The following is a 57,671-nucleotide window of genomic DNA, read 5'->3' on the forward strand; positions in this document are numbered from 1 at the left end:
TGTTGGGAATTTTGTGTTAGTAGCGTCAGCTAAAGTAGCGTCAGTAGATTTGTTAATGGCATCTTCTTTAAGTGCGATAGCGGCATTTGCAGCAGCTTCGTTAGCGTCTACATCGGCTTGAACAGCAGCTATAGCAGTAGTAGTGTTATTAGTAACCGATACCACTTGACCGTCTACATATGTTTTAACAGCTAGTTCTGTTGGGAATTTTGTGTTAGTAGCGTCAGCTAAAGTAGCGTCAGTAGATTTGTTACTACTATTTTCTTTTGTATTTAAAGCGTTTTGAGTAGCTGTACTAATTGGTTTATTTAGATCGCTAGTATTCTCTACTTGGTCTAAACCTAAATTAGTTTTAGCTTCTAAAATAGTAGTTCCGTTTGTTCCTCCATTTTCAATAGTAACTACGCCAGTAATATTGGTAGCATTTGTAGCATTAAAACTGTTGTAAGAAAAAGGAACAACAGAGAATGGTTGGTTACTAATTTCTTCAAAATTAGAACAGTTGCCAGATATATCTAATCGAACCACTAAACTTTTTATCGTAGTGTTCCAGTTGATATTGTTAAAAGAACTGGCATAACCGTCTACTTGATTTCCAGAGCCTATAAGTAAATTTACCATTCCAAATTTATCTGTTTGTGTGGTAATATTCTCCACATACTCTGATTGATTGCTGTTATCTACAATTGCAAATTGAAGACATACATTTTTAAGCGCTAAAGGCACATTAGTATTATTAACCCCAGGATTTGCATCGCCATTAGGTTTATAAATAACTGCTTGATAGGTTATACCATTTGTTTGAGCGTGCAACAAAGGTGTAACAGAAAGCAAGAATAATAATAGTATCTTTTTCATAAAATAGAATTAATGATTTATAGTAAAATGGATACCTAATAAAATTTGATTGGTTTTAAAGGCTAATTTTTCATTAGTATTATTTGAGGTATTAATCGAATATAAATATCCATAGCCTAAACTAATGAACCCCACATTATTTAATTTGTAATTAGTGTGAATACTTCCAGATGCTCCTACAAATAATCCAGAGAATTCTTTTTGTTTTATAAGGTCGAAAATTTCACCATCTGTATTTTGTTTACCGTAAATAATGGTTGATAGATTAATACCACCTTTAGCTGTAAGGCTAAAGAAAGAAGATATTTTGTGATTGTACTGTATGCTTGATTGAGCACCAAGATATTTAGTATTCCATTCATATGAATTTGCGGCATTACCTGCTACTGCATTGAAATTATTGAGAGTAACAGCAAATGAGTACATGAAATCTTTGTTTCGAATAGGTATAGCGTATCCTATTTCATAAGTAGTTCCAGTACCACTTTGTAATTTAGTAGACATGGATTGTCCGTTTGTTTCAAATTCATATTTTGTAAAATTATTTCCCATATTTAGGTATAATTCTTGGGCAAAAGAATTTGAAATGAAAAGGATTGTTAAGAAGAATAGTAATTTTTTTCTCATTGTGTTTTCAATAAATTAATTGTGTAATAGTAATTTTTAGTAGCAACTTTTACAATGTATTTTCCGTCGGCAAAATTTAAATCATTAAGTGTTAAAGTTGTTTCGTTTAATGAACTTTCCTTAGCATAAATGATTCTGCCTAATACATCAAAAAATGTGATGCTTACGTTTTCATTAAGTGGTTTTGAAAACTGAAAGTTTATCCTATTTATAAATGGGTTTGGATAAACGGTAATTTTAATATCGTTAGCTAGCGTAGCATTGGTACTCATTTTAAGAGCAGATTGTTGGAAACCTTGTTCTACTCGAATTTGGTTATTTGAGTAACTTCCAATTACACTTTGCTGTCCGATAGATTGTCTGACTGCAATGCCACTTTCTAAAAGGACATTTTGCCCTTGACTGGCCACCATTTGATGATGAAGTTCTTGAGCGCTTGCAGTAACACTTAAAAGTAGTAGTGCGATTTTTTTTACCATATTTTGTAATTTGTATGCAATTTACGATTCGCTTCATTTTAAAAAAGGGAGTGTAGATTTTGAAATAATTTTTATGAACTTTTAATAACAATTTTTAATGTTTTAGTAACGGATTTTTTAAATTGTATGTATAGAATAGTTGTTGTTAAAAACAATTAGTACAAAGAAAACTTTTTATATCTTTACATGATTAATTATTTTTTTTCCCCTAAAGAACATATTTTTTTTGAGTATTAATTCTTTATAATCTAAGTATGCTTGAAAATTTATTTGTCTTCTCAACAGGTTTGATAGGGTTATTAGCTATTGCTCAAATTTTTATACGTTTTAAATCAAATTATATAGCTAACGTATATTTAATTTTGATTTTTTCGATAATTGTAGTTCGATTTTTGGTTATTGGATTTTTAAGTTTGTTTAATCCTTTATATCTTAATATAATTTTAAATAATTATAATAATGTTTTGATTATAGTTATTCCTTTAACCTTTTTATATTTTAATAATTTAGTTACAAATCGAAAAAAGATAATAACTTCTGATGCTTATCATATGGTTATACCATTAGCATTTATAATTATTGATTTTTTAGATGATCATCAACTCTTAGCAATACCATTTAAAAATCGTATTTTTCTTTCTTTTTTTCTGATTTATATTGTTTTTTATATTGTATATAATTACGAAATTTTGCGTAGAGGTGTTTGGAGTAAAAGCAGTCCAATTTCATTTATAAATAAGCAAAATAAAATAATTAAGAAATGGACTATTTTTTTATTTTCTTTATTATTTTTAATGGGTCTTCGATTGATGATTTCATTGTTTTTAGAAGTAACAAATAATCATTATGAATATGGAAGGTCTTTTATTTGGATATCATGCAGTATTTGGTTGTTTATTTTTTTACGGATATTAATTTTTCCTGAAGTTCTCAAAGGATATTTGTATCATAAAGTAGATATTTCTTCATCAGAGAAAGTTATCACTATATCAACAATGTGGAAAAGAGATGAAGGTTTTGTCATAACAAATGTTCAGGATTTAAAATTGCAAAAAAAGATAATTAATTTATTAGAGGGATATAAAGATACGCTTGATGATGTTAAAAAGCATTCTAAATTATTTAGAGATGCAAAAATTTCATTAGGTGATTTAGCATATAAACTTGATATTCCTAAAAGCCATCTTACTTTTCTTTTTAAATATTATTCAGAAATTTCGTTTTCAGATTTTAAAAAGGCTGTTAGAATTGAGGATGCATTAGGATTAATAGATGAAGGTTATTTGAGTCATAACACATTTGATTCTTTAGCAAGATTAGTTGGTTTTGCTTCTTACAATCCTTTTTATACAAGCTTTAGAGAAATTGTAGGAGTAACTCCTCAGGATTATTATAATAATTATGAGCACTATAGAGTGCATTATCAAATTCGTAGTTTTCGAGATAATTTATCAATTACATAAAAAAACGCTCAAGTTATCTTGAGCGTTTTATATTAATAATTTATGTAATCTGTAATTTCTAAGCCGTATTGAAATATATTTCAGTGGGTATTTTTTACTCTTTAATTTAGAATGTTAGTTTTTTAAATATAAATTAAGATATCATTAATTTTTATAAAAAAATGTAACTATTTTGATTTTTTTTTATTTTTAACGAATTAATTATTTAAAATGAACGAAGTCGTAATTACCAATTTTAATAAAATAAATCCTAGATTATTTTTATTTCCATTTTTTATCATTCTAATTCTAGTTTTATTTTTTTTAATGAATGATGCCTTTAGTGTTCAAGGTTATGTAGCAATTCAAAAGGATTGGTTTTATGTTTTGAATCATTATTTTGGAAAATATGAGGCAACTGCTTTTAATTTGACGCAATTAGGTGATGCTTCTATATTTTTATCTTTTTTAATTTTATTGGTAATTTATGCACCTAAATTTTGGGAATCGTTGTTATCTGCTTTGCTAGTTTCTGCAGTTTTATGTAAGTTTTTAAAAGAGTTGTTTTCAATACCTAGACCTGCCGAAATTTTAAATAAGGATAGTTTTATTATTGTAGGAAGAACCTTAGATGGTTTTAGTAGCTTACCCTCTGGACATACCGTTACCGTTTTTACGATTTTAACTATAATTCTTTTTGCTTTTATGCCAAAAAAAATCATATATAAAGGCATTTGGATTTTTCTTCTACTTGGTTTTGGGTATTTAATTGGATTATCTAGAGTTGCAGTTGGAGCTCATTTTCCTTTTGATGTTTTAATAGGAAGTCTTATTGGATATTGTTCAGGGGTGTTAGGAATACTAATTACTAGAAGATATAAAATTTGGAACTGGTTTTGTTTTAAGAAATTTACTCCGCTATTTATTATTGCTATTATTGCCTGTTGTGTTTCCGTTTCAATAAAAATTTATTATGAAAAAAGTTTAGTGTTTTATTTGGTATTAATTAGTTTATTTGTGGCTCTTTATAAATTTATTTATGTTTACATTAAAAAATAACTTCAAGATTCTCCCTTTTATTTTAATTATCAGTTGTCTTAACTTCTTATTTTTTCATATTCCTTTTTTTAATTTTGTATTTGAAAATATCAATTACAAAAGCCTTAGTGGTTTTTTTGTGATAACGAGTTTGGTAGTACTCATGATATTGTTAAATGCTTTTGTGTTTTTTTTACTTTTATTTTTATCACAACGAATAGGGAAATTTATACTCGTATTATTCTTTTTATTTAATTCCATTGCTTTTTACTTCGTTTCAACCTATGGTATAATTATAGATGAGAGTATGATAGGTAATGTATTGAATACCAATTATGAGGAGTCGAGCAGTTATTTTTCATTAAAATTGGTACTTTATCTTATTTTCTTGGGAGTTTTACCAAGTTATTTGATTGTTAAAAGTAAAATTGAAAGTGTATCACTAAAGCAGTTTTCGATACTATCATCGCTTACCTTATTGTCTGCCTTGTTTTTGGTTTTTGTTAATGCAAGTAATTGGTTATGGATTGATAAGAATTCAAAAAAGTTAGGAGGATTAGCAATGCCTTGGTCGTATGTAGTAAATACGTCTCTTTTTTATATTCATCAACATAAAAAAAATGAGAAGGAAATTTTACTTCCAGATGCAAAAATTAAGGATAATGAAAAAGCAATTGTAGTTTTAATCATTGGAGAATCGGCTCGAAGACAAAACTTTTCTTTATATGGTTACAGTAAAAACACAAATCCATTGTTGTCTAAAACTCAAAATTTATTCCATTTTGATGCCAATTCTAGTGCCACTTACACAACTGCAGGTGTAAAAAGTATTTTAGATCACAAAGAGACAAATGATTTGTATGAAATTTTACCTAATTACTTATATCGTAATGATGTAGAGGTTATTTGGCGTACTACCAACTGGGGTGAGCCACCTGTGCATATTAAAAATTATCAGGATAGAGCATTTTTACAAGCTAATTGTAAAGAAGATTACTGCCATTATGATGAAGTTCTTTTAAATGGATTAAAGGAACAGATATTAGCCAGTAAAAAGAATAAAATTTTGATTGTATTACACACAAGTACGAGTCATGGTCCTAGTTATAATAAGAAATATCCACCTCAATTTGAAGAGTTTACACCTGTTTGTCAAAGTGTAGAATTAGCAAATTGTTCTCAAGCCGAACTTATAAATGCATATGACAATACTATTGTGTATACCGATTATATTTTACATAAAACCATTGAATCATTAAAGCAATTAGATTCTTTTAAAAGTACTATGCTTTTTGTTTCTGATCATGGAGAATCTTTGGGAGAAAAGAACTTATACATGCACGGAATTCCTATGAGTATTGCGCCAAAAGAGCAATATGAAATTCCTTTTATTGTATGGGTGTCAGATTCGAGTAAAAAGAAAGTAAAAAAGTTAGAAACTTTATCGCAATACAACGTTTTCCATAGTGTTTTGAATTTTTTACATATTGAGAGTCCGATATACAATGAGGAAATGAATATTTTTGAGTAGTAATGGGATGGGTGATGGGGAAGTAAAAAGGGAAAAGTAAAAAGGAAAAAGGAAAAAGGGAAAAGGGAAAAGGAAAAAGTAAAAAGGGAAAAGGGAAAAGGGAAAAGTAAAAAGGGAAAAGGGAAAAGTAAAAAGGGAAAAGGGATTAGAAAAAGAATATATCTAACAAGTACATCTTTTTGTCATCTGCGTTCTAAAACAATGGCAAGGGCAAGTTCAAAAATCAAATTCAAAAAGGAAACGTTTTGTGTGAAACTTAACCACAAAGGGCACAAAGAAAGCACTACGAGTACAAAACCACTGTGGCTATTTGTTTTAATAAAATATCACTCATACAAGAGATGCTTATCAGCATGACAAACTATGCGGTTTGGCTTATGTGTGAACTATGAAAAGTGAAACGACCTAATCTTCAAACTAAAAATCACCACGAAGTAAATCTATTGTGCTTATGTGTTTTAAAAAAAAATCCGTGACCACCAGCGTTCCGCCTAGGCGGACCCGTTTTATCCGCGTTCCAAAACAAGTAAAACGCTCTGTGTAGCTCTCCCAACGCAATACACTTCAAAAGAAACTCGGTGTTGCTCGGTGTAAAACACTATGTAACAAACTATCACTTATCCAAGAGATGCTTAACAGCATGACAAACTATGCGGTTAGTCTTATGTGAACTATGAAAAGTGAAACGACCTAATCTTCAAACTAAAAATCACCACGAAGTAAATCTATTGTGCTTATGTGTTTTAAAAAAAAATCCGTGACCACCAGCGTTCCGCCTAGGCGGACCCGTTTTATCCGCGTTCCAAAACAAGTAAAACGCTCTGAGCAACTCTCTCAACACAATACACTTCAAAAGAAACTCGGTGTTGCTCGGTGTAAATTGTAACGCAAAGTCAATAAGTTTTTCACAAAGTACGAAAAGATTATTTTTAAAATTTCTAAAATTTCTTCAATCTGTGTTCCAAAATAAAAATCATAAATCGTTAATCTTCAATCTTCAATCACTTATCCAAGAGATGCTTATCAGCCTGACAAGCTGTGCGGATATTATTATGTGAAATGACAAACTGTGAAGTGCGTAATATTTCAAAAAAAAGCCCCAAAAATTGGGGCTCTCTATACTAATAATTTACATAATCTGTGATTTCTAAGCCGTAACCTATCATACCCACTCTTTTGGTAGGTGCTGAGCTATTGGAAAGTAATTCGATTTTGGTTATGTCTAAATCATGAAGTATTTGAGCTCCAATACCGAAATCTTTAGTGTCCATTTTAATTTGTGGAGCACGCATTTCTCCATTGGATTGCAACACTTTTAATTCGGCAATACGATCTAATAGTTCTAAGGATTTTACCTCTTGGTTGATAAAAATAATAGCTCCTTTTTCTACTTCATTAATTTTACGGAAAATATCGTCAAGTTTTTTATCGGTTGTATCGGTAAGAGTACCTAAAATATCGTTGTTTACTTGAGTCGTATTGATTCGGGTTAATACGGGTTCGCCTGCATTCCAAGTCCCCTTTGTTAAAGCAATATGCACTTGCTTATTAGTGGTTTGTAAGTAAGCACGCATTCTAAAAGTTCCAAATCGAGTTTGAATATCGAAATCTTCTTTTTTCTGGATCAAACTATCATGTTGCATTCTGTAAGCAACTAAAGCTTCGATAGAAACTAGTTTTAAATTGAATTTTTTTGCTACGTCAACTAATTGAGGTAAGCGTGCCATAGTGCCGTCTTCGTTCATGATTTCAACGATAACACCTGCGGGTTTGAATCCTGCTAAACGAGCAAAATCAATGGCAGCCTCTGTATGACCTGTTCGTCTTAGTACACCACCTTGTTTTGCAATAAGGGGAAAAATATGTCCAGGGCGGGCTAAATCATAAGGTTTTGTATTGGGATCAATTAAAGCTTGTATGGTTTTAGCTCTATCAGAAGCAGAGATACCTGTTGAAACGCCATTTCCTTTTAAGTCTACTGAAACAGTGAATGCAGTTTCCATGTGGTCAGTATTATTACGCACCATTGCATGTAAATCAAGTTCTTTACATCTAGATTCAGTCAGAGGAGCACAAATTAAACCTCTACCATGAGTAGCCATAAAATTAATCATTTCGGGAGTTACTTTTTCAGCTGCTGCTAAAAAATCTCCTTCATTTTCTCTGTCTTCATCATCTACTACTATGATTACTTTTCCTTGACGGATGTCTTCAATAGCCTCTTCAATAGTATTGAGTTGTATGTTTTTTGACATAATTTTAGTTGTTGTCAATGTTAGTTTGTGTTATTTTATTAAAAAGCTTTTTAAAAGGTTCAGTTAACCAGTCAAAATTCACCATGATACCAATGTCATTTGTAGCTCTATAAGTAAGTATAATAGCAAATGGCGTCATTAAAATAGAAGCCAACCAAGCTCCTAAAAAAGGAGGAATACTATCTTGTTGGGCAACTTTACGACCAAAGGTGTTGATAAAATGGAAGGTTATAAAAATTAAAATTGCAAATACAATAGGGAGTCCTAGTCCTCCTTTACGAATGATTGCCCCTAAAGGTGCACCTATGAAGAACATAAGTAAACAGGAGTATGCAATTACAAATTTGTCATGAATTGCCAACCAATGATTATTGATATTTTTTATTTTGTCTTCTAGGTCTATTTTGTTAGAATGTATGTTAAATTCTATACTTGCTACATTACTTTTAGCCATTTCTATTACTTGTCTTTTTTCTGAATCGGATAAAAGTGCCAGAATATCTTTTTTGTAATTTCCTTTAGTTGTATTTATTTTTTGGTTTTCAATAGAAGAAGTTGTCTTTTTTTTGAAAATGATTTCATTTCTTACTATTACGTTGTTTGCATAAGACAATACATCTTTGTTGTAGCTTTTTTGTAGTGAATCTAAAGTGTAATTTAATTCAAGAGCCGTAAGCATTTTTTCTGATGTAATGTTTCCTTCTTCTATTTCAGAAGTATTCAGTTTGGTCAAATCGATATTGATAACATATTTTTTGAAACTACTTTTTGCAAAAGGAAGTCGTTTGCGTTCATTGTAATTTTTAGGATGAATATCTTCATAATAATACCCATCGTATAATTCTAATTGTAGGTAGTTTGAATCATCTTCGCTTGTTAAAATTCCTCTTTTTGCTTTAATGATGGTATTAGCGCCTAATCCCATGTTATTGTTTTTAACATGCATGGTTACTCCTTCTAAAAACTCACCATTATCGCCTGATTTTTTATCTACTTTAATGTTTGAAGTGCCAATGGTATTGAATTGCCCTTCAGCAATAGCCATTGCAGGTTTTTGTTGCACTATATTTTTACGAAGATTTATAAACCGGAATTGTGCATCAGGTATTACATTATTTGCAAAAAAGAACGATACAAAAGACAAAATTCCAATGGTAATCGTTAGCATTTTCATTGCGCGTTGTAGAGAAATACCTGATGATTTCATAGCGGCAAACTCATAATTTTCTGCAAAACTACCAAATGTCATAATTGATGCCAAAAGTACCGATAGAGGTAAAACCATTGGCACAATGGTGGGTGCATAAAATGAGAGGAATTTAACTATGGTAAAAAAATCTAAATCTTTACCAGCTAATTCAGCGATGAATAGCCAAATGCCTTGGAGAACGAATATAAAAAATAAGATTACAAATACCGAAGTAAATGTAATCATGAAGGATTTAATAATGTATTTATCTAAGATTTTCACCCGAACGAAATTAGTCTAATTTATTGATGTAATAATTAGGATATTTTGATTTGGTAAAGGTAAAATGATTTTTTGATAAAGGCTGATTCGTTTTAAAAGAATTAACAGTTAATGTGGTTTTTGTTCCATTTTTCCCCACTTCAATTACCGTGTAGATGTGTTTTGTTTGCACATCAATACCTACTAAAATTTCTTTTCTTTGATCTTTACTGCTGTAAGGAGTTAATTTTACATATTGAATTTTTCTTCCTTTTACATTTTGAAGAATATCCCATGAATATTTATATCCCGTATTAAAAAAGGTTAGCATTTTGTTTGGAGAAATGGCATTATCATCTTTTTCATCAAAGTTTGCAACTGTAATTTCTTCATCTTCAGGTACAATTGTATATACTTTTTTTCCATCGAAAATCTTAGTTACTCCCATGAAATTTAAGTTGTATAAATTCCCTTGAAGAGCAACATTTCCTTTGCTCTCTTGGTTGATATTTTCTTTAGGATTATTCAAAGTATATTTAAAGTCAATCACAATATTATCATACGATTTTATTTTTGCAGAAACTTCATCAAGTAACTCTTTTGCTTTTTTAGCATCTTGAGCTTGAAGAGAAAAACCGATGAAAAGTGCAATTGCAATTTGTAAAAAACGTGTCATTTTAAAATTATTAGTTTTGTTCATTATTTAAAAAGTGTTCCAAGGCAATTAAATCAGGTATTAAAACGGAACGGGCTTTACTACCTTCAAAAGGTCCTACAATACCAGCAGCTTCTAGTTGGTCAATTAAACGACCTGCTCTGTTGTAACCTAATTTGAGTTTACGTTGTATTAAAGAGGCACTTCCTTGTTGTGCAGTTACTATAACTTCTGCTGCTTCTCTAAACAAAGAATCTCTTTCCGATATATCAATATCAAGTTTTATGCCACTTTCTTCTCCAACATATTCTGGAAGTAAATAGGCTTCAGGATAGGCTTTTTGAGAACCAATAAAGTCACAAATTTTATCTACCTCTGGTGTATCTACAAATGCACATTGTACACGAGTAATGTCGTTTCCTTGTGTATATAACAAATCACCTCGACCTATTAATTGGTCGGCACCTTGACTATCTAAAATAGTTCTTGAATCAATTTTAGAGGTTACACGGAAGGCAATACGTGCTGGGAAATTGGCTTTAATAATACCTGTAATTACGTTTACCGATGGACGTTGTGTAGCAATAATCAAGTGAATTCCAATAGCACGCGCTAACTGAGCTAAACGAGCAATTGGTGTTTCTACTTCTTTACCGGCTGTCATAATTAAATCGGCAAACTCGTCGACTACTAATACAATATAAGGTAAAAAGCGGTGTCCGTTTTCTGGATTTAATTTGCGGTTTCTGAATTTTTCGTTGTATTCTTTAATGTTACGCACCATGGCATCTTTAAGCAAAGAATAACGGTTGTCCATTTCAATACATAGTGAATTTAACGTATTGATTACTTTAGTGTTATCGGTAATAATAGCATCGCCACCATCTGGAAGTTTTGCTAAATAATGACGTTCAATTTTATTGAATAAAGTTAATTCTACTTTCTTTGGATCTACCAAAACAAATTTTACTTCAGCTGGATGTTTTTTGTACAGTAGGGATGTTAACACGGCATTCAATCCAACTGATTTTCCTTGACCTGTTGCACCTGCCATTAATAAGTGAGGCATTTTAGCCAAATCTACTACAAAAGTTTCATTAGAAATAGTCTTTCCTAAAGCGATTGGTAACTCCATTTCAGCCGTTTGAAATTTAGGAGATGCAATTACGCTTTTCATTGAAACCATAGTAGGATTGTTATTAGGGACTTCGATACCAATTGTTCCTTTACCTGGAATTGGAGCGATGATACGAATTCCTAATGCTGCTAAAGACAATGCAATATCGTCTTCTAAGTTTTTGATTTTAGAGATACGAATACCAGCATCAGGCACAATTTCGTACAAGGTTACCGTTGGTCCAACCGTAGCTTTGATTTGTGAAATTCCGATGCTGTAATTTTTTAATGTATCAACAATTTTATTTTTGTTTTCTTCTAATTCGGCTTGGTTAATGGTAATGCCTCCAGAAGAATACTCTTTTAATAAATCGATAGGAGGGAATTGGTAATTCGAAAGTTCTAATGTTGGGTCAAATAGTCCAAAATCTTGTACCAATTTCGCTGCTAAGTTTTCTTCCACTACTTCTTCCTCCGCCACTTTTTCAATTACAAAAGCATCTTCATTTACAAATTCTTCTTGAGGAATGCTTCTATCTTCGATAGAAAAATTTTGTATTTCAGGAGTTTCAACTTTTGGTTTAGTATCTAATGTTAGCTCAGAAGCAGTTGCAATTGTAGGTTTTAAAGCTTCTTTATTAATTTCAAAATTAGAAGGATAGGTTTTCAACTCGAAATTTCCCATTTCTTCTTCGTCCTCTGTTAAGATAAAATCTTCTTTAGAAGGAGTTGTCAAAGGTAAATCAGTGTTGATTTCATCATCTTCATTCGCTTCTGCTTCTTGATTTACAGGAATTATTGTATTTACAGCAGCAATTTCTTCATTTAATTCGGATTGTGGTTTTTCAAAGACTTTAGTAAAACTCTCTGGAGACATCTTAATTTTGAAAACTAAAAATAAAACAATTCCAAACAATAGTACAAGCAGTGTTCCTGTTTTACCGATATAATCTTGTATGAAAAGATTCATTTCAAACCCTACAACACCTCCTAGTTGCGGAATATACTCCCATAGAAATCCAAATATGATAGATAGGAAAATGATGAGATAAAAATCCCAGAAAAAGCTTCTCTTTAATTTTCCTAAGGGCATATCTAAAACAAGATAAGCTCCGGTTAAGAAAAAAGTACGAATGAAAATAAAAGAGGCAATACCGAACCCTTCGTACATAAAAAAATGACCTAGATAAGCTCCAAATTTACCAAGCCAGTTTTCGGCTTTTGCATTTCGATTGCTTAATTCGGATACGATGTTTTGATCATTAAATCCTGTAACGAAATATGAAATGAACGATAGTAATAGTGCTATCGAGAAAAATAGAAGTGCTATTCCAAAAATAAATTTTTGTTGTCTGCTAAGTCCCCAAGAAAATTTTTTCTTGGTTTCTGAACTTACACTATTATCGGAGTCTTTGCTAGTTTTTTTGGTCATGTAAACGCAACAATTTTTACAAAAGTAGCGAAATTAAAACAAATATGGAAAATAAATAATGCAGCCAATAGCGATAGCAGTTAAGGCAGCAAAAAATACAGCACCAGCGGCTATATCTTTAATAAATCCAATGCGTTCATGAAAATCAGGATGGACGAAATCGGCTATTTTTTCAACAGCGGTATTAAGACCTTCAATTCCTAAGACTAAACCAAATACTAGGATTTGCATCATCCATTCAAAACGGTTAATACCTACATAGAAACCAGCAAATGTCATTAGTACCGCTAATGATGATTGCACCATTACGCTGTGTTCTGTAGTAATTAATTTTATTGCGCCTTTAACGGCAAATCCAATACTTTTTAATCTTCCTGTGAAAAGGGTTTCGTCTTTTTCGAATTTCATCTTACTTGTTTTCAATTTAATAAAATAGACCTAAAGAAGTAAATTTTCTTTAGGTCTAAATGTAATTTATAATACTGCTAAAGCCGCTTCGTAATTAGGCTCGTCTGCAATTTCTTTAACTTGTTCGGTGTGTAAAATAGTTCCTTTTTCGTCTAAAACGATTACTACACGAGAATGCAAACCTGCTAAAGGTCCGTCTGTAATTTCTAAACCATAGTTTTTACCAAAATTTCCATCTTTAAAATCGGAAAGGTTGATTACGTTTTCTAATCCTTCGGCTCCACAAAAACGTTTTTGAGCAAATGGTAAATCTCTAGAAATACATAACACTTTAGTATTAGCTAAAGCACTTGCTTTTTCATTGAATTTTCTAACCGAAGCTGCACAAGTTCCCGTATCTACACTTGGAAAAATGTTTAATACTACTTTAGAACCAGCGAAATCTGCTAAAGATGCTGAGCCTAAATCAGTTTTTACTAAATTAAAATCAGTAGCTTTTGAACCTACTGCTGGCAATTCGCCATTTGTGTGAACTGGATTTCCTCCTAATGTAATTGATGCCATAGCTTTTTATTTTTTTGTATTGCAAAAGTAACGAATAATTGGTTAAAGTTTATCTAACGATTACTTAAGATTTTTTTAATAACCAATTCTTAAAATCAAAGAAATTCTGAGGCGCTACACCATGTCCCACTGGATATTCATGGTATTCTACTTCTACACCTAAATTTTCTAAAGCTGGTTTTGCTTTTCTTGCCCAATCTACTGGAATGACTTGGTCAACCGAACCATGCGATACAAAGAATTTTAAATGAGAAATCGCTTTCGTATCGATAACTTCTGGCATAATTTCTTGATTGAAATAACCACTTAATGCCACTACTTTAGCTACTTTTTCAGGAAAGGTTAGGGCAGTAGCATAACTTAAAATGGCACCTTGACTGAAACCAATTAAGGTTACATTCTTAGCATCGATTGGATATTGTTTTACCACTTCATCAATAAAACCAGCAATAAGCTGAACCGATTGTTTCGCTTGAACATTATCAGAAAATTTATTTTCGTCGGCATCAAAATGAATCGCATACCAAGCGTGCCCGTAAGGTTGCAAATCATAAGGTGCTCTAACTGAAATTATGTAACTATCATTTGGTAATTCGCTAGCAAAAGAAAATAAATCTTCTTCATTGCTTCCATAACCGTGAAATAATATTAATAATGGATTTTTATCGTGTTTAACTTTTGGTTCTTGAATTAAGTAGTGCAAGTTCATTTTTAGAAGCTTTTAAATAATTTTTGATAGATTTCCCCCAAAAAAGGAACGATTTTCATTTCACCATTTAAACAATTGATAAAGCCATAAATCCATAGGATGAAAATGAATATCCAAAATGAAGCCGAAACCATCCAATTGTCAAAGTAACCAACGGGATATCCTAATAAAAAGAAGGTTAAGAAAATACCTAATGCTTGTCTAATGTGAAAACTAGCAAATTCACTACGATTTTCTTCTTGATTCATAAATATTGCAATTATTGACCCTACAATAGTTAAATAGCTTACAATTGCTGTTTGTTTACCTTTATTTATTTCTTCTTTCATATCGATTAATTGTTGATTATCAATTGCCCGTTGTTGTAAATTCCGATCGCTTTTCCTTTCATTTTTTGTCCTAAGAAATCCGAATTTTTAGATTTTGATAAGATGTTTTCTTTTCCAAATGTCCAATCATCTTCTGTGGTGAAAAGTGAAATATCGGCTTTGTTGTTAATTATTATTGATGGATTTTCTACATTGAAAACCAGTTTATTAGCATTTAATTTTTCAACTGCAACTTCAAATGGTAAAATCGTTAGTAAAGCACCAAAAGCACTTTCTAAACCGATGGTTCCATCCTTCGCTAAATCGAATTCTAATTTCTTATGTTCGATGTCTAATGGATTATGGTCAGAAGTAATACAATCAATCGTTCCATCTAAAACCCCTTCTACTAAAGCTTTTCTAGTTGCTTCTTCACGTAATGGAGGCAATACTTTATATCTAGTATCGAATCCCATTAACATTTCGTCGTTTAAGACTAAATTGTGAACGGCAACACTACAAGTAACTTTCAATCCTTTTGCTTTTGCTTCTTTGATTAATTTGATGCTTCCTTGAGTTGAAATCGTTGGTATATGTAATTTTCCGCCTGTGTATTCTAATAAAAATAAGTTACGTGCCACTTGCAATTCTTCTGCTAAAGCAGGAATTCCTTTCATACCAAGTTTTGTGCTTATAACACCTTCATTAGCTATTCCAACTCCTTTCAAAGTACTATCTTGACAAAAAGAAATCAACATTCCATCAAAATCTTGTACGTATTGCAACGCAATTTTTTGAAGGTTGGCATTTTGTAAGGCTTTTTTATAATCACCAAAAGCAATGGCTCCAGCGTTTTTCATGTCGAATAATTCCGCTAAATCTGTGCCTTCGCTTCCTTTGGTTAAGGCTCCGATGGGATACAAAGTTGTCGCTTGATTTTTAGCTCTGTCCAAGACAAATCGCACTTGCGCTTGATTGTCAATGGTTGGGTTTGAATTCGGTTGTAAAGCTACCGCAGTAAATCCGCTTTTAGCTGCAACTTTTAATCCGTTTTCTATGGTTTCGCGGTCTTCGTAGCCTGGTTCTCCAAAAGAAACCGAGCTGTCCATCCAACCTTGAGAAACGTGTAAATTAGGAATATTTACGACTTCAAAACCTGAAGTAGCAGTGATTTCTTTTTCTATTTGAGTTATCGTACCGTTTTCAATTTTAATGTCCATTACTTGGTTGTGAAACGGACTTGAAGCGTCGATAATTTTAGCTTGTTTTAGAATAACTTGCGTCATTTTACAAATTTTTGGATTAGTAGTTCTGTTATTAAAAATAGTAGTGTTGCGATGATAAACCATTTCCAAATTTCATTGCTTGTGCGTTCAGAAGCAATGTCGTTTAGAACGGTGGATATGTTGTTTACTTTAGTGAAATTCTCAAAATTGGCAGTCGAAACTTGCGTTAAATCGCTTTCCGTTCTTGGATAGTTGAAACTGATTTTCTTTAGCGAATTGTTCGCTTTTATCACATCAAAATTTCCTGCTTCTTCTGGATAATCGCCAAATGATAATTTACATTTGGTATTCAAAATTTGTTGCATTGGAATGAAACTATAACCATCTTTTTGAACTGAAACGACTTCGTCTTTGGCTAAAATAGTTTCTAAAATCAGGTTTTCGTTTTCACCAATGATATAAGCGTTAATTCCTGTTTTGCCTTGATTTTGTCCCATATTGTAAAAGGTTGGAACAATTAAAGGTGCATTTTGAAAGTTGCTATTTTGTTTATTAATCGGAGCCGAAAAAGCGTAAAAAGTTCCCAATCGATTGGTAGTCGAACCCACAAAAACCGAGTTGTCTTCGTATTGTAAAATGTTCGTAATTCCTGATAAAGTGAAGCTTTCTTTCACATTTGGATATTGAAAATTGCTCACTTTTTTCTCAAAAACCGTTTGGTATAACGGATGATTAAAGTTGATTTTTGTAATTTGTTTTCCAGAAGTTGAAAGTTGGGAATAATTCAATCCACCGAAGTTTTTCGCGAAAGCATTTAATAAAGAAGGTGTGTTTTTCGCATTCGGAATTAAAACAATATTGCCGCCTTTTTCGTAAAATGATTTTAAAGTCGTTCCTAAAGCAACTGGCAAATCTTCTAATTCATTTAACACAATTGCATCTTGATTTTCGATTTGATTGTAATCTAAAGTCGCCAATTCCGTACTCTGAAAATTAAATTCATCAGCAGTAAAAATGCGACTTAAGAAATTGTTTTTATCTGAATTTCCGATGGCGATTACATTTGCTTTTTCTGGTTTTGAAATGCTTAAATAGTAATCGTTGTCATAGCTTAAGCTGTTATCTTCGATATTGATGTTTCCGTGAAAATCATTTTTTGGAATGGTGATTGCAATTTCTGTTTTTGGATTTTCAAATTTAGCAATGGTTTTGGCAATCGCTTTATTGTTACTGAAAACAGAAAGTGGCACTTCATTTTCGTTTTCTCCAAAAGCTTGAAGCGTGATTTTTAGTTCGTAAAACTGATCTAAGACTTGTGAAATTACGACTTTATCAATACTGATATTGGTTTTGTTTTGTGCTTCGGGTTGGATGAAATACACCACATTATTTTCTGCTAAATTCAATGCTTTTTTGCTTTCCGATTGAATCGCATCGGTAATGATAACGTAATCTTTTTTGGTGTTTTTCTTTTTGGTTTCTACTTGATTGATCAAATAATCCAATTGAAACGGCATCGCAGAATACTTTAAATTCTGCAATTCTTTTTGAATGGATTTGATATCGGTGTCCCAAAACACTTCGGAATTCGTAAGTAATGAGAATTGTTGGTTTTCGGGTAATTCTTCTAATAAATCTTGGATGCTTCGTTTGAGTAATTCGCCTTTTGCACCTTTGGCTTGCATTGAAAACGAGTTGTCTAATAAAATGATGAGTTCGTTTCCTTTGTTTGTGGTGTCTTTGGCGTCAAAAAAAGGTTGGGCAAAAGCGATAATTAAGCAAGCTAACAACAATAGGCGAGTAGCCAACAACAACCATTTCTTGATTTTAGAACTTTTTCGGGTTTGAATTTGAAGTTCCTTCAGAAGCTTTACGTTAGTAAAATATTCTTTTTTAAAACGACGTAATTGAAATAAATGCACCAAAATTGGTATAACCAACAGAAAAAGGAAGTAGAGAATTTCTGGATGTTTGAACTGCATTTATTATTAGAATTTGTCAAAAGTACGAAATTCCATTTAGAATTTAGAAATTAGAATTCAGAAAATGTTGTATAGTATTTTTTGGAACGCGGATGACACGGATTTGAGAAATTTACACGGATTTTTTTCTGCCAACTCAAAACTGAACACTGATCACTAAAATATTATCTCTTCTTTTTCTTCTCCGCGCGTTTTCTTTCTACTGCTCGGTTTCTGGATTCTGTTTTTCTTGGAGTACGTTTTCCTGGACCGCCTAGGTTGACTTTTTTGTTTTTGTCTTTCTTTTGATGGAAAGCATCGCCACCTTCTTTTTTAGGGGTTTTTAGTAAGAACTTCATTTTTTTCTTTTCCTTTTCGAAGTCTAAATAGCGTTCTTCTATTTTTAAATCTTCTGGAATAGGAAGTTCTTTGATTTCGGTATTCATTAATAATTCTACCTCAATTTTTGGTTCTACTTCACTTGGTGAAATCAAACTTATGGCAACACCTGTTTTATCAGCACGACCTGTTCTACCGATGCGGTGCATGTATTTTTCTGGTTCTTCTGTAAATTGTAAGTTGATAACGTGCGTAATATCCGAAATATCCAAACCACGTGCCATGATATCGGTTGTAACCAAACCTCTTAATTCGCCCGCCTGAAATGCTGCCATTGTATTCAAACGGTAATTTTGTGATTTGTTTGAGTGAATGACACCAAATTGCTCTGGAAATTCGCTTTCTAAGGTTTCAGAAACTAATTCTACAATACGTTTGTTGTTTACGAAAATCAACACACGATCCATTCCTTCTGTTTCGTGAATTAAATGTTTTAGTAGATTTAATTTGGTTAAGAAATTCGGAACTTGATATACAATTTGCTCGATTTGCTCTAATGGTGTTCCGCTTGGGGCCAAGGAAACTTCTTCAGGAAAATCAAAATATTCGTCTAACATTTCATCTACTTCTTCGGTCATGGTGGCCGAGAATAAGATGTTTTGTTTTTTGCCACGCATCATAGTTAAAATGGAAGTCAATTGCGTACGGAAACCTAAGTTTAAGATTTCGTCAAATTCGTCAATGACTAATTTTTGAAGCGAATCGAAACGTAAAACACCGTCAAGCGCTAAATCCATAACACGACCTGGCGTTCCAACTAAAATATCGACACCTTCTGCTAATGCTTTTCTTTGTGTGTTGATGTTAACGCCACCATATATACCAAGCGTTCTCACACTCATATATTTTGTCAGTTTTTCAACTTCTTCAGCTACTTGAACTACTAATTCACGCGTTGGAACTAAAATAACTACTCTTGGTGATTCGTTATTTTGAAATTTCCATTGTTTTAGGATTGGTAACAAGTAAGCGAAGGTTTTACCTGTTCCGGTTTGTGCAATTCCCATTACGTCTCTTCCTGATAGAATTACAGCATGCGATTTTTCTTGAATAGGTGTAGCGTGAACAAAACCTAATTCGTCTAATGCTTTTTGTAGTGATTTTGGTAAATCGAATTCTTGGAACGTTTTCATGGGTATTAAATTTGCTGCAAAGGTACATAAACTTTTTGGAATGGTATTTGTGTCATGTTGCGAGTGAAAACTAGTTGTATTTGCTTAATTTTATTACTACTTTCGATTTTTAAACAATAATTTCGTCGAAGTTTAGTTTTTACTCCAGCTATGAAATTGAAACTTATTCTTTTTTTATGTATTTGTATGATTTCCTTGAAAGGAAACGCGCAAACTATTGAAAAAAAAAGTGATAGTGTTTCTGTCTATCAAAATATTAATGATTTATCTAAAAAAAGTAAATTTTCGAGATTTGTTTACAAGTTGATTTTTAAAGAATCTGCTTTAAAAGCGGAGAATTTGGTTCCTTTTAAGCCTAAAAAAGAGGTTAAAGTGGTCAAAAAGCATCAAGAAGGAAAGGTTATTCGCGATATTACAATTGAAACGTTAGATCCATTTGGATATTCGGTTACAAACGAAAAGAAAGTTCCAAAACACAAATTAGAGCATTTTGGTAATACCGTTCATATTAAGACAAAAGAAGTCACCATAAGAAATAGTATTCTTTTTAAAAAGTATGATAAATTAGATTCCAAATTATTGTTAGAATCAGAACGTTTGATAAGAAGCCAGCGTTATATTCGCGAAGTTACTATAGTTCCCGTTGATATTCCTAAAAATAAAGACTCCATTGATATTAAAATTAGGGTTTTGGATTCGTGGACTTTGATTCCTACAGGAACTTTATCTTCAACAGAAAGTAGTGCTAAGTTAACTGAGCGTAATATTTTAGGATTTGGGCATTTGATAAGTGGTAATGTAAAAAATCGTTTTGATACAAAAGAGCGCGCCACTTATGCGCAGTATTCTATTAATAATATTAAAAATACATTTGTTAGGTTTGACTTTAACTATGGGAATGATTTTGATAATGATAGCAGACGGAGTATTAATATCAACAGACCATTTTATTCTGTGATTGTAAAAAATGCTGGTGGTATTTATTATGAAAATCAATTGATGACGGAGCTTTTTCCACAAGGAAATGAGATAACACCCAAGCAAGTTTCCTATGATTTTCAGGAATATTGGTATGGAAGAGCCTTAAAAGTAACCCCCAAGTCAAATTCGGAGCGTTATTTTACCAATTTAATTTTAGCATTGACTTACAACGAAAAAAAATTTAATATAACGCCTAGCCTAAGTTTAGATCCAACAAGATATTTTTCAAATGAAAAGAATTGGATTGGAATGATTGGGGTTTCGAGACAAAAATTCTATCAAGATACATTTGTTTTTAATTATTACATTACAGAGGATATTCCATACGGAGAAAATATTGCACTAATCATTGGGCATCAGGAGAAAAATAGTAACTCAAGAATGTACACTGGGTTAAGTGTTTCTTATGGGAAAAAATGTTCTTTTGGCTATGCTAGTGGTTTTGCAGAATGGGGAAGTTTTTATGATGCAGGCTTAACCGAACAAACTACTTTTAGGTTGGGATTAAATTATTTTAGTCCATTAATTAATATAGGAAATTGGCGTTTTCGACAGTTTATAAAACCCACCTATGTTTGGGGAAATAACCGAGATGAATCATTTAAAGATCGTTTGACTTTACTTGACGAGGATGGCTTGCCAGGGTTTAATAATCGTTTGAACGGCACACAAAAATGGACTGTTTCTTTTCAAACACAATCGTATATTCCCGGCAGTTGGTATGGTTTTCGATTTAGTCCGTATTTCAACATGACGCTTGGTTCTTTGGCAAACGAAAAAGCTTTGTTTTCGAGTAAAGTATATTCCAAATTTAGTATTGGAGCTTTAATCAATAATGACTTTTTGGTATTTAATAGTTTTCAAATTTCATTTTCGTATTATCCAACTATTCCATTTGAGGGTGATGGTATTAATAAGATTAATTCGTTTGAGAATACGAATTTATCGCTTTATGATTTTCAATTGTCAAAGCCGGCATATATAAAATACGAATGATTTAAGTGGATGTTATAAAAAGATAGAGAGTAGCATTTCATATAATATTCACTTAAATCGTCATAGAAAATAGTTTTGTTTCAGGAGCTTTTCGAATTAAACGTAAATCAAAAGCCATACAAATATTACGCACAAAAGGTTTTCCTTTTTCAGTTACCATAATGCTATCATTTTGAATGGTTAAAATGCCGTCATCTTCCATTTCTTCCAGGCTTGCTAATACAGATGATAATTCAGGAAAATCTAGAGTTTTATCTTTCCATGAGGTAGTAAATTGGCACATTAAATTTAAAATATGTCTTCTAATAATTAAATCTTCTGAAGTTAGAACGTGACCTCTAAAAATAGGCAATTGATTGTCTGCTAAATGCGTATAATAATCTTCTATTGTTTTTTCATTTTGCGCAAAACTGTACCAACTATCACTAATAGAAGACACGCCTAAGCCTATCATTAATTGTGTTTTTGAAGCGGTATAGCCCATGAAATTACGATGCAGTTTTCCTTCTTTGAATGAAGTATACATGCTATCGTTTTCTAATGCAAAGTGATCCATTCCAATTTCATGGTAGCCGTTTTGTGCCAATTGTTTTTTACCTTCTTCATACAACATTCGTTTCTCGTCGTCTTTTGGTAAATCTTCGTCTTTAAATCCGCGTTGACCGTTGCCTTTAATCCATGGCACGTGTGCGTAACTGTAAAAAGCTAATCTATCGGGTTGTAACGATTTGGTTTTATCAATTGTATCTTTAACGTCGGCTAATGTTTGAAATGGTAATCCAAAAATTAAGTCGTGACCAATAGATGTATATCCAATTTCTTTTGCCCAAAATGTTACTTTCGCAACATTGTGAAAGGGTTGTATTCGATGAATTGCTTCTTGCACTTTTGGCGAATAATCTTGCACTCCAAAACTTACTCTTCTAAAACCTAAATTGTAAAGTGTTTGTAAATGTTGTTTAGTAGTATTGTTTGGATGTCCTTCAAAGCTAAATTCATGGTCTTCAGCTTTAGTTGCGTATTGAAATATGCCCTTTATTAAGTATTCAAGATTTTCCGGAGAAAAGAATGTTGGGGTACCACCACCTAAGTGAATTTCTTTGATTATGGGTTTTCTGGGAAATAAATCGCAATATAATTTCCATTCTTTAATAACAGCTGCAATGTAAGGGTCTTCCACTTCATGACGTTTGGTAATGCGCTTGTTACAGCCACAAAAGGTACATAAACTTTCACAAAACGGAAGGTGAATATATAAGCTAATACCTTCTGTATTGTTAGATTCTTTAAACGATTGCAACAATGTTTTTTTCCAATCTTCTATGTGGAAATTTTCCTCTTCCCAGTATGGAACAGTTGGATAACTGGTATAGCGGGGACCGGGAACGTTATATTTTTGGACTATTGAGACTGACATTAGTATAGATTTTTAGCACCATACAAACTTATTGCGCTTCAAAACAAAAAAAAATGATAATTATCATATTACGTTTGTGTAACAAATATTACAGATGAAAGTTATTCCAAATCGTATCTTTGAATTAGAAAAAAATCGATTATGAATGCAAAATTTAATGATATTATAAATGGTAACGATTTGGTATTAGTTGATTTCTATGCCGATTGGTGTGGACCTTGTAAAATGATGTCGCCTATCTTACAAGAAGTGAAGTTAGATTTGAAAGATGCTGTTAAAATTATAAAAGTGAATGTTGACCAACACCAAGATTTGGCGAGTCATTTTATGGTTAGAGGTGTTCCAACGTTAATGTTGTTTAAAACAGGAAAGATGTTATGGCGTCAATCGGGAGTGTTGAGTGCTAAAGATTTAACAACTATAATTAGCAATCATTTGAATTAATTTTTTTTGTATATTTATAAACGAAAACAAACAAAAACATAAAAAGAATGAAATTTAAAGTATTGAGTTTGGTCATCCTATTTTTTGGATTGACTTCTTGTTTGAAGAATCAAGCAGATGGTGTTCAAGTATTGGATGTAGCCAAATATGAGAAAAAAATGGCTCAACCTGATGTGCAATTGGTAGATGTTCGTACGCCAGAAGAATTTAATGAGGGTCATTTAGAAAATGCAATAAATATTGATGTTACGGCTGATGATTTTGATGCCAAAGTAGCTAGTTTAGATAAAGAAAAACCAGTAATGGTTTATTGTAAACTTGGAGGAAGAAGTTCCAAAGCGGCTACTCGATTAAAAGAATTGGGATTCAAAAATATTTCTGATTTAGAGGGTGGAATTACCAATTGGACAAATGAGAACAAACCAATAGTAAAATAAACTTAATACTTTAGATTATGAAGAAAAATGTAGGTACTGGTGATCGCTTTTTACGAGTTATGATTGGAGTGATTGCTTTAATTTTAGGACTTTCAGGAATGTTAGACGGAACCATGAAATGGGTTGCATTAGGTGCAGGAATCATGATGGTTGTTACAGCTTCTTTAGAGTTTTGCCCGCTTTACACGTTTTTAGGCATCAATACATGTAAGGTAAAATCAAAAAAATAAAATCAAATTAAAAATTAATATAAGTATGATTTACTTCGGTAAATTGTACTTTTTTATTTTATACCCTATGATAACTTGGAACGATTTTGAAAGAGTAGAAATGCGCATTGGAACTATCTTAGATGTACAAGATTTTCCAAAAGCAAATAAACCAGCGTATCAATTAACGATTGATTTTGGTGTTGAATTAGGAATTAAAAAATCTTCTGCACAAATTACCAAGCGTTATACAAAAGAAGAATTGCATGGGAAACAAATTATTGCCGTGGTCAATTTTCCAAAAAAACAAATTGCGGATTTTATGAGCGAGTGTTTGGTGTTGGGTTCAGTAGGCGAGGAAAACGATATTGTTTTGCTGACTTCTGATATTCCTGTTGAAAATGGGTTGCGTATTGGATAAAAAAAATCCCAAATTCTTAATAGAGTTTGGGAATTTATATTATTTATTCAAAAGATTAAATATCGTCGAAATCAATATTAGTAAAGCTCTCAGCTGATTTTACTTCATCGTTTCCTTCAGTATAAACTTCTCTTTTGAAATCTTTTTGATGTCTTTCTGAGATTACTTCTTCTCCTTTTTGGTCAAGAACAAAATCCGTCATTTCATCTAAAATTTCTCTGAAAGCAGCAAAATCTTCTTTGTACAAATAGATTTTGTGTTTTTTAAAGTGAAATGAACCATCTTCTTCTGTAAACTTTTTACTTTCAGTAATGGTAATGTAGTAATCATCTGCTTTTGTAGCTCTTACATCAAAGAAATACGTTCTTCTTCCTGCACGCAATACTTTAGAAAAAATATCTTCTTTTTCTAACATGTCATTTTCTCTCATAATCCTACTGTCAATTAATTAGTGTTATAGCGTCTCAAAAATCTAAAAAAAAATCGGATTAAACAAAAGTTTATTCAATTTCTTTTTCCGAAAGTTGTTTTAAGTATAACTCTTTGTAGTAACCATTAAGGTCTAATAGTTGAGAATGAGTACCTTGCTCTATAATTTTACCTTCGTCTAAAATGATAATCCAATCCGCATTTTTGGCAGAAGAAACTCGGTGACTCACAATTATAGTTGTTTTGTCTTTGCAATAGTCTAATAAGTTGTTCAAAATGGTTTCTTCAGTTTCGGTATCTACAGCGCTTAAGCAATCGTCTAAAAGAAGTACAGGAGCATTTTTAATTAAAGCTCGAGCAATAGAAACACGTTGCTTTTGTCCACCCGATAGCGTAATACCTCGTTCGCCTAAAACCGTTTCATATTGCTGATTGAAATTCATGATGTTATCATGAACTACGGCTTTTTTAGCGGCTTCCATAACTTCTTCATCAGTAGCATGTTCGTTCCCGAATTTGATGTTATTTTTGATACTATCCGAAAACAAGAAAGCATCTTGTGGCACTACACTAATCTGATTGCGTAAATCAAATAAATTCAAGTCTTTGATGTCTTTATTGTCAATTGAAACCGTTCCTGAAGTCGTATCATACAAACGACTAATTAAGGTTAAAAGAGTCGATTTTCCAGAACCTGTTTTTCCTAGAATCGCTAACGTTTTTCCTTTTTTAACTTCAAACGAAATTTGGTCTAAAGCTTTGATTTTAGTGTCTTCATATTCAAAAGAAACTTTATCAAATTTAATTGCGCCTTCAATTGAAGTATGACTGCTAACCGTATTTTTAATTTCAGGTTCCTCTTTTAGGAATTCATTAATACGTTTTTGCGAAGCTTCTGCCTCTTGAACTAATGAAGAAACCCAACCCAAAGAAGCTACTGGCCAAGTCAACATGTTGATGTATAAAATGAATTGGGCAATAACTCCAATACTTGCAATTTCAGGATCGTTATTGATGTACATAGAACCACCAACATAAACTACAACCAAGTTACTCAATCCAATAAGTAAAATCATTAACGGACCAAAAAGCGAATTTACTCTCGCTAAATCCATTGCTTTTGTTCTACTCTCATTGCTTAAATCAGTAAATTCATTTTGTTTTTTACCTTCAATCGCATAGGCTTTAATTACTCGAATTCCAGAGAAAATTTCTTGTGTAAACGAAGAAAGCGTTGATAAATTCTTTTGAAATTCGCCACTACGTTTATGAATCATCGAACTAATTTTGAAAATACTATACGATAAAAGAGGTAATGGTAATAAAGAATATAAAGTTAGTTTTGGTGAAATGTTGTACATGTAAATCACCACAATTGTAAAACGCATTAAGGTATTTAACGAATACATTACGGCTGGACCTACATACATTCTCACTTTTCCAACGTCTTCGCTAATGCGATTCATTAAATCTCCGGTGCGATTGCGTTTGTAGAAACTTTGCGATAAGGTTTGGTAATGATTGAATATTTCGTTTTTCAAATCAAATTCCACATGGCGCGACATTACAATCAAAGTTTGACGCATTAAGAAGGTGAAAAATCCGGCGATAATTGTGGTTCCTAAAATCAGCAAAATGTTGTGAAATAATGATTTTTGAAAGCTAAGTAAGTCGCCATCTGGACTTTTTACGTAGTCTTCAATTACTTTTATGGAGTTTCCAATTAACTCTGGAGTAAATAAAGAGAAGATTTGTGCTACAATCGTAATAACTATTCCAAGTAGGAAGCGATATTTGTATTTGACAAAGTATTTGTTTAAATATTGTAATTCTTTCATAGTATTCTTTAGTGTGATACCATTTCTGTATCAAATTCATTAAAAAGATAATCAATTGATAATGAACGATTATCGAGTTTTTTCGCTTTTCATTGCTAAATTATTAAATTAAATATAATTTTTTGAATCATTTTAAAATTATTCGTAATATTGTAACTAAATATTGAATAATTTTCAACATAACTCAAATCGCATGACAGCAGAATTATTAAAAGCCAATGAGCTTCAAAAAGTAGACCCTGTTTTTGGTCAAGTATCTTTTGATGGTCATGAGCAAGTTGTATTTTGTCACGACAAAGATACAGGATTAAAAGCAATTATTGGAATTCATAACACAGTTTTAGGACCTGCATTAGGAGGAACTAGAATGTGGAATTATACAAACGAATGGGAAGCGTTAAACGATGTTTTGCGTTTGTCTCGTGGAATGACTTTCAAAAACTCAATTTCAGGATTAAATTTAGGTGGTGGAAAAGCGGTTATCATTGGTGACGCTAAAACTCAAAAAACACCTGAATTAATGCGTCGTTTTGGACAGTTTGTAGATTCATTATCAGGAAAATATATCACTGCAGAAGATGTAGGAATGGAAACTAAAGACATGGATACAGTTAACGAAGTAACAAAACATGTTGCCGGTATTTCTGTTGAAAGAGGTGGTTCTGGAAACCCTTCTCCTGTTACAGCTTACGGAGTTTTCATGGGAATGAAAGCAGCAGCTAAATATAAATTCGGTTCTGATAATTTAGAAGGTAAAAGTGTTTTAGTACAAGGAATTGGTCACGTTGGTGAATCGTTAGTGCAACACTTAACAGAAAGTGGTGCAATCGTAACGATTACAGATATCAACGAAGATAGAGTACACCAAGTAGGAGCTAAGTATGGAGCTAAAATTTTTACTGGTGCTGACATATACAGTGCTGATGTAGATATTTACGCACCTTGTGCTTTAGGAGCTACTATTAATGATGCTACTATAAACAATATCAAAGCTTCTATTATTGCTGGAGCAGCTAATAATCAATTAGCAAACGAAGCAGTTCATGGAAAAATCTTAAAAGAAAAAGGTATTTTATATGCACCTGATTTCTTAATCAATGCAGGTGGTGTTATCAACGTGTATTCAGAATTGGTAAAATGGACGAATGCTCAGGTAATGGAGAAAACAGAAAACATCTATAATACAGCATTAGAGATTTTTAAATTTGCAGATGATAACAACATTACTACACATCAAGCGGCTTTTTCAATGGCGCAAAAACGTATTGATGATGCAAAAAATGAATTAAAGAAGTAATTCGTTTTAAATAAAATTGTATTTTTGCAGAGCGAAAGAGGCAACTTTTTCGCTCTTTTAATTTTATAAAGTTCTTAATTAGTATGTTAAACAGAAGACATATCCGAGTAAAAGTGATGCAAAGTATTTATGCAATGCACCAACACCAATCTGATAATTTGGATAAAGAAGAAAAATTTCTTTTTCAAAGTATCGAAAACACCCAAAACTTGTATCTTTTATTGCTTTCAGCCTTAATAGAAATCAAAAAGAAAGAAGAAGAATACATCGATTTGGCTTCTAAAAAACATTTAGCTACTAAAGAAGAAATCAATCCTAACTTAAAATTTATCAATAATAAAGTTTTGGTTTTACTAACCGAATCGGAAGCGTTGGAAACTGCTATAGATGATCATAACATCAATAACTGGAAATTAAATGATGATATTATTTTAGGTTTAATTGATACGATTAAAGAAAGTGAGTTGTATCAAAATTACATGCAAAAACCTGTTGGTGATTTTGAAGATGATAAAAAATTCATCGTTGATTTATATACTGAAGTTATCGCTCCAAGCGACCGTTTATATGATTATTTGGAAGATCATAAATTGACTTGGTTGGACGATTTACCAGCAATTAATACTTTAATTGTGAAACAAATCAAACAATTAAAAGGAGAAAATGATACTTTGATTGTTCCAAAAGTTTACAAAGACGAAGATGATAAAGATTTCGTAAAAAACTTGTTTAGAAAAACGGTTTTGAATGAAATGGAATTATCAAAAGAGTACATTGATAAAACGCCTAATTGGGATGTAGAACGTATTGCTGAAATTGATACCATTATCTTAAAAATGGCAATTTGTGAGTTGTTGAAATTTCCATCTATTCCAACGAAAGTAACAATTAACGAATATTTAGAAATTGCAAAAGAGTATTCTACGCCAAAAAGTAGTATTTTTATCAACGGAATTTTAGATAACTTGGTAAAAGAATTTACTCAAGATGGTAAATTAAAAAAATCAGGTAGAGGTTTATTATAAATTTTAATAATATGATTAGAAAATCACTTAGTTTATTAGCTGTTTCATTTGTTTTTTTAGCCGTTTCTTGTAGACAAGAAAGTGCAGCCGATAAAATTACAGATGCTGATATGAAAACTGTTGAAGCAGAAAAAGTATTAGTTGGAAAATTACCAATAATAGAATTAGACAAAGAAATTCATGATTTTGGTGCCATTACAGAAGGTGATGTAGTGGAAACAGAATTTACCGTTAAAAATGTTGGGGAATCTGATTTAATTATTTCAGATGCAAAAGGAAGTTGTGGTTGTACTGTTCCTCAACCACCAAAAGATCCAATTAAACCTGGAGATTTTGCACCAATAAAAGTATCTTTTGACTCTAAAAATAAACCAGGAGAGCAAGAAAAAACAGTAACGTTAACGACTAATACTGAGAATGGTCATGAAACGTTCAAAATTAAAGCAAATGTAACACCAGCTGCTAAATAGTAGCTTTAATAATTAGTATATGAATTCAAGTTTAGCAATACAATTAGTATTAATGATTGCCGTGTTTTATTTCTTATTAATAAGACCACAACAACAGAGAGCCAAAAAAGAAAAAGCATTTGAAACCGGATTAAAAGTAGGGGATAGAATCATCACTAAAGCAGGAATCCACGGTAAAATTGCAGAAATGAATGAAGATACTGTAGTAGTTGAAACTATGGCAGGTAAAATTAAAATGGAGAAATCTGCTATTTCTATGGAAATGAGCGCTAAATTAGCAGCAAAATAAGATTTTTTAAATAGTAAAAAAGCCGAATTTCAATATTGAAATTCGGCTTTTTTTATGCTCTGTATTTGTCGTTTAAACCTCGTCCTTCTATAATTATTGGAATGATTTTTTCCAGACGAGTAATTTGTGTTTTTTCTTGTTTAGCAGAAGTTATGTATTCAATAAATTCTCTTTGTTTGTAAGGAGCAAATGCATTGAATTTGTTTAAAAGGTCTGAATTTTTATCCAATTCGTTTTGTAGTAATTCAGGAATTATTGTTTCCTTTTTTTCTTTTGGAATAGCCAATCCTTTTTTTCAATTTCAATAGCTTCTTTAATATAGGCTAAAATTAATTTCTCATCAATTTCGTTAATTGAATTGAATCGCATTTGCCTTAATGATTTCGTGTTTTCTTCATTTGCATTGATGAGCAATTTCTTTTCATCTTTCAAAAAAACACCATTGTAAAACCAAATTCCAAAATAGGATTTAAAACCACCGATACCAACTACATTTTTGTTTTTATAGGTATAAACAGGACCACCCCATTTTGTAGTTTCAATTAAAGGTGTTTTCCGAATGATAGCGTGTAATTGCTCTAATTCGTTTTCCCATTGGTTGGTTTTATTCCATTTGTTTTCTTTTTCCAAAATTGTATGCATTTGTGTTTATCAAATATAAATAATCTTCATAAAAAAAAAGAGGAACAAAGTCCTCTTTAATTAAATTTTAGAATTTTACTTTTACAGTAATTGGTTTACCGTTTCTCATTATGGTTACGTCTTTTTCATCGCCAACACTTAATTTGGATAAGCAATCCATATAACCGTATACTTCTTTTATTTCGCAATCTCCAATTTTTACTAGAATATCACCCGCTAAAATTCCCGCTGCATGAGCCGGACGATTATCCGTAACACCATCAATATGTAAACCATCTCCATGATCGGTGTAATCAGGCATAATTCCTAAAGTTACTTTGTATTTTGGAACTACTTTTTCAGTATTCATAGCTGTTTTAGTGAACTCAACTTTCTCTAATTTCTCAATTTCTGAACAAACTCTGAATACATAATCCGTAATGTTTCTTACACCGTAGTAATTGATTTTATCCTCATCATCACTTGGTTTGTGATAATCATTATGAGTACCAGTAAAGAAAAACAACACCGGAATATCTTTTAAATAAAATGAAGTGTGGTCAGAAGGTCCTTGTCCTGCAAGGTCTAAAGTAACATTAAAGCCAGCTGGTTTATTTTTGTTTACGATGTTTGTGAATTCAGGAGAAGTTCCTACGCCACCCACAGTTAACCCTTTATCTGCATTTAATCTTCCAATCATATCCATGTTTATCATCGTTACTACATTAGGATATAATGATTTTAAAGTTTCTGCCATGTGTTTTGAACCAATTAAACCATCTTCTTCGCCTGAAAATAGAGCAAAAATATAATTCGCATTTTCTTTGGTTTTGTTTTTTGATAGCATACGAGCTAATTCCAAAACTCCAGCAACACCAGAAGAATTATCATCTGCTCCGTTATGAATTTCGCCATGTGAATTAGGTTTTGTAGAATGGTTGTGTTCGTTTAAACCTAAATGGTCGTAATGTGCTCCAATAATGATGGTTTTAGAAGCTTTGTTATCTAAAAACGCAATTACATTGGTTCCTTGATTGGCTTTGTCACCCGAACCATCTGTAGCATGAGGATTCAATTTTACTTTGTAATTGAATTTTTGGAAATAACTATTGTTTGCATAAGGTTTTAATCCTAAAGCTTTGAATTCTTTTGCAATATAATCGGCAGCTTTTTTCTCGCCTTCTGAACCCGTTAAACGTCCTTGTAATTCGTCAGAAGCTAAATAACTAATGTGTTTCTTTAGTGACTTTGGTTGTGCAATTTCGGCAGCATCACCTTCAACCCAATCCGCGATGAACACATTGGTTTCTCTTGGTTTGCTTTGCATTCTGTTACTAGAGAACACCAATTTTTTTCCATCAGGAGAAAACATTGGAAACGCATTAAATTCGCTTTCCCAAGTAATTTGCTGTAAATTTTCACCATTGGTATCAATCATGTACAATTGGAAATCATAACCACGTGTGGAATGATGATTCGAGGAGAAGATAATTTTTTTATCAGAAGGGTGGAAGTAAGGTGCCCAATTGGCTTTCCCAAGATTCGTAATCTGTTTTAAATCAGTACCATCGATGTTGCAAGTATAGATTTCCATTTCAGATGGCGCTACTAAATTTTGTGCTAATAAATCTTTATACTCTTTAATCGCTTCAGGCGTTTTTGGACGAGATGAACGGAATACGATTTTCTTACTATCATGCGAAAAGAAGCAACCACCATCATATCCTAATCCAGAAGTGATTTGTTTTAAATTGCTACCATCAATATCCATTACATAGATTTCCAAATCACCACTTCTAATACTGGTGAACGCAATTTTTTTTCCGTCAGGTGAAACCACAGCTTCTGCATCATAACCTGGAGAATTAGTGAATTGTTTTACAATATTTCCTTTTAAATCAGCCATGTAAATGTCAAATTCAGGATAAATTGCCCAAAGATATTTACCATCAATTGGTTTTGGTGGAGCCGGACATGCATGATCTGCTGCGTGAGTGGAAGCGTAAATAATATGTTTTCCATCAGGCATATAGAAAGAACAAGTAGTTCTTCCTTTTCCAGTTGAAACTAATTGTAAGCTTTTTTCATTAAATTCTTGAGCTTGTAAATCCAACATAAAGATTTGGTCGCACGAAACTCCAAAGGCTTTATTGGTAACTTGAAGCGTTAGTTTATCTCCTTTTGGACTAAAATAAGCTTCGGCATTATCGCCACCAAAAGTTAATTGTTTGATGTTTTTAAGATGTTTTTCTTGTGCTAACGTAATTGTAGAAATTGAGACAAGCGCAACTAATAATAGATTCTTTTTAAGGTTTATTTTTTGAAACATAATTGTTTTGATTTTTATTGAATAAGAATAGAATTGCGAATATACAAAAAAAGACAAGCTGTAAATTGCCTGTCTTTATAATAGTTATCTATTATGAAATAGATTTATTTTTTAGTTGTAGCTGTAATTTCAGCAATTTTCACAATAACTTCAGTAGCTTTAACCATACTTTCAACAGGAACATATTCATATTTCCCGTGGAAGTTATGACCACCTGCAAAGATGTTCGGACAAGGTAATCCTTTGTACGATAATTGACAACCATCAGTTCCACCTCGAATAGGTTTGATGATTGGTTTTATACCTAATTCTTTCATCGCTTTTTCGGCAATTTCAACAATATGGAAAACAGGTTTTACCTTTTCTTTCATGTTGTAGTATTGGTCTTTTACTTCCTCAATTACGATTTCTTCACCAAATTGTTTTTGCCATTTTTTATTGAATTTATTGGCTAATTCATGTATAAACTCTTTTCTCTCTTTGAATTTTTTAGCACTATGGTCGCGAATGATTAATTCAACCACTGTTTCTTCAATACTTCCAGAAATTCCAACTACGTGAAAGAATCCTTCGTAACCTTTAGTTTTTTCAGGAATTTCTTTCTTTGGTAATTTAGAAATGAATTGGTTGGCTAACAACATCGAGTTGATCATTTTTCCTTTAGCATATCCTGGATGAACGCTTTTTCCTTTGAATGTAATTTTAGCTCCAGCGGCATTGAAATTTTCGTACTCCAATTCTCCAATTTGACTTCCATCCATGGTGTAAGCCCAATCACAACCAAATTTTTCAACATCAAATTTATGAGCACCACGACCAATTTCCTCATCTGGCGTAAAACCTACACGAATTTTACCGTGTTTAATTTCTGGATGTTGAATAAGGTATTCCATTGCCGACATAATTTCGGTAATACCCGCTTTATCATCGGCACCAAGTAATGTAGTTCCATCGGTAGTGATTAAAGTTTGTCCTTTATATAAAAGTAAATCTTTGAAATAACTTGGTGATAAAACGATATTTTGTTTCTTATTTAAAACGATATCACCACCATCATAATTTTTTACAATTTGAGGTTTTACGTTAGCTCCAGTAAAATCAGGTGTAGTGTCGTAGTGAGAAACAAAACCTATAGTAGGAACTTCGTGTTTTACATTACTTTCTAAAGTAGCCATAACATAACCATTTTTATCGATAGTTACATCGGTCATCCCCATTACTTTTAGTTCTTTTACTAATAGATTGGCTAGGTCTAATTGTTTTTTTGTGCTTGGAGTAGTATCTGAATTTGGATCAGATTCGGTGTCTATAGTAACGTAGCTTATAAAGCGATTTATAATATGTTGCATAATTAATATTTTGTACAAATATAAATATTAATACGGTATTTTTAGAGTATAAGAGCAGTACTATTTAAAATAGGTATTTCTTATAGTAGACTACAACTCTTTATCAATAAAATCTATACTTATATAAAAAATAACATTCTAAAGTATAAAAAAACCATTTTAAATTAATCGAAATTTGATCAACTTTAAAAACAAATAATTAGCTTTATGAAAAGAGTATTAGTAACAACCAGTTTATTTCTTGGGTTATTTGCAATAGCACAGGAAACGGCTACTTGTCCAGTAACAGGGAGAACGATGAGTATTTCTAAAGAAAATCCTCACAGCGGACCTCATGCTGCTGATTATCACAACAGCAAGAATAGCACTACTACCACTCCTGCAACTGTGGGGACTACAACAGTTGATAGAAACAAACAGTGGTGGCCAAATCAATTGAATTTGAATGTATTACGTCAGAATTCTGAAAAGTCAGATCCTATGGGAGCAAAATTTGACTATGCAAAAGAATTCCAATCGTTAGATTATGAAGCTTTAAAGAAAGACTTACGTACCTTAATGACACAATCACAAGAGTGGTGGCCAGCCGATTTTGGTCATTACGGAGGATTGTTCATTCGTATGGCGTGGCACAGTGCGGGAACGTATAGAACTGGCGACGGTAGAGGAGGAACTCGTGCTGGAATGCAACGTTTTGCACCTCAAAACAGTTGGCCAGATAATGGTAACTTAGACAAGGCACGTCGTTTGTTATGGCCTATCAAACAAAAATATGGTAATAAAATCTCTTGGGCCGATTTAATGATTTTAACAGGTAACGTTGCATTAGAAGACATGGGCTTTAAAACCTTTGGATTTGCAGGAGGTAGAGAAGATGTTTGGGAACCAGAGTCGCATGTGTATTGGGGACCAGAAACCAAATGGTTAGATGACCAACGTTATTCGGAAGGAAGAAAATTAGAAAATCCATTAGCGGCAGTACAAATGGGGTTAATCTATGTTAATCCAGAAGGGCCTAATGGAAATCCAGATCCGGTATTAGCAGCAAAAGACATCCGTGAAACCTTTGGAAGAATGGGAATGAATGATGAAGAAACTGTTGCTTTAATTGCAGGTGGACACACTTTAGGTAAAACACATGGTGCTGGTGATGCTAAATTAGTCGGGCCAGATCCTGAAGCAGCGCCAATTGAAGAGCAAGGATTAGGATGGAAAAGCAGCTATAAATCAGGAAAAGGGACAGATGCTATTACTTCAGGTTTAGAAGTTACTTGGACATCAACTCCAGCAAAATGGAGTCACGATTACTTAACGTTCTTGTTCAAATATGATTGGGAATTAACTACAAGTCCAGCAGGAGCGAAACAATGGATTGCTAAAACAGATGATAAGATTATTCCTGATGCATTTGGCAAAAACAAAATGCACAAACCCTATATGTTAACGACTGACTTATCGTTACGTTATGATCCAATTTACGAGAAAATTTCTAGACGTTTCTTAACAGACGAAAAAGCTTTCAATGATGCTTTCGCTCGTGCTTGGTTCAAATTGACACACCGTGATATGGGACCTAAAACCACTTATTTAGGACCAGAAGCACCAAAAGAAGATTTAATTTGGCAAGATCCAATTCCAGCAGTAAATCACAAATTAGTCAATGAAAAAGAAGTGAAAGGATTACAAGCGCAAATCTTAGCTTCGGGATTAAGTATTCAAGATATGGTATCTGTGGCTTGGGCTTCGGCTTCAACTTACAGAGGTTCAGATAGAAGAGGTGGAGCTAATGGAGCGAGAATTCGTTTAGAGCCACAAAGAAGTTGGGAAGTAAACAATCCTGCACAATTGAATCGTGTATTATCGGCTTTAGAGAAAATCCAGGCTGATTTTAATGCAAAATCGAAAGATAAAAAAGTGTCTTTGGCAGATTTAATCGTATTGGCTGGAAATACAGGAGTTGAACAAGCAGCTAAAAATGCAGGTTATACCGTTAATGTTCCTTTTACACCAGGTAGAATGGATGCTTCTCAGGAACAAACTGATGTAAAATCATTCGCAGTTTTAGAGCCACAAGCAGATGGTTTCCGTAATTACTTAAAAACAAAATACACGGTTTCTACAGAAGAATTATTAGTAGATAAAGCCCAATTATTGACTTTAACGGCTCCTGAAATGACTGTTTTAGTAGGAGGTATGAGAGCTTTGAATGCTAACTATGATGGTTCTAAACATGGTATTTTTAGTACTTCAAAAGATAAATTAAACAATGCGTTCTTCGTTAATTTATTAGCAATGGGAACTACTTGGAAATCAGCTTCTAACGATCAGGAAGTATTTGAAGGTCGTGATATGAAAACCAACGAATTAAAATGGACGGCTACTCGTGCGGATTTGATTTTTGGCTCTAATTCTGAGTTAAGAGCTATAGCTGAAGTGTATGCACAAAACGATAACCAACAAAAATTTGTAAATGACTTCGTTGCAGCATGGACTAAAGTAATGAATTTAGATCGTTTTGATGTAAAAAAATAAGTTCTTATTTACCCAAATAGGATGGCCTGCAGATGTAATGTTTGCGGGCTTTTTTTATTTTTTTTCCTTAAGAAGAATAAAGTATTGCGATGTTGAAATATTTTTTTACTTTCAAAAGATTTTTACTTTGTTATACAAATTAGGTATTTATACTTAGAAGGATAAGCATTTTGATTTTTAGATTTGCCAATAATTTTAAACTTTAAAAAATGAAAAAAATCTTATCAATTGCCGTAATTTTATTTACGTTGTTATCATGTAGTTCTGATGATAGTAATTCTAGAAACTCAGATACTTATATTAAGTTTACTATTAATGGAACTAATTATAATTTCAGAGACATTATTACTGCGGAATCTGGAGCTATTACTATTAATGGAAATAACGGAACGTTAACAAATCCTGGTGATACACAATTAACTCTTTGGTTGCCATTAATGCTATCAAATGGAACTTTTGATGTTGATGATAGTTTTGAAAATCCGTATCAAATTTCATTTGATTCTCAGGCATTGAATTTTGATTTTGATTTTGCGGAATTAGGAACTATTACAATAACACAATCGACAGGTGATTATATCAAAGGAACTTTTACAGCAACTATAACAAATAGTAATGACCAAACTATTAATATTACAAATGGTGAGTTCAAAGCTTATTCAATGGAATAGTAATAAAAATGGAATAAAAAAAGGTTTACTAATTAGTAAACCTTTTTTTATATAAACCATTTAAGTTTTATTAATTGATTTTCTTTAAGTACCCTACTGTTTTATAAACGATTCCCTCAGATGAAGTTTCGGTTATGTCATATTTCATGCGAGATGAGGTTAATGAAATTACGGTAATGGTTTCAGTTACACCTCCACTGTTGTAAAAAATGTTGGTTCCGTTATATGTATAGGTACCACTTGCATCTGCTGTTGCATTACAATTTACATCATTTTCAATCGAAACATAGGTACCGTTTGATTTGAATTCAACGTAATCTGGACAACTTGAATTCTCTTCAACTGTAATTACAGTTTCGTCAAGAACTCCATTTGTGTAATAATCAAATTTTTCAGACTTCCATTTTCCTACAATTGATGTTGTACTTGAGTCTTCGTCACTGCTACACCCAGTAAACGTAATCATTAATCCTAATGATAGCGCTAATAATAATTTTTTTTTCATTTTTTGAAATTTAATTTAAAGCGTAAAACTAAGTAAAAATATAGATTTGCTTATACGTATTTATACTTAATTCTTGTAATGCGACTTCAAAATTTTCCAAGTTCCAAAGGTTAGCAATAGTCTGTTTATTAGATTTAGAAATAAATTAAGTATCCATGCAGTAAAAAACAGTTCTTTGTTAATTAGATAGATACTATATCCGAATAAATGCAAAAATAGCGTACCACAATAAACAAGAAGTAGTCCGAAAATTATATAGGAGTTAGGATGTGAATTTAAATTAATTTTCCACTGTAATTGTTTGAACCATAAAATAGCGCATATAATGATAAATACCGTTATTATAGCATTTAAAAAGCCATTAATATTTAAAAAGGTTTCATTGCTTACTTTAGGAAGATTTATAAAAAATATTACAGTAAATAGTATTGTAAACGCTATAAAGATGACTTTAAATTTTTTATTTAACAGGTGATAAAAATAATAACTTAAGGTACCAAATGCTCCTACTTTATAGATCATGAACCAAGCAACAGTATTTATTTCTAGTATATAAGAACCAAAATATTCGTACAAACTAGCAATAAATACAAGAACAATGTAGGGTAAAATGGGATTTTTAAATTTGTTAAATTTAGAATTTTTTATGAATATAAGGAGTAGTGGAATAAGTCCTGAAATAATTGCAGTGTAGAAAAAAAAGGTATAAATGGGTGACATGTACATGGTGTGGAATTTTTTACAAATCAACATTAGATAAATTACAAATCCAAATTATAATGCCTTATATTTGAAAACTTGTATAAGACACTTTATGAAAATATTATTACTTTTTACGATAATTTATTCCTTATTTCCCTTACTGTTTTATTGGATTATTAAGAGGAATTTAACTTTGGAAATTAAACCCATTTTACCTTTTGTTATCTTAAGTTTTGTAGGTGGAATTTATGAATTTGTATTTACATTTTTATTGCGAATAAATTCGGTTCCTTGGTTTTACACTTATGATTTTTTATCCTTTTTTACGATTCAATATTTTTTTTATATCATTTTAGGTAAAGAGAGAAAGCAATGGTTTCGAGTGAGTAGTTTGTTGTATTTTTTAATGTTTGTTTATTTGGTTTTTTCTCATACGATGGAAAAATATATGAATAACTTATCGTATTTGGTTTCATTTCTTACTTTATTAATTTTAATTTATGCTCTTATTTGGTTTAAGAGAGTGTTTATGGAGGTTTCATTGCAATCCTTATCGGATAGTCCAACTTTTTACTTTGTTTCAGGATTTTTATTTTACTACACGGGTGTTTTGGTTTTGTTTTTATTTGCGGATGCTATTTATAAAAACGAAAGACCTAATTTTCAATATTATTGGTTGATTAATTTATTTTTTAATATTTTTCACAAGACTTTATTAATACTTGGTATGTGGAAAGCTAGAAAAGAAATAGTGAATTAATTACGTATAAATACTTAGTACTATTAACAGGTTAACTTTTAAATTGGCATAAATTTACGTTTTGCATGGAAATAACTCAAGATATAAAAAACGCATTTATTTTAGGAACAGGTATTATGCTGTTTTTGGTATTTGGTTTGTTGTTTTTAGTACTATTTTATCAGAATCATTTTATGAAGATGAAGCGTAATGAGGCTAATTTATTATTGCAAACAGCACTAGAGAGCGAAAAAAGGGAGCGCGAACGAATTGCGATAGATTTGCATGATGGAGTACAGGGAGATTTAAATGCATTAAAATTTACATTAGCTGGATTAGAATCGGGAGTAGTAGATCCCAAATTTAAAGCTCATGTTCAATTGTTGCAAAGTACACTTCAACAAACAACAGAAAATGTTAGGGTAATTAGTCAAAAATTAATGCCTCCTTTATTAGAACAAAAGGGAATAAAAGCCGCACTAGAAGTATATTTCGATTTTTTGCAATCGCATTCAGAAGCTACTTTTGTATTGAAAGGCGATTTGAATGCTTTTGAATTGAGTTCCCATGAGAAATATGCATTGTTTCGATTGATTCAGGAATTGATTCAAAACATGTTAAAGCATGGTCATGTTTCAAAAGTAGAATTAGTTTTTTTGAGTTATGCAAAAGAGTTGCAAATAAGTATTGTAGATGATGGTGTTTCATTTGATTTCTTTTCTGCATTAGAATTGCGTCATAGTGGAGGTTTACAGAATATTATTTCCAGATTGAAGAGAATTGGTGCAGTCATGAAACAAGTTACTAAAGACGGATTTAATATTTATATCATTCAAATAAAACGATAATACTATGTTTAAGGTTGCCCTTGTAGATGATCATGAATTGTTCCGTAAGAGTCTCATTTTTGTATTAGAACAAATACCTACTATAGAAGTTGTTTTTGATACCGATGACGGAAATTTACTTTTAAATTACTTAGAATATAACACAGTTGATTTGATTTTATTAGACATTCAAATGCCAATTATGGATGGATTTACCTTATGTAAAAAAATAAAGCAATTAAACACAGCTGTTAAGATATTGACCGTATCGCAACTTACCACAAAAGAGTCTATTCATCAAATATTTGAATCGGGTTCTAATGGTTTTTTTTCCAAAAATTCTTCAACAGATTCATTTAAAGATGCCGTATTGAGCATGATTGAAAAAGACTATTATTTTGACATTTCTTTATCAGATGTTGTCAAAGAGGCAATTTTATGGAAAGAAAAACAAAACGATAATCGTTTAACTTTAGATAAAGATTTACTTTCACCCCGAGAGAAAGAAATTATATTTTGGTCGGCAAAAGGATTGACTTGTCAGCAAATTGCGGATCAACTCTTTATAAGCAAAAGAACAGTTGAAGCTCATAGAAAAACCATAATGGATAAGACTAGTTGTTTGAATATTATTGAAGTAGTGGTTTTTGGTTTAAAAGAGCGCATCATTACTTTAGAGGATTTATAACAATTGCTTGTAAGCCTTATAGCGAGAAAAAGTATTACTTCAGGTTAGAAGCACTTTAATGAATAAAGCATCAATGACTAATTCCGGTGAAAGTAAATGGAAAAATTATAAAATGAATAAACCTGTAAAATTATTTTACAGGTTTATTTGTGGAGTCGCCGAGAATACAACCTTTCTCAAAACTTCATATTTTAAAGGGGGTGTGAGAGGTTACTAAATTAGGGTAACCGATTTTACCACCTTTTTAAACTAATCAAATTATCTTAAATCGTATACTGTAAATTTAAGCATAATTTTTTGAAAATCAACACTAATTTTTGAACTAGTTACAAGTTTTTTCAGTGATTTAGCAGTCTTTATAGCTGTTTAAATTTTATCCTACTATGCAACGCACTACGTGTTCTAATTTAAGTCCAGTATACTCGCAAAATTCTTCTATTGAGATTAGTTGATGTTGTTCTTTATTAAAATGTTTCTTAATCTTCAATAGATATAATCTTGCTTGAGCGTATTCTTTTCCCATGATGCGCTGCACGTCTTTTGGATATATACATACCCTGGTGCTGCTTGGTATCACTTCTTTTAGTTTTAATACTTTATCTATGCCTTTGACTAGGCTTTGCCTAACTTTCAACAACAGACAAATTTAAGTAAAATTTGAATGATTGGTATAATTAAAATAGTTGATTATTTATGTTTTTGTATGTTTTCTAAAAGAGAGAGTTTGAAATATGAATTTAATAAATGAAACTTTGAATAAATCATTCGGGATTTAGTTGCAACGATTATCGAAATGAAAGTGAAATTTGAAAAGGAGTATTAATCAAAAACTTTAGAAATTATGGCTAGACAGAAAGGCATAATTAAATTGAAAGGTACTATCGGGGATATTACCTTTTATAAGACGCAGGATGGTCACTTAGCTCGCGAGAAGGGAGGAATTGATGCTAGTAGAATAGCAAGTGACCCTGCGTTTCAGAGAACGCGTGAGAATGGCTCTGAATTTGGTAGAGCAGGTAAGGCAGGAAAAATGCTAAGAACTGCTCTTAGACCATTGCTTTTAAACTCTGCAGATGGTAGAATGGTTAGTCGATTGACACAGGCAATGATGAAAGTAATTCAAGCGGATACAGTAAGTGTTCGTGGTTTGCGTAACGTTATTGATGGTGAAGCTGAATTGTTATTTGGATTTGAATTCAATATTCGTGGTAAATTGGGAACCACTTTATTTGCTCCGTATGTGGCATCAATTGATCGTGTTGCAGGTGAGATAAAAGTAGATTTGGCTTCTTTTATTCCTGCGAATATGATTGCAGCTCCAAGTGGTACGACACATTTTAAGATTATTTCTGGAGGGGCAGAAGTTGATTTTGAGGCTGAAACGTATGTGGTAGCAACTTCTGAAACCGCAATCTTGCCATGGGATGCAACTGCAACTGTTCCAATTAATCAGGTAAATGCAGTTACTGCTAACTCAACTAAGCCTTTATTTTTGGCTCTAGGTGTTGAGTTTTATCAAGAGATTAACGGTCAGATGTATCCATTGAAAAATGGTGCTTTTAACCCATTATCGATTGCGAAAGTTGATAGTGGTGTTTAATCTGAAGTTAGAAATTAGAAATCAGAATTTAGAAGTATGGTTTTATTTTTAACTAGAACTTATTTCCCTGATGGAACTAATGGTAAACTCGAAAGCGAGGGTAAATTGATTTGTTATACAATTGAATTGCCGTGGAAGATGAACGAGACGAAAGTTTCCTGTGTTCCGGAAGGGAAATATTTTATTAGAAAGCGATACAGTGCGAAATATAAGTGGCATTTAGAATTGGTGGATGTTCCTAATAGAATGTATATTTTAATACATCCAGCTAATAATGCTAAAAGGGAATTACAAGGCTGTATTGCACCGGTTACCCAACTTTCTGGACCTGGATTAGGTTTAATGTCGAGAAAGGCTTTTACTAAGCTTAAAGACTTTGTTTATAAAGCTTTGGACGAAAATGAAAGTGTTGAAATATTTATTCAATCTTAAACTTAGATTATGAAAAAAATTATAAATAGAGCTACAGCTCCCACACCAAAGTTTTTTAAAGTGCTTCGAACTGTTGGGTTAGCATTGGCAGCAGTAGGAGGGACTATTTTAGCAGCTCCAATTGCTTTACCTGCAATTATAACTACTATTGGTGGTTATGCAGCTGTTGCTGGTGGAGTTTTATCAGCTGCAAGTCAGCTTACTACAACTGATGATAGCAAATAATCCTACATTGATTGGAACTGCTGGAGGTACATTTTTAAGTATTGTACCTAATCTTTCTTCTGATGATATTGCCAAAACGGTTATTTTAGCTACCGTTGGAGCCGTTGTCAGTTTTACGATTTCGTTACTACTTAAAAGCCTAAATAAGAGGCACAAAAAATAAGTTTACCCCTAGTTGTGGTGACCTTTGGGTTAAACAAAATGAAAGCCTAGTTGTGAGACTGGGCTTTTGATTTATATTTTTGTTGGTTAAGATTTTTAAGAATTGAGTTTTAAATCAATTTTTGTGAACTTATTCTCATTCTCAAAATATCTAATAGTAGTTGTTTCTTCTGTATTATCTTCAATTGTATTATCAATTAACTCCATAATAAAATCCAAACTATCAGGATAATATATTTTTAAATCATTAAATACAGATGCAATATAATTTTGACCGTTATAAAAAAAAGCGGTTCTTATGACCGTAACCAAAAGATTTAAACCTATTTTCTCATTCAGACCACATAATGTAGCATTTTTCCATGCCTCAAGATCACCATTGCGAAGTAAAGCAGAAAATGAAAAAGCAATAAACGCATTTTCGACATTGTCTTTTTTTGATTCTTGAACACCTAGATTGAACCAAGCTAAATCATATAAAAAATCATATTGAAGAGCCTTTTCAAATTCACCTTTTTTAGTGAATTTAATTGCAGTTTTTTCATCACGTTTTTGTAATGATGGGTAACCACTGTCTAATAGAGACTTTAAACATGTATATTTTAATACCCATTCATCAATATGTATATTATTTACGTTCTCAGTAAGGAATTGATCTATTATATTTACTGCTGATGAATAATCTCCTAAAAACATAACAGAGTCAGCTAATAAAGCTTTAGCCAAATAATAGTCCGTTTGTAATTCAATAGATTTTGAATAGAATTTACTAGCAAAATAAAATTTCTTTAAAAGAAATAAAACACCTGCCATTTCATAATAGTAATAAGCTTGTTTTTTATATTCTGGATTATATTTTCTAGCTTCTAAATAATATTTTAAAGATATTTCAAATTTTTTTGAACTCCTAAAATGATTTCCTAGGTTATAAAGAGCAGTCGATATACTTAACTTATCTTTTTTAAATTTTGCAGTTTCTAGTTGTTCTACTAAAAAATCTTCGTAAATTAATAGCTTATCTTCACTAAAATCCTTTTTAATTGAAATTAAAATAACACTCATTATAATTTCAATTAAATTATCATCATCACTAACTTTAAAAAATTGTGAAAGTTCTTTTAATGTTTCTTCAAAATAATTACCTTGAATTAAATGATGTAAAATATTTATTATAAAATCTTTTTTTTGTTTTATTATGGCGAGTAAACCATTCTCAAAAATAACATCATTACCCAAATTATTCTTACCAATATCAAATAATACTTGAGCAAAAGTAATTAAAATATATTTTGTAAGTTCTTCATAATGATGTTCTTGCAGATTGGAAAAATTTATTTTCATTCTTGCAAAAACAAAATCGGTAAAACTCAAAACTATTTGATCTTTATCAACTTTAATCTGTAAAATAGAATCGTTAGAAATTTTAGTTAACTTAAAATAGTTATTCTTTTTTTCAATACAATTTTTTATTATTGAAATATTTGAAAAAGGTATTATTGTTCTATTTTCATCATAATCTTCTCTTTCAACAAAAGTTTTTATTGGAAACTTAATCTTACCTTGTTTAATAAATAATTGTCGTTGTAAATAATCTATAATACCTTGATGACTCGTTTCATCCCATAAATTATTTTCAAAAAATAATACATTTATATATTTATTTTCAGTTTTAAAATTTGTGATATTTTGTGACCACCTGTAATAAAACGCCTTTTTATGTGATGAATAACGAACAATTAAAACAGGTATATCATAATTAATAAATTGTATGATTTTTTCATTTTTAAAAGATATACTTTTAATTGTTTTATTTTTATCGGAATCCGTACCTTTAAGTTGAACCCAAAAAACTAAACCAGTTGAATTTCCTTTATTATCAAAAATTTCAACTTCACAATCAATACCATAGTCGTCATTTTTATCTCTACAAACCCAAAATTTAGGTAAAGATTTCTTAAAAAATAGTCTGGATTCATCTTCAATTAAATGATTTCTCGTTCTTTGTCCCATATTGTCCTTGAGAATTAATAACAATGTTTAATTAAAACGCAGTTTACGAAATAAATTTTTATTCTTACCATAAATGCTTTGGTCCATCAATAGATTTTCGAATTAAATTATCATAAGTTCTAATCTTAATGTTTTGTTTTGAAAAACTATTATTTAAATACATTAACCTCTGTTTTTCTCTTTCATTAAGTTTGCTCCATCTTCCTAAAACTATTAAATATTCAAAGGTACAATATTCATTTCCACCAAATCCATTCCATAAAGCTTCTAATTGATTTTTCGAACAATAAATAAAATTTCCTTTTTCACCTTTTTTTGGAAATTTAGGAGATTCTTTCAATAAACGGAATGAAGTATTAAAGAAAGTTTGTTTATTTGATTGAATCCATTCATCCCAATCGTTAATTTGCCCTAAAGCAATTTGCAATTTATTAGCTGGAGTTAATTTTTTGGTAAATAATTTATCGTTAGGTCTTTCAATTTCAATTAGTAAAACTCTGCAACCACCTTGACTAACGCTAAAAATAGCGTAATCTGCAAAATTAAAATTACTAATTGGAGGCTTCATTAAAATCCCTAGGTATGTTTCATCAGAAGATGGAGCAAGTCTAAATAGGAAATGAGAATTTTGAGATAAAAAAAATTGAAAGCTTTCTTCAGATTCATCTTTCAATATCAATTCGGCAAAACCCTCTATTTCTTTAAAGCTTGGTGATTTAGTTAATTTATGAACTTTGTTTTCATCTCCGAGTATAAGAGGGTCAAATATTTCATTTAATATTTCCTGAATATTTTCTTTCATTTTCGTTTTTATAAGTTTTAACATACTAATTTAAAAATGCAATAATGTCAAGTTCTTAAAAGAAAAACTAGTTAGATTTAAGGTACTTCATAACAAATTTGCTCTTTCAAATATAAATTAATTCTTTCAATTTAATTTCTTTTATAAAATTAAAAAGCTCAGACCTTTAGATCTGAGTTTTTAGTTATTTTTTTCTGTAACTCATTAAAATAGCATTTCTAATTTCGTTGATTAGGTGGATATTTTTTGCGTGGTGAGCTTCTTGTTCTTGCAGCAGCTTGAGTGCTTGGATGTTTTTATGATGCAACTCGTGTTCACGCATCAATAGGGTTGCTTTTGGATTGAACTCTTTTTTGAATTCATAGAGGGATAAGAACGGAATAACCGAACCGCGAAGAAAAGGCATCCAGAATTTGGATTTCCATAGGCTAATGGCTATCCAAAAAATGTCCTCTTTTTGAGCTTCGGTTTGAAATACAAGTACAAAGCTGTTTGTAAAAGCTTCATTGCTAGGTTTTCCGCTATTTAGTCCTTTTGATAATACGAAAAAGTGCGGTTTGGCATAGTGCGCCCCAGGTTGATGGGTTTTAATAAAAATAGTGTCCATAGTACAAGGATTTAACAGGTTAACTTCCTTCGTCTTTCCTTCGTGATTGCCCGAAATGTGAATGGAAACCGAGATGCCCCACACACATTTTTGCAAAAGAAAAAAGGAAAAAAAGAAAGCCCTTTTGCCTTGTGGAGGGTTTCAAAAAAGCAAGTTTTACGGGTAAAATACTACCCTTATGCGTCTGTGGAAACGCTAAGTGGATGTGGTGGTTTTGAAAATGTATGGGTGGAGATTTTATCCGGAACCGAAGGCTTGAACTTGCTTTTTTGAATACCCGGAACAAACCTTTGGCTTCTTTTTTATCCTTTTTTTTGTAAAAATGTTTACCCAAAATGTTCTTATGAAATGAGGTTTTAGGGGTGTTCAATCGGGACTTGTGAATAAGGGTGTGTTTTTTTTTTTTTGCTAGACGACCTCGACTACGCTCGGTTTGACAATATGGTTTTGTGAAGATGAGAAAAAAGAAAAACACACTCTTGTGATAGTTTGATTTTTGAGGATGCTTTGAAAGTGTTCAATATTCAGTTTTTAGTGTTCAGTGGAGAGTGTGAATTGGAAATGGGAAGCATCTTCAAAAAACAATGCAAATTACGTTAGCGGTAGCGTTCCTTTTCTTTTTCGGGTGGGTGCGGCTGGGAGCGGATATTTTACATAATAACCCTTATAACTTTCAGGGGGACTGCGTGGGGTGTTGGGAATGAATTATAAGGTTTATTATGTAATAATAGCTTGGGAGTGGTTTTTGTGTGTTTTTAGCGTTTGTTTTTGGGATTGGGTGTAAGTGGATAAAAAAAGGCGGACTGTGCGCGAGGGGTTGGGAAAACAGGGAGCCTTTTTTTATTGACTTACTTTGGGTAAAACAAGTGCTAAAAACACACAAAATACCACAGGAGCGTTGGGGAGCGTTGGACTGGGTGGGTGAAATTACATCAGCGATAGCGTGCCGATTTTTTTACATGAAATTAGCGAAATGAAGCAAACAAATAATTGATGCTAGGAATACTTGGACTAGGAGCGATTTTTGTGCAGGTGAATTAGTTAATGAGATAGGTCACTTGTACTTAAGATATTTGTTTAAAAGCTTTGTAATCTATATACTTCGGTGAATTGGTAAAATATTAGATCTTCCTAATATTACAAAATTATTAAGGTTTTGTATAGTTTAAAATATCAAAAGTTAACTTTGAAAATGGTCTTTTATAATAATATTGATGATTAAAATTTGTTCCATAAAGGGTTGCTCTTAATCGACTTAATCTAGGTTTGTTTGCTAAAGGTATTTGATTACTAATAGCACTTATATAACTTATTGGGTACATTCTTTGTTTATTAAGAATATCTTTTATTATTTCTTTATGAGTTTTGTATCTTTCTAGTAAACCTATAGTTTCGATAGATTTTTTAAATTCTTCTTTGTACTTAGTTTTAATTAGAACTAGATTCAATTCTAATTTACTTGTATCTGTAATAAAACCTGCTCCAATTGGATTTAATAGAAAAAAATAGGAATTATTAACATTGACATTAAGATGAGGATTGAAAAAATCTGCATTTTGATTCAACTTAACAAAATTACAGGCTTTACAGCATGGCACTAGATTAAAGAATGAAATAGCAAGAAATGGATAATCTATTTTGGAATAAATATGATCCCAATCAAATGTTCTTCTAATAGGAGTTACACTTCCTCTATATCTAAATGAATATGTGAAGTTTTCGTTACAATATGGACAAGTGAAGATATCTAGATTATCAGCTAAATACGAAGAAGAGTATTTAATACCAAGTTTTCTATTTTCATAAATACCTTGAATGAAATAATTATACAGCGTTTCGAGGTCAAAATCTGTTTTGATTATGCTTTTATCAGTTAAAGGCAGTGTGTCAAAATAAGTTTTAATTTCATATAATTTTAGAGGACTAGCTTTTAATAAATCTTCAAAATTATTGATGATGTTTCCAAAATGTAATTTCACCAAAGCATCTATTTTTTTAGTACTATATTTTTTTGCAGTTGTATTACAATAGTCCAGAATAGATTCTGAATGAGTTTCTAAAAAAGATTTGTAATTTGAATAGTGGACACTAATCATTTTAATTCGTTTCTTTATTGTTATTTATATCTGTTTTGATAAACTCGTAGTATTCATCAAAATTTTTCATTTTTTGAAAATCAATCATTTTTTGAATCTCATCTCGAATTAAAGATTCTCCAATTAACTTATTGAAATTCTCAACTTCAAGTATGTTTACAAAATCGGATTCCTCATTATTAAGAAACTTTATAGCTTGATTAATTTTATCAAAGGCAAACTCACTAATAAACTCCTTAACATAAAAACCATCATTAAAAAGTTCGAAAATATTTCCTCCAAGAGTTGGTAAGTGATTTTCTGATTTAGAAACTTTACAATAACCATTCTCATCTTTTATTAAAAATATCAGATTGTGTTTTGGAATATCAGAAACTATAAATGGAGAATGTGAGGTTATAATCATTTGAATTCCCTTATTAAACTTTTTAGCATAAAGTTGAAAGAACTGAAATAAAGTATTAATATATTTTCTCTGCCACTCAGGATGTAGATATAATTCTCCTTCATCAATACTAATGATTATATTGTCCTTATGAGAGTATTTAAATGCTTCATGAAATTCTGATAATTGGTATAAAATAGCATCTTCACCTGAACTAAAAGGTGTAATACTGTAATTTATTAGAGCTTCTGATCTGAAATCTGTTATTAAAAGTATTTCTTTTAGAAATTTCCATAAATTCTTGTTTAAGGATAGTTCAAAATTTCCATTACCAAAAAACTCTTTAGATTCTGATATTTCAATGTTTTCAAGTAAAACATCTAGATTCTTCAATAAGTCATTTATTTTATCAATTTCATAGTTTTGTTTTTGACTTTTTTGAGTTATTAAATATTCATATATAGAATTGAAAATATTATCATCTAAAGAAAGTGATTCAACAAATGCTGATACATTCTTTAGATAACCAAATTCACCAGTTCGTTTAAAAAAATCATTATAGAAGGCAAAAAATAAGTAATGAAATTTAATTCCTTTTTTAAGCTTTTCTTTAAAATTGACTTCTTCATTATATAATTTAAAACAATGCTTAGATATGTCTGCTAATCTCTTAAAATCATATTTAGAACTTTCAATCAATTTAATTGTTTCTGGGAAAATATTTTCATTGAACCATATTGTTATTTTTTCCGGAAATTTAATATCTCCTATAATTGAAAATTGATTTTCAAAACTATCAGAAAGAAAATTGACCATTCTTTCTAATCTTTCATTCTGATATATAGATTGTAAATTGAAGCTTTCTTCTAAAAATAAATAGGTTTCATTACCTTCCTTCTTTTTATTGTAATCTTTTAAATATTCAGAAACCTTACTAGGTGAAAGTGATTGGCGTAACTGATAATCAACCGAACGGTTTAAAGGATTGTCTAATCCTAAGTAGTTTACGTTTTGGTTTGAACTTAAATTTGAATAAAAAATTAAATCAATTTCTTTAAAGGGATTTATGTTTTTTTTTTTGATTATTTTACCATTTTCTTCAGAGAATATTCCTTTCTCAGGAAGTGAAATGTTAATAGTTTGTTTTTTTCCAAAATGGGAAAATGTACTGACATAATCAATTATTTCATATGAGTTATCTTCTTCATTTTCAATAATGACAACCACATTGTTTACTAATGGTTTTTCAGCAGCAATTACATTTATTAATTTTAATAATGAACTTTTCCCTGAACCATTTATACCTATAATTCCAGATATATTTATTATTTCAGAATTACTAAATAAGTCGTAATAATCATCTGTATTCTGAATACTTAAATTTAAAATTCTTTTCTCTTGGTCAAAATTGAATTCGTAAGTATTTCTACCTCCAAAATTAAAACCTTGATTTTTAATTTTCATATAATCTTCAACCCAAATTGCAGCTAATCTCATGTATTGTTTATTATAAGTCGTTTTTATGCTAACCCAGTATAACTTAATTTATCATAATATTCAGATGAGTTTAATAAAATCATCGGAGCATCAATATAAAAATCATTATTAAATCCAAATTTAAAAAATACAGCATATTTATTATGTGGTGGCAAAAAACTTTCCATGTAATCATTAAAAATTTCAACTTGAAATTTTAAAGCTGTGTTTTTTGGAATTATAATTTCATTATTTAAAATAGTGTTTACAGTTTCTCCATCTTTAGGTAATCTAATTTTGTATTTGATTGTTGGTCTAAGTAATGTTGGTATTTCAATCATTGGTCCTGATAAACCAATTGGAAGTCTTTTGTTTTTTAGTTCAATATTAGTTAGTAGAATAGTTTTGTCAGAATTATTGATAAATGTAAAATTGAATATTGGAAATAGTGATTTAAAGCTAACTGCTTCAAAAGCATTCTTGGTTTCTTTAATAGCTTCCCAACCGCAATTTTCATTATCAATGGTTACAGAAATAAATTGAATATCAGCATTTTTATTGATTAAATTATTCTTCCATTTTTTTACTTCATCTATTTGAATGTCTCCTTTTGTGATTTTAGAATGACAAATTGGGCAAAGCAAAATAAGATTATCCATTGAATTATTATTTGGGTTTTCATCAATATGATGAATTTCAAAATGTCCAACATCTTTATTTTCACAATTAGGACATTTCGAGTTTATTTCTTGTTGAAGCATTGCTCTGACTTTGTTAAGCTGAGGAATCGGAACCCTTTTTTTCATGTTATTATTTATTAAATTGTCTTTAAAGTATCCATAACTTTATTTGAATTTAATCGTAAGTGGTCAATTTTTAGCATATCATCAAAAACAGTCAAAGCTTTTTCAATTTGTTTTTTGTTTGCATTAAAATTATTGTTTAAACTGCTATATATTGATAAAACTAATTGAACGGGCTCTGCATCATAATGCCCCCTATCTTGCACAGTTATTACTTTATTAAATTTCATATTTTTTAACAATTCTAAACATTCATTAGGATAATCTTTTGCACATTGTAACAAATACTGTAAAAAATATCTTGGTTGATTTCTGAATAATATTGTTTTAGAATATTTCTTCATAAAAGGAAGCAACTCCTCAAAATTTGAATTATTAAATTTTCTTAAAATTAAAGTTGAGTAAGAACTTGCAAAATCATCATCTATTTGATTTATAAATTCAAATAAAATATCTAGGCATTTTTCATTAATTATTTCCTTCGCAAATAGGTTTTCTTCTGCAATATGCAAAGCTTGTAATTTTGCTTTCTTACTACTATTTATAAATCTGTTATAATATTGCTTGTTTGTATCGTAACCTAATAACCAACTATGAACAATTAAATAACTACCTTTGTCATGTAATTCTTCATTATCAATGACTTTATCCATTAATGGTAGCATATTTAAGTAGAACTTTTTATTAAAGTAGCTAGCCGATTTAAAGCAATACTTAAGTATTAAGGCGTCTTTTGTATCCGTTAGTTTAATGAAAATTTTAAAAGCTCTGTCAATATCTAAATAATTGAGATATGCAAGGTTTAACAATATCGCAACTTTTACAGAAGTTTGTTTGTCATCGCAAGCATTTTCAACAGTAGTAAAAATAGTATCGCTAAATTGAATGTTATAATAACAATGAATTATCCTATGAATTGCTGCACCTCTCACTGAATTTAAGCTATCAAAATGAGGGTCTGTAGGATTATTACTTTTTTCTGGATGTGGGTGATTCAATGCTAAATTAGAAAGGTATCCTAATATTTCATTATCTATAACTTTTTCCTCAATAAAGTAGCTTACGTTCCATATTGAACTCAAAGTATTTGATAAATCGAGATTGAGCTTAATTAATTTTAAATAAAGTTCTTTAACTAATCTCGCATCGAACTTCCCTTTAATTAAGCCATCAATACCCGATGAAATATAATCTATCGAAATATTTTGAATATCAAATAGATCCTTAACTAGAGGATAAAATTTAATCGGATCATTTGTTACCTCTTCTCTAAAACTATTAGAATGCTCACGTTTCCCACCCTTAAAACTATCGTTAAATCTATCTCTTTCATAATAATCATTAAACATTAAAAAACTTTTTTTCCAATCAATTAAAGTCATTTTTTTATATGCACTTAATTCAAGAGGTGGACCAACAACTCCAGATGATATATTACTTCTATCTAATTGTTTTACATTAAGCTTACCAAATTTTCTAAATAATTCTTGATGAGTTCTTTTTAAAACAGGAATAGATTCCATTTCAGTCTTAGGCAAGCTATTTATAAATAAATACTTTTTCTTTCCATAGAACCCAAGTGCTGGTTTTCTTATATTATTACTGTCGTTGTAATAATATATATCCGCAGGGTGTTTTATTGATAAAATAATATTTGCCAATTCTAATTTTTGGCTTTCAGAAAAAATACTAAAACTTTTAGAAATTAATTCTCTCAAGTATAGTTGGAATTTATCATCATAGCCATTAAATCCATTTTTAGAATGAATGATTTTTATGAATTCAAAGACTTCTTCTTTATATAATAATGGGATTTCTGTTAGACCTAGAATTAAAATTTTAAGATGCGAAATAGAATTTGAATCTTTATGTTTTTCATAATAGTTCTTGAAAAACAATTTGTGTTTAGATTTAGATTTGATATATTTTATAAGCAAATTTTCAATTATATCATCCGCATTTTCTTTTATATCACTTTCAAATAATTCAGAGAATTTTGAGTTTTTATACAATGGACTATCTTCAATATCACCCCCTTTTTCATATTTATTATTATCTACTATCTCGTCAAAAATTGAATGAAAATAAAAGAAGCATAAATCTGGATTGATATTATTTATTTTCTCAATTAAACTACTTTGCTCATTAGTAAAGTTTATTGTAAATGAATGTTCTTCGAAACATTTTAAAATGATTGGTTTTAATTTATCAAATACAAAGTTGGGATAATAATTGAAAATTTTTTCTAATATCTTATAATACCAAAAGTTATCTCTGTTTTTATCTTCTATATTGAAATGAAAGTATTTGTCAAATAATACTAATAATTTTTCAAAGGACCAATCATCGACATTAATCAAAAATCTATTTATAAAATTTATCTTTTCATCTGATTCAGGAAGCTTTTCAATAACATTTAGGATTACATCTAAGCCGTCTTTTCTATTATTTATAAATAAACGGAATAACAATGCTAGTCTCATTTCTTTCTGCTTCAAATAATCGTACTTAAGTGAAAGCCCTTGCTTAATAATTTTATTTAAAACTAATTTTTCATAAAAATTGATTTTCCAATCTTTTTGATAATCAAAGTATTTCAATGGAATGTTTTGATTAACAATAAACTTTAACCACCCCAAAGAAAAAATTGAGTTTATGAAAAGTCTGGTTAAGTCAAAATCAGTCAAAATGAATTTTGATACAATATTTTTTTCTTTATTTGTGGGATTTTTTACGTCACCCAAACTTGTTATAACTAAAGTTTTAATGTGAAACCTAAACTTTGATGAAGTTATAAGCTGAGTTATTGTTTTGCAATATTCGTCATGGTTATACTCTCTATAATATTCAGTAACCATTTTAATGATTGATCGAACATATAGACTTTGTTTATTTTCATTAATATAGTTACTTAATGATTTTTTATTTTCAACAAATTGCCTAGAAAATGTATAATCATAAAATGTTTGATGGAAAAATTGTAATTCATTGTTGTTCTCAATTAGCAAATGATTACTTTTTAAATAATTTATTTCTTTTGAATATTGATTTTCAAAAATATTACTGATTGTAATTTGCTGATTCTGATACATTCCGTCTGCTATTTTATACAAAACAGATTTTAATTGTAATTCACTTTTGCTGTATATCAGTTGTTTCCATAGTGCATCATATAAATCCTTCAATGACGACAAAGTATCTATATTAATCTTGCTTGGTAACCTGCAAAATATGTCTAAATGATTTGGAATCGCTAATAATTCTAAAAATTTATCAGAACAATCATTAATTCCATATTTCAATAAAACTTCTTGAACTTTTTCTTTAGATATTCCAGTAATTTTGATTTTTGAATATTCATTAGATTTATAAATACGCAATTCAGCATCATAGTTTAAATCGTAGCTTCTTGTAGATATCACTACTCTAACATTAGAATAGAAAGATAAATCGTATATTAATCTATTATAGGTTTGAATGAATTCCCTATTTGTTGATAATGTTTGTGAAAGCGCATCTAATTGATCAATTACAATTACTAGAGCTTTATTTTCATTTTTATAAAGCTGAACAATTTTTTCAATTGATATATTCTCTTTTTGAAATATTTTTTTTTCTAATTCAATTCTATCTGACGCATAATATTTATCTGCCTTAATACCTAGTACGTTTGTATTATTTTGTTTAAGTTTTAGTAATAAGTCTTTTAGAACTACTGTTTTACCATAACCTTTTTCTCCTTCAAGAATAAATATATTTTTTTGTTCACTAGTTAAATCATTATTAATCCAATTATATATAGCATCTGTTTCACTTCTTTCAATATGGGTATCTGTATTTTCTCCAAAAAGAGTTGGTACATTTTCAAGATAAAAATTTGCTTTATTAATTTCTATTTGGCTTTCATCTAAAGAAATGTTGTTCGTTATGGTTTTATGAATATCTTCAACTTTTTTATCAATATCTGCTATTTTTAAGGAATCTTCAATTTTAAAAACCTGATTATAAAGATTATGTGTTTTGAATAAATCAATTAAATCATTACCGTCTTTTAATATGATAAAATCATCCTTTAAATTGTGTTTAGACTTCATCGAATCTACCCATTCACACCACCATTTATTCTGTTTTAAATCTAAAGTTCTCGGAATACATAATATCCATTTCTCTGTTACAAATTCCCCTGAATTAATTACAGTATTAAAAGAGTCTTTAATTTGTTGTTTTTGGGAAGAACCAAAATCTTCTAGAAAAAATTTACATTGAATGACAGAAATTGGTTCAACACCAATATTACCAATAAAAACATCTATACCGCCATCCCCAACGGATATTTTAACTGTTTTGACATTCCTATCTTTATAAATAACATTAAACAAGGTACCACAATCCCTTTCAAACGCGGCTCTTGCTCCCTCAATATTTACATTTCTAACTTTATAGTCCTGCCAATCCATAATTTTATAGATTTATTTTGTCATTATCTTCAATATTAATTTGAACCTCTTCTCTTAGTTTAATATTTGAATGTAAAAAGTTTCTATCCGCTAAAAGTTTAGTGACTTCATTATATACTTGTTTTTGACCTTTTGTATCACGAATGGTTACAATAAGTGTAAAATCTTGGTTTAATTCTTCTCCATCTTGAATTGCTAATGTTTCAGCAAAATCTCTATATGTGCCTTTAATCTTAGCATACCATTTTCTATTACTAGCCAAACTATCACGTTGTCTAGCATCTTTCATTTCACTTAAATTAACTGAATACTTTTTTACAGGTTGATACTTTTTACCATAATTGAGTAATACTCTTTCGCGTGCATATTCACTCTCGGTATCTTTAATATGTGCACTTTTGTAATTTGAATCAAGTAAAATATTTTGCGTGTCTTCTGGACCAATTTCATTAAGAATGTTAGCTTTAGTAGTGTCACGTTCTTTTATGTTTTCATACGTACCAAACATTAATTCTAAATTTGATTGACAATATTCTGCACCTTGTTTTTCTCTCAATACTGGTTGGCCAACTAAGGTAATTTTAATTTCCCCATAGAAAAACCCATCATCATCTATTAAACTTTCAGGAAATGGAAATTCTAGTATTTCAATAAATTCACCACGATTAATATTTTCTTGTAGAATAAGTGTAATTTCATGTGGGTCATTATAGATTATTTTATCAGCCGATTCAGGAATTCCAAATCCCATTTGATTTACTCTTTCTCTTATAGGTAGAGCAACACCAGTAGGATATTTTGCAGAATGAATTGCCAATGCTTTTAGTAATGTAGGATTAAATTTTTCCTTAATTTTAAAACTTAATTCGGATAATAAAGATGTTACTCTAGGAGTTGCAAAACTTGTTCCTATTATTTTTACAGCATTACCGTTATGATCTATCGCATCAACTCCATTTTGAATTGTTCTACCAGCATTTAAACCAGCATTTCCACCAAACGAAACCAAATCAGGTTTGATGCTGTTTGCGGGACCTGGTCCAATTCTTGTGAATGGAGAGGGATGATTAATTTCAGCTAAATCATAAGTCTTTTTTGAATGAGCAACTGAACCTACAACTAATGAACGAACTGAATCTCCAGATCTAGCTACTCTACTTTTGGGATGACCTTTTTCAAAGTTTTTACAATTGCCTGTAGATTTGCAAATAATAACATCATTTGTTAATTGGATATCGTCTAAAGCTTTGCCAAAATCTGAGAAATCATTTATGTCTGACTCTGCTGCTGTACCAAGAGATAAATTCCAAATTTTTATATGATTATTTTTTTTAATTGCTTCTCTTATATTTTCAACTAATTCATCCTCATCTATAGTTTCTTGTTTTGAGTCAGGAAATACTGTAGCATCAAAAATTTTACAACCTGTGTTTCCAGTCCAATTTTTATTTTGTAATTGATCTCCATATATAATGACACTTGAAACACAAGAACCGTGCATCGGATCAATTAAATTGTCTGGGTATGATGAAAATTTTTCTTCTAATAACCAAGGTGCTAAATATGAATTTTTAGACACACCTGAATCTAACACACCTACAATTGGATATTCAATTCCTTCAGTTGGTAGTTTTACTTCTGCAGCTTTATCAGATTCAACGCTGTCAATTTCTACATGATATTTAGGCATAAAAGTTATAGATTCTAATGCTTCAAAATCAGATATACTATCTAGAACTACTTTAGAGGCGTTTTTAATCTTAAAGATTATTAAACCGGGTGAATAATTAACTTCTTTGGCTTCGATAT

Annotated in this window: 51 protein-coding genes (1 of these 51 running past the window's edge); 21 read left to right on the forward strand and 30 right to left on the reverse strand. The window is 30.8% G+C overall.

From position 1 onward, the window contains the following. The 3 genes from Q0075_RS06220 to Q0075_RS06230 all read right to left on the reverse strand — a co-directional run. Positions 1-858, reverse strand: an 858-nt coding sequence (locus Q0075_RS06220) for a hypothetical protein (protein WP_297868755.1), incomplete at its 3' end; no start/stop codon positions are given. Positions 859-867: 9 nt separating this feature from the next. Further along, a complete protein-coding gene (locus Q0075_RS06225) occupies positions 868-1,485 on the reverse strand; it encodes a hypothetical protein (protein WP_291106443.1) in 618 nt (205 codons plus the stop codon). After that, complete coding sequence (locus tag Q0075_RS06230) at positions 1,482-1,964, reverse strand: T9SS type A sorting domain-containing protein (protein WP_291106445.1); 483 nt, start codon at positions 1,962-1,964, stop codon at positions 1,482-1,484. Before Q0075_RS06230 ends, Q0075_RS06225 begins: the two co-directional genes overlap by 4 nt. 254 nt (positions 1,965-2,218) lie before the next feature. On the opposite strand from Q0075_RS06230, the gene Q0075_RS06235 reads away from it, so the two are divergent. The 3 genes from Q0075_RS06235 (at position 2,219) to eptA (ending at position 5,975) form a co-directional block, all read left to right on the forward strand. Continuing rightward, entirely contained in the window at positions 2,219-3,427 is a 1,209-nt protein-coding gene (locus tag Q0075_RS06235) for an AraC family transcriptional regulator (protein ID WP_297868756.1), read from the forward strand. 210 nt (positions 3,428-3,637) lie between these two features. Beyond that, entirely contained in the window at positions 3,638-4,465 is an 828-nt protein-coding gene (locus Q0075_RS06240) for a phosphatase PAP2 family protein (RefSeq protein WP_297868757.1), read from the forward strand. After that, positions 4,446-5,975, forward strand: coding sequence for a phosphoethanolamine--lipid A transferase EptA (gene eptA / locus Q0075_RS06245; RefSeq protein WP_297868758.1), 1,530 nt, complete (start codon positions 4,446-4,448; stop codon positions 5,973-5,975). Before Q0075_RS06240 ends, eptA begins: the two co-directional genes overlap by 20 nt. Before the next feature lie 1,121 nt (positions 5,976-7,096). On the opposite strand, the gene ribB is transcribed toward eptA, so the two are convergent. The 11 genes from ribB to Q0075_RS06300 form a co-directional block, all read right to left on the reverse strand. Further along, entirely contained in the window at positions 7,097-8,230 is a 1,134-nt protein-coding gene (gene ribB, locus Q0075_RS06250; protein WP_297868759.1) for a 3,4-dihydroxy-2-butanone-4-phosphate synthase, read from the reverse strand. Positions 8,231-8,234: 4 nt separating this feature from the next. Then, entirely contained in the window at positions 8,235-9,701 is a 1,467-nt protein-coding gene (locus tag Q0075_RS06255; RefSeq protein ID WP_297868760.1) for an LptF/LptG family permease, read from the reverse strand. Between the two features lie 10 nt (positions 9,702-9,711). Further along, the gene (locus Q0075_RS06260) at positions 9,712-10,380 is read right to left on the reverse strand and encodes an outer membrane lipoprotein carrier protein LolA (RefSeq protein WP_366798246.1); all 669 of its coding nucleotides are present in this window, start codon (positions 10,378-10,380) and stop codon (positions 9,712-9,714) included. Then, entirely contained in the window at positions 10,367-12,883 is a 2,517-nt protein-coding gene (locus tag Q0075_RS06265; RefSeq protein ID WP_297868762.1) for a DNA translocase FtsK, read from the reverse strand. The genes Q0075_RS06260 and Q0075_RS06265 overlap by 14 nt, the downstream gene beginning before the upstream one ends. 33 nt (positions 12,884-12,916) lie before the next feature. Further along, complete coding sequence (locus Q0075_RS06270; protein ID WP_291106460.1) at positions 12,917-13,291, reverse strand: diacylglycerol kinase family protein; 375 nt, start codon at positions 13,289-13,291, stop codon at positions 12,917-12,919. A 66-nt stretch (positions 13,292-13,357) separates the two neighbouring features. Next, a complete protein-coding gene (tpx, locus tag Q0075_RS06275) occupies positions 13,358-13,855 on the reverse strand; it encodes a thiol peroxidase (protein ID WP_297868763.1) in 498 nt (165 codons plus the stop codon). 64 nt (positions 13,856-13,919) lie between these two features. Beyond that, positions 13,920-14,564, reverse strand: coding sequence for an alpha/beta fold hydrolase (locus tag Q0075_RS06280; protein WP_291106464.1), 645 nt, complete (start codon positions 14,562-14,564; stop codon positions 13,920-13,922). Between the two features lie 2 nt (positions 14,565-14,566). After that, positions 14,567-14,893 carry a hypothetical protein gene (locus Q0075_RS06285; protein ID WP_291106466.1) on the reverse strand — a complete coding sequence of 109 codons (327 nt, stop codon included), beginning with the start codon at positions 14,891-14,893 and terminating at the stop codon, positions 14,567-14,569. Positions 14,894-14,898: 5 nt separating this feature from the next. After that, positions 14,899-16,158 carry a dihydroorotase gene (locus tag Q0075_RS06290; protein WP_297868764.1) on the reverse strand — a complete coding sequence of 420 codons (1,260 nt, stop codon included), beginning with the start codon at positions 16,156-16,158 and terminating at the stop codon, positions 14,899-14,901. Continuing rightward, complete coding sequence (locus Q0075_RS06295; RefSeq protein ID WP_297868765.1) at positions 16,155-18,080, reverse strand: BatA and WFA domain-containing protein; 1,926 nt, start codon at positions 18,078-18,080, stop codon at positions 16,155-16,157. The genes Q0075_RS06290 and Q0075_RS06295 overlap by 4 nt, the downstream gene beginning before the upstream one ends. Before the next feature lie 164 nt (positions 18,081-18,244). Beyond that, positions 18,245-19,591, reverse strand: a complete 1,347-nt coding sequence (locus Q0075_RS06300) for a DEAD/DEAH box helicase (protein ID WP_297868766.1) — start codon at positions 19,589-19,591, stop codon at positions 18,245-18,247. 150 nt (positions 19,592-19,741) lie between these two features. Here Q0075_RS06300 and Q0075_RS06305 point away from each other — a divergent pair, with 150 nt between their 5' ends. Further along, positions 19,742-21,568, forward strand: a complete 1,827-nt coding sequence (locus Q0075_RS06305) for a hypothetical protein (protein WP_297868767.1) — start codon at positions 19,742-19,744, stop codon at positions 21,566-21,568. Between the two features lie 52 nt (positions 21,569-21,620). Here Q0075_RS06305 and hemN read toward each other — a convergent pair whose 3' ends face one another. Next, entirely contained in the window at positions 21,621-22,985 is a 1,365-nt protein-coding gene (gene hemN / locus Q0075_RS06310) for an oxygen-independent coproporphyrinogen III oxidase (protein WP_297868768.1), read from the reverse strand. Between the two features lie 141 nt (positions 22,986-23,126). Between hemN and trxA the strand changes: the two genes are divergently transcribed. From trxA to Q0075_RS06330, 4 genes are all read left to right on the forward strand, one after another. After that, positions 23,127-23,429, forward strand: coding sequence for a thioredoxin (gene trxA / locus Q0075_RS06315; protein ID WP_297868769.1), 303 nt, complete (start codon positions 23,127-23,129; stop codon positions 23,427-23,429). A 47-nt stretch (positions 23,430-23,476) separates the two neighbouring features. Continuing rightward, entirely contained in the window at positions 23,477-23,866 is a 390-nt protein-coding gene (locus Q0075_RS06320) for a rhodanese-like domain-containing protein (RefSeq protein ID WP_297868770.1), read from the forward strand. 17 nt (positions 23,867-23,883) lie between these two features. After that, a complete protein-coding gene (locus Q0075_RS06325; protein ID WP_291108974.1) occupies positions 23,884-24,096 on the forward strand; it encodes a DUF2892 domain-containing protein in 213 nt (70 codons plus the stop codon). Positions 24,097-24,163: 67 nt separating this feature from the next. Next, a complete protein-coding gene (locus Q0075_RS06330) occupies positions 24,164-24,496 on the forward strand; it encodes a tRNA-binding protein (RefSeq protein WP_297868771.1) in 333 nt (110 codons plus the stop codon). Positions 24,497-24,551: 55 nt separating this feature from the next. Here Q0075_RS06330 and Q0075_RS06335 read toward each other — a convergent pair whose 3' ends face one another. Both Q0075_RS06335 and Q0075_RS06340 read right to left on the reverse strand, forming a co-directional pair. Next, positions 24,552-24,926 (reverse strand): PUR family DNA/RNA-binding protein, encoded by a 375-nt coding sequence (locus tag Q0075_RS06335; RefSeq protein WP_291108978.1) that lies wholly within the window; start codon positions 24,924-24,926, stop codon positions 24,552-24,554. Between the two features lie 70 nt (positions 24,927-24,996). Beyond that, positions 24,997-26,763: an ABC transporter ATP-binding protein gene (locus Q0075_RS06340; protein ID WP_297868772.1), complete on the reverse strand. Its 1,767-nt coding sequence runs from the start codon at positions 26,761-26,763 to the stop codon at positions 24,997-24,999. Positions 26,764-26,956: 193 nt separating this feature from the next. Between Q0075_RS06340 and Q0075_RS06345 the strand changes: the two genes are divergently transcribed. The 4 genes from Q0075_RS06345 (at position 26,957) to yajC (ending at position 29,844) form a co-directional block, all read left to right on the forward strand. Then, positions 26,957-28,060 carry a Glu/Leu/Phe/Val dehydrogenase dimerization domain-containing protein gene (locus Q0075_RS06345; RefSeq protein WP_297868773.1) on the forward strand — a complete coding sequence of 368 codons (1,104 nt, stop codon included), beginning with the start codon at positions 26,957-26,959 and terminating at the stop codon, positions 28,058-28,060. An 83-nt stretch (positions 28,061-28,143) separates the two neighbouring features. Beyond that, complete coding sequence (nusB, locus tag Q0075_RS06350) at positions 28,144-29,085, forward strand: transcription antitermination factor NusB (protein WP_297868774.1); 942 nt, start codon at positions 28,144-28,146, stop codon at positions 29,083-29,085. 11 nt (positions 29,086-29,096) lie between these two features. Then, positions 29,097-29,555, forward strand: a complete 459-nt coding sequence (locus tag Q0075_RS06355; protein ID WP_297868775.1) for a DUF1573 domain-containing protein — start codon at positions 29,097-29,099, stop codon at positions 29,553-29,555. A 19-nt stretch (positions 29,556-29,574) separates the two neighbouring features. Continuing rightward, entirely contained in the window at positions 29,575-29,844 is a 270-nt protein-coding gene (yajC, locus tag Q0075_RS06360; protein ID WP_291108988.1) for a preprotein translocase subunit YajC, read from the forward strand. Positions 29,845-29,896: 52 nt separating this feature from the next. Here the strand turns inward: yajC and Q0075_RS13145 are convergent, their stop codons facing one another. The 4 genes from Q0075_RS13145 to pepT form a co-directional block, all read right to left on the reverse strand. Further along, positions 29,897-30,130 (reverse strand): YdeI/OmpD-associated family protein, encoded by a 234-nt coding sequence (locus Q0075_RS13145; protein WP_366798250.1) that lies wholly within the window; start codon positions 30,128-30,130, stop codon positions 29,897-29,899. After that, the gene (locus Q0075_RS06365; RefSeq protein ID WP_366798252.1) at positions 30,097-30,486 is read right to left on the reverse strand and encodes a DUF1801 domain-containing protein; all 390 of its coding nucleotides are present in this window, start codon (positions 30,484-30,486) and stop codon (positions 30,097-30,099) included. Before Q0075_RS06365 ends, Q0075_RS13145 begins: the two co-directional genes overlap by 34 nt. A gap of 67 nt (positions 30,487-30,553) precedes the next feature. Continuing rightward, positions 30,554-32,794, reverse strand: coding sequence for a M20/M25/M40 family metallo-hydrolase (locus Q0075_RS06370; RefSeq protein ID WP_297868776.1), 2,241 nt, complete (start codon positions 32,792-32,794; stop codon positions 30,554-30,556). A 104-nt stretch (positions 32,795-32,898) separates the two neighbouring features. Beyond that, the gene (gene pepT / locus Q0075_RS06375) at positions 32,899-34,143 is read right to left on the reverse strand and encodes a peptidase T (RefSeq protein WP_297868777.1); all 1,245 of its coding nucleotides are present in this window, start codon (positions 34,141-34,143) and stop codon (positions 32,899-32,901) included. A gap of 207 nt (positions 34,144-34,350) precedes the next feature. On the opposite strand from pepT, the gene katG reads away from it, so the two are divergent. Then, the gene (gene katG, locus Q0075_RS06380; protein WP_297868778.1) at positions 34,351-36,675 is read left to right on the forward strand and encodes a catalase/peroxidase HPI; all 2,325 of its coding nucleotides are present in this window, start codon (positions 34,351-34,353) and stop codon (positions 36,673-36,675) included. A gap of 209 nt (positions 36,676-36,884) precedes the next feature. Further along, entirely contained in the window at positions 36,885-37,346 is a 462-nt protein-coding gene (locus Q0075_RS06385) for a hypothetical protein (RefSeq protein WP_297868779.1), read from the forward strand. A 70-nt stretch (positions 37,347-37,416) separates the two neighbouring features. Here Q0075_RS06385 and Q0075_RS06390 read toward each other — a convergent pair whose 3' ends face one another. Beyond that, positions 37,417-37,851, reverse strand: a complete 435-nt coding sequence (locus tag Q0075_RS06390; protein WP_297868780.1) for a lipocalin family protein — start codon at positions 37,849-37,851, stop codon at positions 37,417-37,419. 814 nt (positions 37,852-38,665) lie between these two features. Here Q0075_RS06390 and Q0075_RS06395 point away from each other — a divergent pair. From Q0075_RS06395 to Q0075_RS06430, 7 genes are all read left to right on the forward strand, one after another. Then, positions 38,666-39,313, forward strand: coding sequence for a hypothetical protein (locus Q0075_RS06395; RefSeq protein WP_297868781.1), 648 nt, complete (start codon positions 38,666-38,668; stop codon positions 39,311-39,313). Between the two features lie 65 nt (positions 39,314-39,378). Further along, the gene (locus Q0075_RS06400; RefSeq protein WP_297868782.1) at positions 39,379-40,140 is read left to right on the forward strand and encodes a histidine kinase; all 762 of its coding nucleotides are present in this window, start codon (positions 39,379-39,381) and stop codon (positions 40,138-40,140) included. 4 nt (positions 40,141-40,144) lie between these two features. Next, positions 40,145-40,807, forward strand: a complete 663-nt coding sequence (locus Q0075_RS06405) for a response regulator transcription factor (RefSeq protein WP_297868783.1) — start codon at positions 40,145-40,147, stop codon at positions 40,805-40,807. A gap of 841 nt (positions 40,808-41,648) precedes the next feature. Then, positions 41,649-42,407: a hypothetical protein gene (locus Q0075_RS06415; protein ID WP_297868784.1), complete on the forward strand. Its 759-nt coding sequence runs from the start codon at positions 41,649-41,651 to the stop codon at positions 42,405-42,407. 36 nt (positions 42,408-42,443) lie between these two features. After that, positions 42,444-42,839 carry a DUF5675 family protein gene (locus Q0075_RS06420; RefSeq protein WP_297868785.1) on the forward strand — a complete coding sequence of 132 codons (396 nt, stop codon included), beginning with the start codon at positions 42,444-42,446 and terminating at the stop codon, positions 42,837-42,839. A gap of 9 nt (positions 42,840-42,848) precedes the next feature. Beyond that, a complete protein-coding gene (locus Q0075_RS06425; RefSeq protein WP_297868786.1) occupies positions 42,849-43,064 on the forward strand; it encodes a hypothetical protein in 216 nt (71 codons plus the stop codon). Continuing rightward, complete coding sequence (locus tag Q0075_RS06430) at positions 43,051-43,227, forward strand: hypothetical protein (protein WP_297868787.1); 177 nt, start codon at positions 43,051-43,053, stop codon at positions 43,225-43,227. Before Q0075_RS06425 ends, Q0075_RS06430 begins: the two co-directional genes overlap by 14 nt. Before the next feature lie 95 nt (positions 43,228-43,322). On the opposite strand, the gene Q0075_RS06435 is transcribed toward Q0075_RS06430, so the two are convergent. The 8 genes from Q0075_RS06435 to Q0075_RS06470 all read right to left on the reverse strand — a co-directional run. After that, positions 43,323-45,236 (reverse strand): DUF4365 domain-containing protein, encoded by a 1,914-nt coding sequence (locus Q0075_RS06435; protein ID WP_297868788.1) that lies wholly within the window; start codon positions 45,234-45,236, stop codon positions 43,323-43,325. Positions 45,237-45,300: 64 nt separating this feature from the next. Further along, complete coding sequence (locus Q0075_RS06440) at positions 45,301-46,038, reverse strand: Shedu anti-phage system protein SduA domain-containing protein (protein WP_297868789.1); 738 nt, start codon at positions 46,036-46,038, stop codon at positions 45,301-45,303. A 184-nt stretch (positions 46,039-46,222) separates the two neighbouring features. Next, complete coding sequence (locus Q0075_RS06445) at positions 46,223-46,645, reverse strand: hypothetical protein (RefSeq protein ID WP_297868790.1); 423 nt, start codon at positions 46,643-46,645, stop codon at positions 46,223-46,225. Between the two features lie 1,148 nt (positions 46,646-47,793). Further along, positions 47,794-48,741: a hypothetical protein gene (locus tag Q0075_RS06450; RefSeq protein ID WP_297868791.1), complete on the reverse strand. Its 948-nt coding sequence runs from the start codon at positions 48,739-48,741 to the stop codon at positions 47,794-47,796. A gap of 1 nt (position 48,742) precedes the next feature. Next, positions 48,743-50,623, reverse strand: a complete 1,881-nt coding sequence (locus tag Q0075_RS06455) for an AAA family ATPase (RefSeq protein ID WP_297868792.1) — start codon at positions 50,621-50,623, stop codon at positions 48,743-48,745. 23 nt (positions 50,624-50,646) lie between these two features. After that, positions 50,647-51,408, reverse strand: a complete 762-nt coding sequence (locus Q0075_RS06460) for an HNH endonuclease signature motif containing protein (RefSeq protein ID WP_297868793.1) — start codon at positions 51,406-51,408, stop codon at positions 50,647-50,649. A gap of 11 nt (positions 51,409-51,419) precedes the next feature. After that, complete coding sequence (locus tag Q0075_RS06465) at positions 51,420-55,862, reverse strand: AAA family ATPase (RefSeq protein WP_297868794.1); 4,443 nt, start codon at positions 55,860-55,862, stop codon at positions 51,420-51,422. Between the two features lie 4 nt (positions 55,863-55,866). Further along, positions 55,867-57,671: the 3' portion of a S8 family peptidase gene (locus tag Q0075_RS06470; RefSeq protein ID WP_297868795.1), read on the reverse strand. The gene runs 562 nt beyond the window's last position; the window shows 1,805 of its 2,367 coding nt (coding positions 563-2,367); its start codon lies off the right edge, out of view; it ends in the stop codon at positions 55,867-55,869.

The sequence above is a fragment of the uncultured Flavobacterium sp. genome (assembly GCF_937967675.1).
GTDB lineage: Bacteria > Bacteroidota > Bacteroidia > Flavobacteriales > Flavobacteriaceae > Flavobacterium.

Excerpts from the sequence above, each read along its gene's own strand:
- Q0075_RS06430 (WP_297868787.1), top strand. The coding sequence starts at position 43,051 with ATGATAGCAAATAATCCTACATTGATTGGAACTGCTGGAGGTACATTT.
- Q0075_RS06440 (WP_297868789.1), bottom strand. The coding sequence starts at position 46,038 with ATGAAAGAAAATATTCAGGAAATATTAAATGAAATATTTGACCCTCTT.
- Q0075_RS06335 (WP_291108978.1), bottom strand. The coding sequence starts at position 24,926 with ATGAGAGAAAATGACATGTTAGAAAAAGAAGATATTTTTTCTAAAGTA.
- Q0075_RS06465 (WP_297868794.1), bottom strand. The coding sequence starts at position 55,862 with ATGGATTGGCAGGACTATAAAGTTAGAAATGTAAATATTGAGGGAGCA.
- Q0075_RS06460 (WP_297868793.1), bottom strand. The coding sequence starts at position 51,408 with ATGAAAAAAAGGGTTCCGATTCCTCAGCTTAACAAAGTCAGAGCAATG.
- eptA (WP_297868758.1), top strand. The coding sequence starts at position 4,446 with ATGTTTACATTAAAAAATAACTTCAAGATTCTCCCTTTTATTTTAATT.
- Q0075_RS06455 (WP_297868792.1), bottom strand. The coding sequence starts at position 50,623 with ATGAGATTAGCTGCAATTTGGGTTGAAGATTATATGAAAATTAAAAAT.
- Q0075_RS06295 (WP_297868765.1), bottom strand. The coding sequence starts at position 18,080 with ATGCAGTTCAAACATCCAGAAATTCTCTACTTCCTTTTTCTGTTGGTT.
- Q0075_RS06300 (WP_297868766.1), bottom strand. The coding sequence starts at position 19,591 with ATGAAAACGTTCCAAGAATTCGATTTACCAAAATCACTACAAAAAGCA.
- Q0075_RS06285 (WP_291106466.1), bottom strand. The coding sequence starts at position 14,893 with ATGAAAGAAGAAATAAATAAAGGTAAACAAACAGCAATTGTAAGCTAT.
- Q0075_RS06325 (WP_291108974.1), top strand. The coding sequence starts at position 23,884 with ATGAAGAAAAATGTAGGTACTGGTGATCGCTTTTTACGAGTTATGATT.
- Q0075_RS06415 (WP_297868784.1), top strand. The coding sequence starts at position 41,649 with ATGGCTAGACAGAAAGGCATAATTAAATTGAAAGGTACTATCGGGGAT.
- Q0075_RS06290 (WP_297868764.1), bottom strand. The coding sequence starts at position 16,158 with ATGACGCAAGTTATTCTAAAACAAGCTAAAATTATCGACGCTTCAAGT.
- Q0075_RS06400 (WP_297868782.1), top strand. The coding sequence starts at position 39,379 with ATGGAAATAACTCAAGATATAAAAAACGCATTTATTTTAGGAACAGGT.
- hemN (WP_297868768.1), bottom strand. The coding sequence starts at position 22,985 with ATGTCAGTCTCAATAGTCCAAAAATATAACGTTCCCGGTCCCCGCTAT.
- Q0075_RS06320 (WP_297868770.1), top strand. The coding sequence starts at position 23,477 with ATGAAATTTAAAGTATTGAGTTTGGTCATCCTATTTTTTGGATTGACT.
- Q0075_RS06240 (WP_297868757.1), top strand. The coding sequence starts at position 3,638 with ATGAACGAAGTCGTAATTACCAATTTTAATAAAATAAATCCTAGATTA.
- Q0075_RS06390 (WP_297868780.1), bottom strand. The coding sequence starts at position 37,851 with ATGAAAAAAAAATTATTATTAGCGCTATCATTAGGATTAATGATTACG.
- pepT (WP_297868777.1), bottom strand. The coding sequence starts at position 34,143 with ATGCAACATATTATAAATCGCTTTATAAGCTACGTTACTATAGACACC.
- Q0075_RS06345 (WP_297868773.1), top strand. The coding sequence starts at position 26,957 with ATGACAGCAGAATTATTAAAAGCCAATGAGCTTCAAAAAGTAGACCCT.
- Q0075_RS06450 (WP_297868791.1), bottom strand. The coding sequence starts at position 48,741 with ATGATTAGTGTCCACTATTCAAATTACAAATCTTTTTTAGAAACTCAT.
- Q0075_RS06385 (WP_297868779.1), top strand. The coding sequence starts at position 36,885 with ATGAAAAAAATCTTATCAATTGCCGTAATTTTATTTACGTTGTTATCA.
- Q0075_RS06265 (WP_297868762.1), bottom strand. The coding sequence starts at position 12,883 with ATGACCAAAAAAACTAGCAAAGACTCCGATAATAGTGTAAGTTCAGAA.
- Q0075_RS06365 (WP_366798252.1), bottom strand. The coding sequence starts at position 30,486 with ATGCATACAATTTTGGAAAAAGAAAACAAATGGAATAAAACCAACCAA.
- Q0075_RS06225 (WP_291106443.1), bottom strand. The coding sequence starts at position 1,485 with ATGAGAAAAAAATTACTATTCTTCTTAACAATCCTTTTCATTTCAAAT.
- Q0075_RS06280 (WP_291106464.1), bottom strand. The coding sequence starts at position 14,564 with ATGAACTTGCACTACTTAATTCAAGAACCAAAAGTTAAACACGATAAA.
- Q0075_RS06235 (WP_297868756.1), top strand. The coding sequence starts at position 2,219 with ATGCTTGAAAATTTATTTGTCTTCTCAACAGGTTTGATAGGGTTATTA.
- yajC (WP_291108988.1), top strand. The coding sequence starts at position 29,575 with ATGAATTCAAGTTTAGCAATACAATTAGTATTAATGATTGCCGTGTTT.
- Q0075_RS06340 (WP_297868772.1), bottom strand. The coding sequence starts at position 26,763 with ATGAAAGAATTACAATATTTAAACAAATACTTTGTCAAATACAAATAT.
- Q0075_RS06230 (WP_291106445.1), bottom strand. The coding sequence starts at position 1,964 with ATGGTAAAAAAAATCGCACTACTACTTTTAAGTGTTACTGCAAGCGCT.
- tpx (WP_297868763.1), bottom strand. The coding sequence starts at position 13,855 with ATGGCATCAATTACATTAGGAGGAAATCCAGTTCACACAAATGGCGAA.
- Q0075_RS06395 (WP_297868781.1), top strand. The coding sequence starts at position 38,666 with ATGAAAATATTATTACTTTTTACGATAATTTATTCCTTATTTCCCTTA.
- nusB (WP_297868774.1), top strand. The coding sequence starts at position 28,144 with ATGTTAAACAGAAGACATATCCGAGTAAAAGTGATGCAAAGTATTTAT.
- Q0075_RS06270 (WP_291106460.1), bottom strand. The coding sequence starts at position 13,291 with ATGAAATTCGAAAAAGACGAAACCCTTTTCACAGGAAGATTAAAAAGT.
- Q0075_RS06370 (WP_297868776.1), bottom strand. The coding sequence starts at position 32,794 with ATGTTTCAAAAAATAAACCTTAAAAAGAATCTATTATTAGTTGCGCTT.
- Q0075_RS06305 (WP_297868767.1), top strand. The coding sequence starts at position 19,742 with ATGAAATTGAAACTTATTCTTTTTTTATGTATTTGTATGATTTCCTTG.
- Q0075_RS06405 (WP_297868783.1), top strand. The coding sequence starts at position 40,145 with ATGTTTAAGGTTGCCCTTGTAGATGATCATGAATTGTTCCGTAAGAGT.
- Q0075_RS06420 (WP_297868785.1), top strand. The coding sequence starts at position 42,444 with ATGGTTTTATTTTTAACTAGAACTTATTTCCCTGATGGAACTAATGGT.
- katG (WP_297868778.1), top strand. The coding sequence starts at position 34,351 with ATGAAAAGAGTATTAGTAACAACCAGTTTATTTCTTGGGTTATTTGCA.
- Q0075_RS06445 (WP_297868790.1), bottom strand. The coding sequence starts at position 46,645 with ATGGACACTATTTTTATTAAAACCCATCAACCTGGGGCGCACTATGCC.
- Q0075_RS06330 (WP_297868771.1), top strand. The coding sequence starts at position 24,164 with ATGATAACTTGGAACGATTTTGAAAGAGTAGAAATGCGCATTGGAACT.
- Q0075_RS06435 (WP_297868788.1), bottom strand. The coding sequence starts at position 45,236 with ATGGGACAAAGAACGAGAAATCATTTAATTGAAGATGAATCCAGACTA.
- Q0075_RS06425 (WP_297868786.1), top strand. The coding sequence starts at position 42,849 with ATGAAAAAAATTATAAATAGAGCTACAGCTCCCACACCAAAGTTTTTT.
- Q0075_RS06260 (WP_366798246.1), bottom strand. The coding sequence starts at position 10,380 with ATGAACAAAACTAATAATTTTAAAATGACACGTTTTTTACAAATTGCA.
- ribB (WP_297868759.1), bottom strand. The coding sequence starts at position 8,230 with ATGTCAAAAAACATACAACTCAATACTATTGAAGAGGCTATTGAAGAC.
- trxA (WP_297868769.1), top strand. The coding sequence starts at position 23,127 with ATGAATGCAAAATTTAATGATATTATAAATGGTAACGATTTGGTATTA.
- Q0075_RS06355 (WP_297868775.1), top strand. The coding sequence starts at position 29,097 with ATGATTAGAAAATCACTTAGTTTATTAGCTGTTTCATTTGTTTTTTTA.